The sequence below is a fragment of the Paenibacillus sp. Z3-2 genome (assembly GCF_054161325.1).
This window is the reverse complement of record NZ_CP096397.1, coordinates 6,515,291-6,572,961: the sequence shown is the minus strand read 5'-3', so window position 1 is coordinate 6,572,961 and position 57,671 is coordinate 6,515,291. Positions and strand designations below refer to the sequence as shown.

The 57,671-nt window shown below is 42.6% G+C and carries 42 protein-coding genes, 1 pseudogene and 1 riboswitch (1 of these 44 cut by a window edge); of the genes and pseudogenes, 19 read left to right on the top strand and 24 right to left on the bottom strand.

Going from position 1 to position 57,671, the window contains the following annotated elements; genetic code table 11:
* The 14 genes and pseudogenes from M1D71_RS29280 to M1D71_RS29215 all read right to left on the bottom strand — a co-directional run.
* Positions 1-935, bottom strand: the 5' portion of a protein-coding gene (locus tag M1D71_RS29280) for a hypothetical protein (RefSeq protein ID WP_458124748.1). 61 nt of this gene lie to the left of the window's left edge; only the first 935 of its 996 coding nucleotides appear in the window; its start codon is at positions 933-935; the stop codon falls past the left edge of the window.
* Positions 923-2,905 carry a bifunctional DNA primase/polymerase gene (locus tag M1D71_RS29275; protein ID WP_458124747.1) on the bottom strand — a complete coding sequence of 661 codons (1,983 nt, stop codon included), beginning with the start codon at positions 2,903-2,905 and terminating at the stop codon, positions 923-925. The genes M1D71_RS29280 and M1D71_RS29275 overlap by 13 nt, the downstream gene beginning before the upstream one ends.
* A 196-nt stretch (positions 2,906-3,101) precedes the next feature.
* Positions 3,102-3,638, bottom strand: a complete 537-nt coding sequence (locus tag M1D71_RS29270; RefSeq protein WP_458124746.1) for a bifunctional DNA primase/polymerase — start codon at positions 3,636-3,638, stop codon at positions 3,102-3,104.
* A gap of 34 nt (positions 3,639-3,672) precedes the next feature.
* Positions 3,673-4,707 carry a hypothetical protein gene (locus M1D71_RS29265; protein WP_458124745.1) on the bottom strand — a complete coding sequence of 345 codons (1,035 nt, stop codon included), beginning with the start codon at positions 4,705-4,707 and terminating at the stop codon, positions 3,673-3,675.
* Positions 4,708-5,025: 318 nt separating this feature from the next.
* Positions 5,026-5,682, bottom strand: a complete 657-nt coding sequence (locus M1D71_RS29260; protein WP_458124744.1) for a hypothetical protein — start codon at positions 5,680-5,682, stop codon at positions 5,026-5,028.
* A gap of 115 nt (positions 5,683-5,797) precedes the next feature.
* Positions 5,798-6,220 (bottom strand): JAB domain-containing protein, encoded by a 423-nt coding sequence (locus tag M1D71_RS29255; protein ID WP_458124743.1) that lies wholly within the window; start codon positions 6,218-6,220, stop codon positions 5,798-5,800.
* 135 nt (positions 6,221-6,355) lie between these two features.
* Positions 6,356-7,475, bottom strand: a pseudogene (locus M1D71_RS29250) (IS3 family transposase).
* 726 nt (positions 7,476-8,201) lie between these two features.
* Complete coding sequence (locus tag M1D71_RS29245) at positions 8,202-9,494, bottom strand: IS4 family transposase (protein WP_458124742.1); 1,293 nt, start codon at positions 9,492-9,494, stop codon at positions 8,202-8,204.
* A 718-nt stretch (positions 9,495-10,212) separates the two neighbouring features.
* A complete protein-coding gene (locus M1D71_RS29240) occupies positions 10,213-10,389 on the bottom strand; it encodes a hypothetical protein (protein ID WP_458124741.1) in 177 nt (58 codons plus the stop codon).
* Positions 10,382-10,579: a hypothetical protein gene (locus M1D71_RS29235; RefSeq protein WP_458124740.1), complete on the bottom strand. Its 198-nt coding sequence runs from the start codon at positions 10,577-10,579 to the stop codon at positions 10,382-10,384. Before M1D71_RS29235 ends, M1D71_RS29240 begins: the two co-directional genes overlap by 8 nt.
* Before the next feature lie 608 nt (positions 10,580-11,187).
* The gene (locus M1D71_RS29230) at positions 11,188-11,919 is read right to left on the bottom strand and encodes a hypothetical protein (protein ID WP_458124739.1); all 732 of its coding nucleotides are present in this window, start codon (positions 11,917-11,919) and stop codon (positions 11,188-11,190) included.
* 284 nt (positions 11,920-12,203) lie between these two features.
* Positions 12,204-12,503: a hypothetical protein gene (locus M1D71_RS29225; RefSeq protein WP_458124738.1), complete on the bottom strand. Its 300-nt coding sequence runs from the start codon at positions 12,501-12,503 to the stop codon at positions 12,204-12,206.
* 2 nt (positions 12,504-12,505) lie between these two features.
* Positions 12,506-12,709, bottom strand: a complete 204-nt coding sequence (locus tag M1D71_RS29220) for a hypothetical protein (RefSeq protein WP_458124737.1) — start codon at positions 12,707-12,709, stop codon at positions 12,506-12,508.
* Between the two features lie 297 nt (positions 12,710-13,006).
* A complete protein-coding gene (locus M1D71_RS29215) occupies positions 13,007-13,258 on the bottom strand; it encodes a hypothetical protein (RefSeq protein WP_458124736.1) in 252 nt (83 codons plus the stop codon).
* Positions 13,259-13,338: 80 nt separating this feature from the next.
* On the opposite strand from M1D71_RS29215, the gene M1D71_RS29210 reads away from it, so the two are divergent.
* Complete coding sequence (locus M1D71_RS29210) at positions 13,339-13,623, top strand: SOS response-associated peptidase family protein (RefSeq protein ID WP_458124735.1); 285 nt, start codon at positions 13,339-13,341, stop codon at positions 13,621-13,623.
* Positions 13,624-13,978: 355 nt separating this feature from the next.
* On the opposite strand, the gene M1D71_RS29205 is transcribed toward M1D71_RS29210, so the two are convergent.
* Together M1D71_RS29205 and M1D71_RS29200 are read right to left on the bottom strand one after the other, a co-directional pair.
* Positions 13,979-14,662 carry a hypothetical protein gene (locus M1D71_RS29205; RefSeq protein ID WP_458124734.1) on the bottom strand — a complete coding sequence of 228 codons (684 nt, stop codon included), beginning with the start codon at positions 14,660-14,662 and terminating at the stop codon, positions 13,979-13,981.
* Positions 14,663-14,700: 38 nt separating this feature from the next.
* Positions 14,701-16,278, bottom strand: a complete 1,578-nt coding sequence (locus tag M1D71_RS29200) for a hypothetical protein (protein ID WP_458124733.1) — start codon at positions 16,276-16,278, stop codon at positions 14,701-14,703.
* A gap of 272 nt (positions 16,279-16,550) precedes the next feature.
* On the opposite strand from M1D71_RS29200, the gene M1D71_RS29195 reads away from it, so the two are divergent.
* Positions 16,551-16,922 (top strand): helix-turn-helix domain-containing protein, encoded by a 372-nt coding sequence (locus M1D71_RS29195; RefSeq protein WP_458124732.1) that lies wholly within the window; start codon positions 16,551-16,553, stop codon positions 16,920-16,922.
* A gap of 28 nt (positions 16,923-16,950) precedes the next feature.
* Here M1D71_RS29195 and M1D71_RS29190 read toward each other — a convergent pair whose 3' ends face one another.
* The 4 genes from M1D71_RS29190 to M1D71_RS29175 form a co-directional block, all read right to left on the bottom strand.
* Entirely contained in the window at positions 16,951-17,484 is a 534-nt protein-coding gene (locus M1D71_RS29190; protein WP_458124731.1) for a hypothetical protein, read from the bottom strand.
* A 537-nt stretch (positions 17,485-18,021) separates the two neighbouring features.
* On the bottom strand, positions 18,022-18,405 hold the full coding sequence (locus M1D71_RS29185) for a hypothetical protein (RefSeq protein ID WP_458124730.1): 384 nt from the start codon (positions 18,403-18,405) through the stop codon (positions 18,022-18,024).
* Positions 18,402-18,821, bottom strand: a complete 420-nt coding sequence (locus M1D71_RS29180) for a hypothetical protein (RefSeq protein WP_458124729.1) — start codon at positions 18,819-18,821, stop codon at positions 18,402-18,404. The genes M1D71_RS29185 and M1D71_RS29180 overlap by 4 nt, the downstream gene beginning before the upstream one ends.
* A 197-nt stretch (positions 18,822-19,018) precedes the next feature.
* Positions 19,019-20,239, bottom strand: coding sequence for a DNA-methyltransferase (locus M1D71_RS29175; RefSeq protein WP_458124728.1), 1,221 nt, complete (start codon positions 20,237-20,239; stop codon positions 19,019-19,021).
* Positions 20,240-20,364: 125 nt separating this feature from the next.
* Here M1D71_RS29175 and M1D71_RS29170 point away from each other — a divergent pair, with 125 nt between their 5' ends.
* The 8 genes from M1D71_RS29170 (at position 20,365) to M1D71_RS29135 (ending at position 29,888) form a co-directional block, all read left to right on the top strand.
* Positions 20,365-20,967, top strand: coding sequence for a hypothetical protein (locus tag M1D71_RS29170; RefSeq protein ID WP_458124727.1), 603 nt, complete (start codon positions 20,365-20,367; stop codon positions 20,965-20,967).
* 35 nt (positions 20,968-21,002) lie between these two features.
* Entirely contained in the window at positions 21,003-22,037 is a 1,035-nt protein-coding gene (locus tag M1D71_RS29165) for a ParA family protein (protein WP_458124726.1), read from the top strand.
* Entirely contained in the window at positions 22,027-22,896 is an 870-nt protein-coding gene (locus M1D71_RS29160; protein ID WP_458124725.1) for an SIR2 family protein, read from the top strand. Before M1D71_RS29165 ends, M1D71_RS29160 begins: the two co-directional genes overlap by 11 nt.
* Before the next feature lie 424 nt (positions 22,897-23,320).
* Positions 23,321-24,355 (top strand): NUDIX domain-containing protein, encoded by a 1,035-nt coding sequence (locus tag M1D71_RS29155; protein WP_458124724.1) that lies wholly within the window; start codon positions 23,321-23,323, stop codon positions 24,353-24,355.
* A 75-nt stretch (positions 24,356-24,430) separates the two neighbouring features.
* Positions 24,431-25,351 (top strand): bacteriophage abortive infection AbiH family protein, encoded by a 921-nt coding sequence (locus M1D71_RS29150; RefSeq protein ID WP_458124723.1) that lies wholly within the window; start codon positions 24,431-24,433, stop codon positions 25,349-25,351.
* A 331-nt stretch (positions 25,352-25,682) separates the two neighbouring features.
* The gene (locus tag M1D71_RS29145) at positions 25,683-26,885 is read left to right on the top strand and encodes a GmrSD restriction endonuclease domain-containing protein (RefSeq protein ID WP_458124722.1); all 1,203 of its coding nucleotides are present in this window, start codon (positions 25,683-25,685) and stop codon (positions 26,883-26,885) included.
* 398 nt (positions 26,886-27,283) lie between these two features.
* Positions 27,284-28,369, top strand: coding sequence for a 5-methyltetrahydropteroyltriglutamate--homocysteine S-methyltransferase (locus M1D71_RS29140; protein ID WP_458124721.1), 1,086 nt, complete (start codon positions 27,284-27,286; stop codon positions 28,367-28,369).
* Positions 28,370-28,397: 28 nt separating this feature from the next.
* Positions 28,398-29,888, top strand: coding sequence for an aldehyde dehydrogenase family protein (locus M1D71_RS29135; protein WP_458124720.1), 1,491 nt, complete (start codon positions 28,398-28,400; stop codon positions 29,886-29,888).
* A gap of 130 nt (positions 29,889-30,018) precedes the next feature.
* Here M1D71_RS29135 and M1D71_RS29130 read toward each other — a convergent pair whose 3' ends face one another.
* Both M1D71_RS29130 and M1D71_RS29125 read right to left on the bottom strand, forming a co-directional pair.
* Positions 30,019-30,471, bottom strand: a complete 453-nt coding sequence (locus M1D71_RS29130; protein WP_458124719.1) for a HEAT repeat domain-containing protein — start codon at positions 30,469-30,471, stop codon at positions 30,019-30,021.
* A gap of 227 nt (positions 30,472-30,698) precedes the next feature.
* Positions 30,699-31,676 carry a YndJ family transporter gene (locus tag M1D71_RS29125; RefSeq protein ID WP_458124718.1) on the bottom strand — a complete coding sequence of 326 codons (978 nt, stop codon included), beginning with the start codon at positions 31,674-31,676 and terminating at the stop codon, positions 30,699-30,701.
* A 501-nt stretch (positions 31,677-32,177) separates the two neighbouring features.
* Positions 32,178-32,265: riboswitch (cyclic di-GMP riboswitch) on the top strand.
* 306 nt (positions 32,266-32,571) lie between these two features.
* On the opposite strand from M1D71_RS29125, the gene M1D71_RS29120 reads away from it, so the two are divergent.
* A complete protein-coding gene (locus M1D71_RS29120; protein ID WP_458124717.1) occupies positions 32,572-38,058 on the top strand; it encodes an S-layer homology domain-containing protein in 5,487 nt (1,828 codons plus the stop codon).
* 372 nt (positions 38,059-38,430) lie between these two features.
* On the opposite strand, the gene M1D71_RS29115 is transcribed toward M1D71_RS29120, so the two are convergent.
* Positions 38,431-39,054: a hypothetical protein gene (locus M1D71_RS29115; RefSeq protein WP_458124716.1), complete on the bottom strand. Its 624-nt coding sequence runs from the start codon at positions 39,052-39,054 to the stop codon at positions 38,431-38,433.
* Positions 39,055-39,563: 509 nt separating this feature from the next.
* Here M1D71_RS29115 and M1D71_RS29110 point away from each other — a divergent pair.
* Positions 39,564-41,687, top strand: a complete 2,124-nt coding sequence (locus M1D71_RS29110) for a 5'-nucleotidase C-terminal domain-containing protein (RefSeq protein WP_458124715.1) — start codon at positions 39,564-39,566, stop codon at positions 41,685-41,687.
* A gap of 170 nt (positions 41,688-41,857) precedes the next feature.
* Here the strand turns inward: M1D71_RS29110 and M1D71_RS29105 are convergent, their stop codons facing one another.
* Positions 41,858-43,249, bottom strand: a complete 1,392-nt coding sequence (locus tag M1D71_RS29105; protein ID WP_458124714.1) for a CAP domain-containing protein — start codon at positions 43,247-43,249, stop codon at positions 41,858-41,860.
* 343 nt (positions 43,250-43,592) lie between these two features.
* Here M1D71_RS29105 and M1D71_RS29100 point away from each other — a divergent pair, with 343 nt between their 5' ends.
* From M1D71_RS29100 to M1D71_RS29070, 7 genes are all read left to right on the top strand, one after another.
* Entirely contained in the window at positions 43,593-44,825 is a 1,233-nt protein-coding gene (locus M1D71_RS29100; protein ID WP_458124713.1) for a hypothetical protein, read from the top strand.
* 73 nt (positions 44,826-44,898) lie between these two features.
* Positions 44,899-49,830 carry a DUF7601 domain-containing protein gene (locus M1D71_RS29095; RefSeq protein WP_458124712.1) on the top strand — a complete coding sequence of 1,644 codons (4,932 nt, stop codon included), beginning with the start codon at positions 44,899-44,901 and terminating at the stop codon, positions 49,828-49,830.
* 21 nt (positions 49,831-49,851) lie between these two features.
* Positions 49,852-50,628 carry a class B sortase gene (gene srtB / locus M1D71_RS29090; RefSeq protein WP_458124711.1) on the top strand — a complete coding sequence of 259 codons (777 nt, stop codon included), beginning with the start codon at positions 49,852-49,854 and terminating at the stop codon, positions 50,626-50,628.
* A gap of 266 nt (positions 50,629-50,894) precedes the next feature.
* A complete protein-coding gene (locus tag M1D71_RS29085) occupies positions 50,895-51,989 on the top strand; it encodes a GtrA family protein (RefSeq protein WP_458124710.1) in 1,095 nt (364 codons plus the stop codon).
* The gene (locus M1D71_RS29080; RefSeq protein ID WP_458124709.1) at positions 51,989-54,280 is read left to right on the top strand and encodes a glycosyltransferase family 2 protein; all 2,292 of its coding nucleotides are present in this window, start codon (positions 51,989-51,991) and stop codon (positions 54,278-54,280) included. Before M1D71_RS29085 ends, M1D71_RS29080 begins: the two co-directional genes overlap by 1 nt.
* A gap of 11 nt (positions 54,281-54,291) precedes the next feature.
* On the top strand, positions 54,292-56,145 hold the full coding sequence (locus tag M1D71_RS29075) for a hypothetical protein (protein ID WP_458124708.1): 1,854 nt from the start codon (positions 54,292-54,294) through the stop codon (positions 56,143-56,145).
* Positions 56,146-56,306: 161 nt separating this feature from the next.
* Positions 56,307-57,446, top strand: coding sequence for a 5-methyltetrahydropteroyltriglutamate--homocysteine S-methyltransferase (locus tag M1D71_RS29070; RefSeq protein WP_458124707.1), 1,140 nt, complete (start codon positions 56,307-56,309; stop codon positions 57,444-57,446).
* Positions 57,447-57,671: the final 225 nt, after the last annotated feature.

Here is a 57,671-nt window from a genome sequence, read left to right as displayed (position 1 = left end):
CGAGTCTTGTTTTTAGTGCTGGGCTCCACGTTCTCATTTAGAGCTTCTGTTTTCACCCACAGCAATCTCTGACGTTTCTTGTTAATAGTTTTTTTCGCGAGGCAGTGGCGTCGATTTTCGCCCTTCTCTTTTGAAACATCCGTATGTGTTAAGTCAGCATCAGCTAATTCCTTCCAAAGAACAGCAGGGGTGATAGGGAAACGCTCACCACGTATGGACAGGAAACGGCTAACTTCGTTATAAATTAACTCAGGTAGGAAGTAATAGTAATTCTCATCCTTCCAGCCAACAAGAGCACTATTGTTAGGTAAGGTCTTCGGAACGGGATCTTGGTGCACACTATTACAGTGAATGCTTTGGTTAGCCAGCAGTTGAGAGACAATAGTTAAGAAACGGGATGATGGTTTAATATCAGTAACTTGTTGGCCTTGTTCTTTAGCGATCTCAAGAAAAACATTCCAGCCCTCACTACGAAGTTCATCTCCCATCTCGGTAGTTACTGCTCCAACACTTTCAGCGTATTCTAGACCCGAGTTCAGTCCCAAGTACAACCAAACCGCTGCTTCTACCATTCTGCCGTGTACGCCTAAGTGGGATGCTGCTTTTCTTCTTTCACTAAACAACTGTCTCAGTTCATTGTGGTCGGGTTTACTCATGGACTGTCCGACCCATTCCAAGTAACCTTTCATTGCAGCACTCAATTCTTCGAAATTATCCTGAGCCTGGGTTAAACGGTCCAGATTTACATCTGTTTTAAGCAGTTCAGCAGGGAACAAACGGGCTACGCTTGAGCCGCCACCAATTAAATCTTCTGCGGTGACGAGTGCATTGCCCCGTGGCGGGTAGTCTGGTCTGAGAGACGTATCCTGTTTCATACGCCCCCGACCTACGCGATCCCCGTAGCCTCTGAGTATCTGTTGCGCTAGTTTTTCCATGCTTTTCTTCTCTCCGGGTGAAGTGGTAGGATGATAGTCATCAATGAGAAGAAGCGAATCCTTTGTATCAAAACCACGTTTTTCAACCGAGTTAGCTGTATCCTTAAAGCTTGCTGGCGGGGCTCCAACAGGTTACCAAAGTGACAGAGAAACAACTTGGCTAAGGTTGTTTTACGACTGCCTGTGTAGCCGTGAAGCCAAACCAAAAACTTTGGTTCAATACCCAGCACGCGAAGCCATTCACAGAGCGGTGATAAGTAAGTCAAAGCCCACAGGACAAGTGTTACCCGATGTGGAGCGACATTTAACAGGTTCAAACTTGCTTTCATTGCTTCTGTGTCACTGGTGTCGAAGTTGGAAAGATTATAGTTTTGAAGCCGCGCTTCCAGTTCAACTTTGACATTGGGAATGCCTAATGCACCGCCAGCATGTAAGTACGTCCACCTATCGTCAAGGTTAATCCAGCCCAAATGGGTGTAAATTCGTTCTTTTATCGCCTTTTTAGAAGTGGATTGAATGGCGAAGCGAACCAAGTCGCGGATTTTATAACCTGGAAAGAGAGACGGTTCAGGTCCCCACATGGTTAACCACTTCATACTTTCGAAATCCTGAGCAGGCACCTGAATGGAAGGTAGCCTTCTCTGTGAGTCTATGAGTAACCCATCAATCTCATAAAAAATATTTTTTTCGGTGCCATTATCTTTATTAATGGATTTTACAATTCTAGCGACAAAGTTAGCGATTGGGACATGCTCTGTCTCCCCGTCAATTTTATATTTGGCCATACAAAGAGAATTATGGTGTATGGCATGATTGCCTCCCATTAAATGAATGTAATCTTCGGAGGACAATTTTTTTATGACAGTTTTCTTGGTCTTTGGTGAAATTAATAGTGTCACAGGAGAGTTTTTAGGCTCTTGGGTATCCTCATCCAAACTCACACTAGGATGGCATTTCGCAATTTGATCTAAGCCACATCCCAATGTGGCGCATCGAGTAGGGCCGTAGGAAGCATTGGAACGTTCTGCGTGCAATTTCCGAATACGATCTTCACTGTGATGATCATGCTTTTGACTGAGTTGTGAAAAGGTCAAGGCAGTTTTGCTGTATCCTGCCCTAACCAGCATGGACACAATGTGAAGCCACTGAGTTTCACTGCATCCATGTAGTTGTTGTTCTGACATTGCCTCTTTCATCACCTTGCATTTACTTGAAAGGCGTTGTAACTTGTCTTCACTAACCAATGAATGCACAGGCTTTGCTATCTTGGAAACGGAAGCAACCTTTGACCGGAGTAACGAAGGTCCTTTTGGTGAAGTTGTCTGCTTGCTGAGTTTTCCTTTGATTAGCTGATCCAGTACATTCTTGGGCAAGTCGGCTAGTGGAAGGTCACCGGGGCCTCTATCTTTAATCCAAAGGTATTGCCCACCATTTTGATGCCGAGAAGGTGGAATGACCGTCATTTGTCCATCAGCCAACAGAGCCAATTCTTCGTGCTCCACTTCGGCATTGACGTCAGCAAGTTTTCGCAAAGCCACGTGCTTTGGTATACGAAACAGATATCTCGAACCTCCTCCTGGGGTTGAAAAATGCCAAGTGGGAGGAATGTTTCCATCAAATAACTGCTGCATTTTGGTTTGTCCGTATTCACCGTCAATGTCGAATCCGACCATTCCCACTTCTCCGCCAAGGGTCATGCCTAAATTCAATCTTGGTGTTTTTTTGAACCACTTTTCGAGAACAGCAGGATCTCCGGAGGCCTTGGAAGGCCAATTGGCGATCAGGGGGGCCTTTCCTGGTCTAGAGCAGTTCTGCTTGTGTTTTTCAGAAGCACCCTTATGATCTGCCGGGCACAATGGGAGAAACTTAAAACCCATGTTACCTTGGGCTAAAGTTAATGCTGCTGTATGAACAGTCAATGTATTTAAAATACTTGCCGAGAGTGTGTTATTCCTATTAAGTATTGTCATGCTGGATTCACCTTCCATATTGTTATTAAAAGGGGGCGTAGCCCCCGTTATATTGAATAAGAAATGTTGTAAATGTAATCATTGAATGACTTTGCGTCGGCGTTTATGTTTGAATGCGCTATGTGTTTTTTTTTTTCGCCGTTATCCCAGTCATCAAGTTCAACCTCTGTGTCAGTAAGGGCCCTAGTCTGCTTTGTCATTTTACATACCATCCATTCTGGCGCTGTTGCGGGATATGGCTGGTACTGAATGGACTGTTTATCCACTGGTATATACCTCCGTTGGCATGAATTGATGGGGGAAGTATGGTCTGACATCTTTCCCCAAGAAGACGGCATTCACTGTGAGCTTGGGAAGCATCTTGAACATGATCGTTGTTCATGGTCTGATTATCGGGAATGCGGTACAAATACCGCTTCCCCTTATTAGGGGTATGAAAAGTCCATGTAGCAGGCAGGTCCCCTTCTCCATCGAGGTCAATTCCAACGAGACCGCTTGGATTACCGAGTAAAAGTCCAATGTTAAAGCATCTCCATGTCTCGGTCCATTCTTCGATTTGCTTTGCGGTTGGTACGCTACAATGCTGCCAGTTTTTGATTAATGGGCGCTTGCCTGACCGATCGCAGGAGGCTTTATGTCTGCCTGTCATTCCGTCATGGTCATGTGAACAGACGGGGAAGACCGGCCAGCCAAATTCGGCGTAAGTGTACATGGCATTAATTATCTTCTGCATAAATGTGCACTCCCTCAGGTATAAATTGTAGAGATCAGTATTCGGTGTTCGTGAGTATGAATAGAATGCTCAGTACCTCCAGACTTAGCTCATCGAGAACCCGAATTACGTAAGGGTTGAGAATCTCTTGAATGTTTATGACAATATCAGATACTGTGTTGGCAAACGGACCTTCTGATGACATGCATTCAAGGTAAATGCGTCCGTCAAATACCATTGATTCCAATACGTCAATATGTTGGCTGACCAACTGAATAATTTCTCCTGCAGATTGTCCTAATTGGACATTCAGGCTAATTCTGAAAGTCGGCATAAAGAAGACGGTATGGATCGACGCTTCAAACTTATCAGGAAGATTAATATCGAAGCCGAGAGGCGTAGGGAGTTGGCTTTTGACGACGGCCTTTAGTTTCTCCAAGTTATCTTCCCGAATATAGCCCATAATCGTCTTTTTACCCTTGGGATCGTAGGAAGGAAGAAGCATTCCAGATCCCTTGAATATGTCGGTGATTTTGCGTGGGACAAAGTAGTGATCGTAGAACCAATCTTCTCTGCCACCTCCACCGTCAATGATGGAGAGACTCACGTCTTCAACTAGGAGTCCCAAGACATCGACAAAGTAGCTTTTAAGGTTTGAGCGAATTGTCCCTACTTGTTTCGGTTCGAAGTCGCTAAAGCTGATTGGCATCGTCGGGAACCAGAGAACAGTTATTCCAAAATTATCCTCGTAAGTATGAATCCGAGAGCCGAAAAGCGATGAATCAATCCGCCGACGGGCCTTACCAATAAGGTGTTTGCCATTGTCAGAGGAAAAGGGGATATCGTCGACACCCGTTATTACCAGCGAAATGTAATCTAGGTGCTCTTCTTGTAGATAACGGTCGTATTCGTCGGCTAACAACCGATAGAGGCCGAGATCGAGTTGTCTACCGGTAGCCTCCGAGCCTTCAATGTGCTTTAGCTCATTCAGTAGTGATGGACTTACCGTACCTTCGGACGTGATGTTCAATGCTTGTTTCCATAGGTCATGATTTTGTAAAAATTTGATTGCGTGGGTTCGATTTGTCATGAGTAAAACCTCCATTTTATTAGGTTTACCGCGTGCGATCTGCAATGCGGTACTTATCCTCCATTGCGGCGAAAAGTTGCTAGAAACGGACGCTTGACTAGAGCGTTGGTAACCGGCGTTATTCAGTTGTCAAGAAGAGGAGGACTTCAGAGCCTTCAGTGCTGAGAGGTGCTTAGAAATCTTATGAACAAATCATAATCTGATTGAAAATCGAAAAAAATGTACATTTCCATGTGAAAACGTGTCTTATGTACACAAACATACGTTCCTAAATTGAATATGAAAAAAGCAGCCTTTCGGCTGCTGTGCTTCATGTGCTTATTCGCTTCCTTTTTGGTTGTACCATTCCTCTTCATTCATTTTCCTTATGGCAGTGGACATTTTTTTTATCGTTCTTTGAACCTCATCTCTATAAAACTCAGCATAGAGGGTGGTTCGATCTTCGGGTACTTTCTCGGCTATGTACTTAAAGTCATCCATGAGGCGGTCAATAATCTCCATTTTCAATTGATGAGTAAGAATGAGGCGAATATCCGATGAATTGTAGAAAATCTCTTGAAAATTTACATAATCATCCATATTATTTTCCATATCCACAAAGTCTGCCTGATCGATAGCACCCTTGGTTTCGATTAGGTCCTTGGCGTATTCAGTGATTTTGTTATAATCCTGATCCTTGAAGGCAAGCCCAGTTTTGTAGATGGAGATATGCCGGATTAGGAGCATAATAGCGGTTTTTTGGTTCGCGGGTATTCGGAAGGGGGAGTTCTCACCTGTACGGTAATCATCCACATTTCTACCTAAAAGCGAGCAAGCTTCTTTGAAGTTGGCAAGGGCATTCCGATATGCCCGATCTCCACTAAGATTAGGGAAAATTTCGTTGGCCAGCGATCTTAGCGAGTAGTAATCTTTAGTGGAATCAGATTCTTTTGATGTTGAATAATGAGTGCTTCTGTTATAGGGTTTTTGTTCCATGATGTATTGTCTCCTTTCGTGTAGTTAATCATATCAGGGGAATGGAAATGAGTCCAAAATCACGGAAAGGATATGAAAAAGGGACAGGGAGCCAGGTCTCCCGGTTTGTTATAGCTTACATGTAATTCTCCTCCTTAAGCGAGCAATAGCCGTTGCCTGCAATGATGATATGATCAAGGAGGTCAATGCCAAGAATTTCTCCAGCCTCATATAGCCGCTTTGTAATGGCGATGTCTTCCGGTGATGGAGTTGGCACACCACTTGGATGATTATGGGCAACGAGGATGGTTGCGGCATTGCTAAGGAGAGCAACCTTATAACATTCTCGCGGATGTACGATGCTGGTATTCAAGGTGCTGATATGACATGTTGTAATCCAGTTGACCTGATTTTTGGTATCCAGACAAACGACCAGGAAGTGTTCTCTGTCAGCATTTTGAAGGAAGGGGCGCAGGAGCTCCACAGCCTCATGTGGGGAACGGATGACTCGCTCGGAGTAAAGGAATGAGGATTCTCTTACAATCTTCAGGCTGACCACGTTTACTCTTTGGCCGGGTAGCTTACTTTTCTGATATTATCTCCATTTTTCAGACTGCTGAGGAGAGATATACATAGTGGGAACCTCCCCCACTATACTTTTTGATGAGGGGCACGATGGATTGTCAACATTAAATCAGACAACTTTTTTAAGGGCTGTTTGACGATACTGAACGGGCGTCATATACCCTAGTGATCCATGAACTCGGTGCCTGTTAAACCAGTTGACGTAATCGTATAATTCCAATTCCAAATGACGGAGGTTTCGGAATTCCGTCTGGTAAATAAACTCCGTTTTCATGACCTTGTAGGGGCTTCGGCCACGGCGTTATCGTAGGGACATCCTTTCTTGCTGAGTGAGCGGCCGATACTAAACGTATTGAGAAGCTGATCCATCGTGTGGTTTTTAAACTCACTTCCACGGTCCGTATGAAACCACTGGATTTGGCTCAGATCACCTTCTACCGTTGCAAAGGCACGCGAAACCAGAGCAGCGTCCTTATGTGGACCTGCACTGTGGCCAATGATCTCGCGATTGAACAGGTCAATGAGGACGCAAACATAATGCCACCGATGCCCGACCTTCACATACGTGAGATCGCTTACGACAAAGCGCTTCGATTCCGTCTGATTAAACTCACGATCTAATTCATTCGCCGTTGTCGCGTCATTACAAGCTGTTTTGTGAAGCTTAAACTGGGCAATGGTGTACGTGGAGACAAGGCCTTGCTCTTGCATGATTCGACCAATGCGACGTCTGGACGCGATGAGTCCTCGTTCATCAAGTTTGGCTTTGATCTTTCGTGTACCGTAGGCATTTCGATTCTTGCGAAAGATACTCATAATGGCTTCCGTTAGCTTGTCTTCATCTAGCTTTTCTTTCGCTTCATAATAGAACGTGCTTTTGGCGATTTCGAGGACGCTACACAGTGCTGATACCGAGTATTTATCACGGTTATTCTGGATGATAGCTACTTTCGTCCCATGATCAGCGCGGCTTGCTTTAAAATGTCGTTCTCCATTCGTAGACGCTCTAGCTCTTTACGCATAGCGATTAATTCGTTTTCTTCAGGTGAACGATTGTCCTTTTCTTTGAATGAACCGCTTGCCTTCGATTGCTTGATCCAGCGATCTAGAGCCGAAGCGGTGAGGTCGTATTCCTCCACAATGGCAGCTCTGGACTTGCCATTTTCATAGAGCCCTACCATTTGTTTTTTGAACTCAGTTGTAAATGTGCGTCGTTGTTGTTTAGGCATTGTAGAGATCCGCTCCTTAGCATGATAGTTTTATTCTACAAGCCCTTATTTTTTCTGTCCAACTAAGTGTAGCCGATCCACGACAACTATTCTGACATAGAGGGTTCCCCTCTCGCGCCTTCGCGGGGCCTTTTGTTCTCCACCTGTTCCCAGGGTGGTACACTGACTTTGTAATTATTTTCACACCTTAAAGAATTCAAATTCACTGTCTTGACATCGTGTAGCACCATACTTTGGACTAGATCTTCTACCCGAGTGTCTGCTTGCGGAAGGGCGAAGGCTCATTTCTTCAAGACTGAATGTGTTTCCACCATTGGATATCGTTTTGTAATCAAGTGTGTTGTTTTTCATTTTCATACTCCTCTTAAATGTATTTTGAATGTGTAAACTACTCTACCTTTTCTACGTTTATATTTCTAACTCTGAAATTAATGACCTGAAAAAAGTTCATGACAAAAACGAAAAAAGGAATAGCAAATGCTATTCCTCAAAATTCTCTCTCTACCCTCTTCAAAAAGGCATTCTCTTGAAAACATAGTAAATGAAATCAGTTTATTATTGTTAGACATGATCATTACACCTCAAATAGTTTCTTGTCAGGACTTATTAGATTTTAACAAAAATGATCTATTCTCGGTAAATATTTTTAATTCCCCACTAACTTACTCAACTTTCGCAGCTCAAATCTCCAAACAAACCCTTGATATAACTGGGTAAACCGAAGATTCATTCCTGTAGTTGACAAAAAATAGACGTTTTGTTCTTTTTCGTTTTCGCTTGAGACATGTCGAGAAATAGACTCATCAGTTGCTGAAGCGCCGTTTGAAAGTCCAGATCGCGAACCTCATCGGCAAAGAGAAAAAAGAGTCCTCCCAGTGTGCGATCATCACTGGTTTCGCGCCGTTCATATTCCATCGCCAAATAACGGCTGAATACAACCGTCGTGTGACTAATCAGTTGGTCGAAAGAACGTCCTTGAAATTCGGTTCCCAGTTTCAAATAACTCTTCGTGACTTTAAAAAAGGTCTCAATACTCCAACGCATGCCGTAGATTCGTACAATTTCAGCTGCATCCAGCGTGACATCTGTACTTAAAATGGTGAGCCATTCTCGTCTTTTATTCCGATTGCGCACAAAAACAAGCTTCACGGGCAGACCGCACGAAGTATGCACGACCACGGAGCCTTTGATGTCTTTTGTACTCGATTTGGGTAGGCTTTGAAACACGGCACTCAGTGTCATTCGCTGTCCCTGTACGAGATATCGCTGCTTCATTTCCTTGATCATTCCAATCACAGGCAGACCTCTGCCTGTGAGCTGGCGAAGAAGTGGAGCTTGCGTAAACCAGCTGTCCATCAGCACGTAATCCGCAGTGAAACCGGCTTTTAAAGCCCGATCTAACAAGCCTACAACCGCAGCAGGCTTACGGGAAAAAGACTCCATTCGGCGTTTGTATCCATGGCTGCGTTTGGAGAGATGGGAAACCATTTCGCAAAAACGATTGGCCAGTTTGGCGGAAGACAGCATGACAAAATCGAGCGGCGCAAAGCTAAAACCGTCCGACCAGCCGAGGGTGAGCATGGTGTAGCCTTTGATGTACTTGCCTGCGGCATGGTCAAATACACGTGCCAGCAGCTCTGCTTTTTTACTCCGGTTTCGGCTGAGCACCGAATCGTCAACGATAAATACACGCACGCGTTTGGAGGAAACGAGCGATTCAAAATAGCGTACGATCTGAAGACTTAACGTCTGTAAAAATCGCCGCCAGGCAAAGGAAGGTTGATTTAAGAATCGATAGACGACATCTTTTCCTGGCAGGTCGGCTCCGCGGTCACTTTCCAGAAGGCGAAACCAATTCTTCCCTTCAAAAACCAACGAGAACACGATTCGAAAAATGGCTAAACTGGAAAGGCCAAACGATTTGGAAATCCCTGCATGCCGCAAGGCTTTCCCGATGTGAAGTGTAGCAAAAAGTTTAGAAAAACGAGACTGTTCAGACAGGGAATGTTGTTGTAACATAGGGTTACACACCTTTCTTGTTGGCATGGTTGATCGACACTTCCATGATACCAAACAAGCGAGGTGTTTTTTGTCGATTGTACTAGCGATATTGAATTATTCCTACGCGCACAAGGGTTTAGACGGATAATTCAGCTGCGAAAATTGAGTCAATAAGTAAGTGCTGTGCAATGAATTGATCCTTTTGCTAGATTTAATTAGTGGAAGTCATGATTTAATGATATGGATCTATTGAGGCTTTGCCTTTCAATGATTCGCCACACATCAACCACATGATTACTGCATCAACACATTAACAGCTAATGCTAAGATTAATTTTTATCTCTGGTAGTACCACCTAAATAAAAAATGTCATACAATATATGCTATTTAAATTTACGTTCCCCAAGACCGTATATCCATATAGCTCTAATTTACAACTCTACTCACTAATTTCTATAAATATTATAATGACCATTTTCTTAAACGATGAACAGGGTACAAGTATTACAATGTTTATTCTAATAAAAAGAGTAAACATTTTACTTTAATCTAACAACGTCTATCACTTTTTTACTCAATCTTTTATTAACACAAAATAAAGCCACCGAACTGATTTAATCTTAGTCAGCAGCCTTAATTTAATTATAGTGGAAGCAAAGAGAGTCGAACCCCTATCCGAAAATAACAGTGCATAAGCTTCTACGGGTGTAGTCACAGTTTTGATGTCATCCGAGTATCAATAACCCACAAGAACAGGATTAGCCCAAGGCGGATTCTCTGGCTTCAACTCTCTTGCAATTTGATCCGGATCAACCAGTTCACCAAGCCACTCTCTCATTTGCATGCTGAGTGTACTTTCTCCTGCTCCATTGGTTCCAGCAAACACAGTCATGACTGGTCTAATTTCACTCATGATACTCCAACTCCTTGCGTTTCCCAGTAGCATCAAATATAATTTCAAATTTATTACCCGCAGCATCCTCACGAACGCGTTTGTTATTCTTTATATAATAAATAGAGGCACCTGATTCTTTAGCTTGTTTCCGTGCATGTTGATTTGCTTTTTTCAAAATTTCTTGGAGCTGTTCTCGATTTTCAAACATCTGGAGTCCCCCAATCTAAATTTCTGTTTATTATATCATAAACTAAAAAACCACCAACCAGAACGCTGGTTGATGGCTTCTTGACTCTAATGGAGGCGAGGGGCATCGCCCCCACTTGGTACATAATATTTTTAATTGATACCCTGCTCCACTCAATAAGAAATAAAAAAAGAAAATGATTGGTATCTCACACCAATCATTTTCTGAAAGCTTTATTTACTCTTATTTCTTTGTTTGAAATAAGCGTTTGTGACTATCATAGCTGCAATAAGAATTAGCACTATTGAAGAATTAGAAACACCTTTGTACGATTGAAGAAGTAGCATTGATAATGAAACTGCAATTAAGATAACGCTTGTAAACTTATAAGAAAATTGATTTGGCTTTTTTCTGAAAAAAAGATAAAAGGCTCCCCACAACAAACCAAATAATATTAATGTAACTGTAACCATCATCGCTAACATATTAAAGAATCCCTTTTAGTCAAACTCATCAGACCTCTCTATAATAAATTCACCAAATCTAGATATTAATTATATCATGGCTGTTCTGAGAAAACATAAAAATTCCCCAAGTTTCGATGAAGTGATTATGAGAAACATTTAAAATTAATAGGGAACTTTGCTATTTCTAGTAACTTCGTAATAGGTGACAGGTATCCAGTGAAGGTTAAGTGTTATACCATTATTTGTAACCGAGTTGCTAGTGATAATAGATTCAGCAACCATAGTATAACCTGCATACATAATTGCACCAGCAGCCGCAGCTGCAAAAGTACCTGGATTAGGGAATAGTGCAGTAATTAGACCTGCAATCGCTGCTTCAGCACCAAATCCAGTAGCAAAATTCTTCAGCTGTTGAGCAAACAGTGTAGCGTCAGTTTTGTTAAAAGTCAGTGCTACACCCCACCAATACTGATTAGCAAAGGCACCACTTTTTTGTATAGATGCAAAACTAGAAGTATTTTGTTTGGCAACAACCAAACCATCTTGGATTGTTGTTGACCCTGATTTCAATGAATTATTTAGGACCTCAATTCCCTCAATAACAATCTGATATGTATCAGCGGAAACAATCTCTTTACCTTTAGGATCCAAATAGAGCAGACCATCTGATCCTTCTGAAATATAAGAATTAAGCAAACTAGCTTCTCCAATAACATCCCAATTAATATCAGATGTATTTATAGCAGTTTGATTCAAGACACGAGACTCTGATGCAAAAAATGATTGTTGTTGCAAATCGTTATTATTCACTGCAGGATTTGCAAACATCATAGAAGGAACCAACCCACCTAACAAACTCAAAGACAGAACGCCATTAATTACCTTTTTCTTCATCTCAACCTCCGAAATTTTAGTAAATTTGTAATGCATTTATTACAATATACTATATTTCATTATTTGTAAACCCATAAAATAACAAATTAGTATCAGTATATATTATTTCATTTAATGTTATATAAATCACTAGTAACGACAGACTATTTGAATCATAATTCAATATTTTTAAAATAAATGGCCTTGTACTAACTAACTGAGCATTGGACTTTTATGCCGCATATTCGCACAACTTTTTAAGTAAAAATACTTTCTGTGTATAAATCGGTAAATCCCCCGCCAGTTTATTTAAATATATGTCTTTTAACATTCGGTCCATTAGCTTCAGTCGGCGACTGCGCCTTTGTAAGCTTAGCCCTCTCAGATTCTCGTTCCCAACCTTCTAGGTTAACAAGATTGCTGGTGTCTGATTTATCTCCCCAATTTATGTACTCCGATTTAGATAGACAATCAAGAGCAGCCATAGCATCCGGCTTACCCTTCCCCGTCTTAACCGTAAGTTCATGGATCGTTGGTAAGCGTCTGCAGCCGCTACTGTAATTAAACAAGATTCTTAGTACTTTCCGTTCGTAATCAGTCAACATGTTTATGCCCCCTGTGCTGTCGTCATGATCGGATGACATGCCAGTAGTCCGGATTCCTTGAATGTCCGCGGTTGCCCTGACAATAGATCATCAGCTTTGATCATTCCGGACCGAATGCTTTTGACCTGGATACGTCGCTTTGTGATCTTGCCGCTTTTATCCTGATAAATGATTTCAACTAACCAACCCAAGTATTTCACTGGCATGTTCATCCCTCGAATAAGAACGCTTGTTTGCTTTTAACTATTATATGCGAACACACGTTCTTTTATTAATAGAAAAATGTCCAATCCGAAGACGAGGCCAGAAAAAGTCTCTTATAAAAAAACGTCAAAAAAACGAGCCTCTAGAATCGCTTCTAAGGCTCGTTTCGCGTTTAGGGAATCATATTTGACCCCCTAAAGTTTTGGTGTTTTCGAAATAGAGGTAGCTTTTCAGTGGCCTCGCCGAAGACTAGGCTATTTCTGCAACAATTCTTATATTTATGAGGTAATAAAATCCAATCACAACACAGCTGTGATAGTTAACTCATCATTTCTAAATAGTTCTAAAAAAGATTTGCCGTTAACCCTGCTTTCCTTAATCATTTCTTCATAAGTTTTATAAATTGGTCCCTGAGTCTTGTTTTCGCATACAAAAGCAAAGCCATCCTTATGAGAAAGGAATGCATACTGTTTGTTATCATAAACAAATTCCACTTCCCTGTGCTCCCGGAAAAATTGCAGAATTTCTTCGTAAGTAAACTTTTCACTCATATCGTCACCACCCACTAGTATCTATCACCATTTATCTATTAATGTCTGTGCGGGAATGTGTGTGACCCATTCGCATTAGAATGGTCATAGTCAATATCTTCATCTGCATTATCATTTTTATCATAATATCTACGTTGTTTCAACCCTACTCTTGTGTCATAAAGGTCTCCAGAAGAGCGTGGTTGCCGGTTATTCTACGCCCCGAGGATGAAGCTGGGTGGCTAAACAAGGAATCGGACAAGGGTAGTATTCTGGACCTTCTTAGCCCGTATGCGTCCGATGAAATGAGAGCATACAAGGTTGATTCTGCAGTAGGCAATGTTCGAAATAATACCGACGAGGAATTGATCAAAGCGGTCAGTTAATTATAAAGAGCTGTTCAGACAGGGAATGTTGTTGTAACATAGGGGTTGCACACCTTTCTTGTTCATGGTTGGTCGCACTTCCATGATACCAAATAAGAGAGGTGTTTTTTTGTCCATAGGCTTAGTTATATTGAATTTTTCTTACTCCAGTAAGGGTTTAAGTCGATAATCCAGGTGCGAAAGTTGAGTAACTTATATTTAGTAAGGGGAATTTCCTTTTATGTGATCCTACGTGCTGCACGCTGAGCGTCTCAGCGTCATACAAGAATATAATATACACTTATTTTTACAACTGTTTCTCTATAATCGGCCAAAAAAAAGAATGGCTACATGAGTAACCATTCTATCATCTATTTTATCCGAGATTTTTGAAATTTGAAATACCTTCCCAAATGGTTGTAACAAGGAGCCATAGAGAAGGGAAGAAGTTAAGTAAGCTCTGTATGGGGTGAAATAGTAGTCCGATAATGCTTCCCAAAAAGATCATGAATGAAGCGAACCAGATCCCGCTTATTCCGTGTAAGACATCCCAGATAATAAAAGTTATCCTTTCGAGACCTGTCAAATGCAAAGATTCATGAAAGTTCATCTTTAGATTATGGACGAGTTTACTTGGTGTATTAACGATGTAAGAGAAGTTGTACAGCGCATTTGTAGAAAGGTCAAGTGTTGTTGGTACAAAAGCTCCCTTAATGAATTTCAAATGATAGCGAAGATCTGTTTCCCCGTAAGCTAGGGCAATTTTCCTTTTGGATTTTGCATCAGTTTGTCTCATATCCTTACCTAATGCGCCAGAATTAAATGTGTCCATATAGGTTATGAAGAAAGCCTTGCTGAAATTGTTAATTTGGTCAGTAGCCATCTGACTCGTACTTGTTAGCGAAAATGATTCATTGTCTTCGCCTAAAACAGAGAATGCCGAAAGTAGCACTTTAGATTCATATTTATCATCCAAACTAGAAAAGTAAGTCCATACATAAAGAATAATTGTAAGAAAAACTGCTACTTTTGCAAAGTTCTCATAGATTCTGCTAACCAATGAAAATCCCCCTTCACTCTAAAAAATATTGATGCGGTTTAGTTATTCATGAATGTGCCATTGTTAAATATATACGCTTCAAAAAGACCTTGAGATCCGAAAGGTAGCAAAATCTTATCACCTTCTAAAACCACATCCGATTGCCCTTCCCCATACCAAATGAGTTCCAGCGGTGTAGTACCTTGCTCACTAAATACGTAATTGTAGCTGAACACCCAAATGTACGTTTCAAGCAATCCATCACTGGCTACAAGTACAACCTCCGGCACAGAGTCGTTATCAAAGTCGTGTTCTTTGACGTAAAGAGCGAAGCCTTCTTTCAAGTCACCAAAATCATCGAAAGGACCGAATGAATCTTGAGGGATATCTAATGAGAGCTGCCAACCTTGCTGAAGCGACTGGCTAATGGCTAGGGCTTTGATTCCGTTTGGGGAATCCATACCGATTAACAAATCTACAGACTCTCCGTCCAATACTAATGGCAAATGTAGATCAGCTTGGGGTGGACTCCAATTCGCGAAGTTGCTTAGGGTAATACTACCTGTCGGAACAGCGGCTGTTTCATTTAACGTCGATTGTTCGGAAGACGTTCCTGAAGTTGATTCCATTGTTGATGCTAACGCTGCTTCTTGTATTTCCATGTCGGCTGAATCGTTTTTTGCCTGAGCGTCGGCATTGTCAGTTGGTTCAGGTTCAATTGTTGCAACTGAAGATGAACGTTCCCTTACTTTGTCCACGACATGGGAGGCGAATAGTGTCCATTCGGTGGTAGCAGGCTCGAATTGCTCCCCATCTATACTGAACGCGACAACATTAAAGCTGGCATTACCAAATACCTGAAACACGGTACGTGCCAATACTTTTACACCTGAATCTTTAAAAATACCTTCATACATAACATAGTGGTCTAGATCAGATGCACCTTCAAACGAAACATTTTTCCACGAAACATCACTGAAGTAGATAGGATGCTCAACGATATCTTTTAATGTGTAGCCTGTTTCTGCAAATGAAGCATTTTGGACAAAGGTTATGTACTGCTGGTCTTCATTAGTTTTAAAGGATGCTATGGTGATGCCCGTCACAATAAGCACTGCTGTAGAGGCAATGATAGTAGTCCTTACTTTGCCCTCACGAACCACATTGACTTGTTTCGGTCTGCTGTAATCAAGACGCTGAACGAGTTGTTTTAGCAGGGCTTCTATTTCAACCTTGGAGTTGCTGACCACACGTAACCTTGTACCTGTTCGGCTAGTGAGTGACAGGTGTTTACTTCGGAAGGAGAGCCAGAAGAAGGCAATAGCAGCAATCAAAGCAACCCAGCGAATGCCAGAACCATTCAATAGTAGCAGGGCGGTAATTGCCGAGAAAAGAATTGCAAACAGCAATTGGAACCAGTTAATACTGTTTCCTACTGTGATCTTTTGAACATCCGTATAGGAGACAGTTTGCTTTTTCGGACTAGTAGGTATGATACCTAGAATTTTGCTTTGGGTCTGCACTCGAACATCTTGTTCATGGAGTGTTACGGTAAATTCTTTTAACAGGTATGTTAGATAGCTGAATCCGCCTTTCCAGGTTAATCTAAATGATTGAGGAGTGTTTTCAGTTGTCATGGGAGTTCTCCTTTTACGTATGGTTGTTGTTATATTATTTGCACTAATTTGGTTGCGATCCTCGTAAATCATCTTGCATAGCTTCCCAATTATAGCCGTCTACATTTGCTTTCATGAACACCTCACATTCGTAATACATGATTTGTATCTTAAGATACAGTTAATATCTCTAATAATTATTTAATAATACGATATTATCATGTAAATAGTATTCTTGGTAGTTGGTTCTCCTGAACCAGTCTCTCTTACGCTTAACATGAGGTGATATACCCATGGTTCATAAAGCTAAGAGTGATCAAGAATCCGCCGAGGTGTTTGTTAAATTGGTAGGGGAGAAGATTAGGGAACTACGAACAGAAAAAGAACTGTCACAAGAAAAACTGGGTGAGCTTGCGGAACTAAACTCAAATTACATTGGTCAGATCGAGCGAGGCGAAAAAAGCATCTCGGTCTACACTTTGAAAAAAGTCGCCAATGGACTCTCTCTTTCGCTGGAGGAGTTATTCAGGAAGATAGATCCTGCGAGTCATACAGACGCAATGGAAGAAATAATTGCTCTGATACAGGAAAGACCTGTCCATGAGCATGCTAAGGTATTAGCTTTGTTGAAAGCGGCTCTTGATTGGAATGAAAATTTGAATTAGAGCAGGCTGTTTAACCTGCTCTGTTTCACTATTCATTAGAATATTTCGCATTTACTTTGACGACAATATTTACGTTATTTTTATGGAATTTCATATCGCGCGTGGACTGGTTGGCTTGTTGCGTAAAGGCTTCAGTCAATGCAGGGTCATCAAATAGAATGTAATCTCTGCCTTTCTGCTTGCCAAGCATGGCAATGAAGGCATAATTGTAGCTACCTGGATTGCAGATACCTCCGGTTCCTAAAGGAATCAAGTTCATAATGTCCTGAATGGTTAGTTGTTCGGGGCTTTCAGGCTGATTGTCCAGTGCAAGCAGAAGGCAAGCAAATAGTCGATCTGCATTTGCTCTTTCGGTAATCAGGTGTAGATTGAATCGCCGACTGCTGGCGGTTTCCCAGTCCAATGCTGTTATAATCGGCTCGGGTTGAATGAATGATCTTTCGGCTGCTTTGCTGAGGATATTCCGGTGTCCGTAGGCAAACAAAAAGCGACCTAGCTTCACGGAAGCCTGATCGCCAAGGATGGATTGTGTCTTGGGGGAGAAGCTGACGGTAAAAGTCACAGTAGTTCTCCACAGATGCAGCAACATCTTCAAGCTCTACGCATTGGTCTGTTAGTTCAGCTTTTGTGAGTAGGTCGTTCATCCCCATGATTCGGCGGGAGTCAGTAAGTTCGGTTTGCTTGGAACATAGAAGGTGGGCAAGAAAGACGATGGTATTGAAGGAATATTCCCCTGTTCCGAGTAAGTCTTTCCAGTATGAGATAACAGATGACGGTTCTGGTTTATACTGCTCCACGAAGTTCTTCCAATTGCTAATGACAGTTAGGTGGAGCTTTTTGTACGGGTATGGAATGCTTTGTTGCTGCCATTTGCCGCAAGACCATGACAGGGCAGAACGTAGAGTATGGGCTTCGATGGTGGGAGGAACAGAGAACTGTTGTTTCCAAGCCTCTAGTGGCTCAATGGGATACTTGGCAAAGGGAAAGCGGCTAAGGTGTTGTTCATGATGTGTTTTCACGAGCGCAGCCAGTGATTTTTTCTTGGCATCAGTCAGTTGCAAAGGCATTTGAGGATGCTCCTTTCATTGGTAGAGTAGTCTTAGTTGGCGTTGGCAAGGAGCCATTGTTCGGTCTCAGTCGAATGAATACCTTGTAACGTAAAAAACGTCATACTGTACTCATTGTCTAGCATGACGTGGATTTTAAACAAAGCGTATTCCTCATTAAAAGTGTATTGTTCAATGTATTCAGGGTAATACGCACCCGCAGAACAGGAGAAGGCAGTTTCATCGTGTTGAATGGGAGTGAGCTGATCGGCAGTTTCCAGGATGAAGTACCATTGACCGGATGGAGGGAAGTCTTCTTCTTCATGTGCGTTGCGAAGTTGTTGCATGTAATCGAGGATGAATGTAAGGCAGTCTGTAGGAAATGAGTTGGTTTGGATTAAGGTAGCGAACTGCGTATCAGATGTCAGGTCGATCATTTTTCTGATTCCTCCTGATGGCTGTTACCTTGTGGGTTATAGCGTGGATGGTTGTTAGCTTCGGCTGCTGCAAGTGCTTGGGGTGAAACATAGAACGGTTCAGCCAGTTCCGAAACCCAGCCCAGTGCGAACTCAATGGGACTTCCTTCAATAGCAGGAGGTCCATCTGCCCAATCCTTTTCTAGTGCGAATTGGATATTGTCCTCTCCTATGGTTACAAACAAGTCTGTACCGTCATAATAGGGGTTCACTGTGTCTTCTTCTTGAAACGTAAGAGCGACCCGCACTTGATGCACGGGTTGCTCTTTTTCGTGAACTTTTATCTCCTTTTCCGCAATAGCCAGGAAGCGAATATCGCCTTGCGGATTGAAGATTGACTCCAATATTGCTAAGAGTTTTCTTTGTGTAATGTCCATTTGATACCTCCATAGATTGTATTCAAAGGTATGATATAAAGATGAAACTTAGTTTATTACATATAGTTGGATTTATTGAATTTATTTCAATCGAGAAAAAACTGGTGTGAGTGGAGTTACAGAGCCTCATTACAAATGTATTTGGCTATAAACAAGAGCACAACCTGAAATAAGGGAGTGCTCTTGTTTTGCTTTACTTATGAGTTGTGAAATAATTCAACTTGTTTTGGTAGGTCTTGTTCTGGCTTCTGTTTTTTAAGATTCAAAGTTTCAGGAAGCCAGTGGTTGTTCTTTCTTCTTACTTTTTTAGTTGCTTCACTAAATAAAATGTTCTTCGAATCATCAATGTTACTTAAGACGCTTTTATGAAATTCAATGTCATTAAAACGTTCTTTTATTGTTTCAATAGGCCCAATCTCACAACCTATCCATTTCCGTTTTAGAATTTCGCTGACAATGTACGTTGTTCCACTCCCTCCAAACGGATCAAATACTGTATCACCTTCATTTGTTGCCAAAGTAATTACCCTTTCTAAGAGTTTTAAAGGCAACTCATTACTGGTTCTCGTTTTATACTTGCTATGTCTTACGGGAGATATGTCATACCACACATCAGTTAGATTGATACCCATTGGATTCAATTTATCTTTGTATCCCCCATAATCGCGAATGTCACCACCACAATGTCGGCAAACTTCTAAGGGTCTTCTTTCTGTATTAAAGACACTAGGTTTTTCACCTTTTGTATAGTACAGAAGTGCATAGTGAGATGGATAAAGTTTATTTTGAATAGGAAGGCTGTATTTAACATCTGCAGCTATCCAATGACGTAGAGTAAGGTGTTTGTTTAGAATTTCAGCAATATAAGTATTCCACACTGGTAAATTCCAAATAAATAGAGAGCCCCCCTCTTTGAGTAGATTCACACATTCCATAACCCACTCTTCTGTCCATTGTAAATATTCTTCTTTAGAGAGTTTGTCATTGACTCCGGACTCATAACTTTTATTAAGGTTAAATGGTGGATCTGCAAAAATAAGATCAACCGATTCCTTAGGGAGTGATCTCATCAAAGGGATACAATCTGATTGAAAAAGTCTCCCGTTCTCTGTCTGAAATGCTGGTTGTATTTCTACATCCTCTCTTTTGGGTTTTTCCTGTTTGAAAAACTTCGAAATTTCTGATGAATGAGTAGCCAAAAACTCTTTGAGTTCATTATCTAGAAAGCCTAAACGTAGTTTGAATTCTACCTCTGATTGATTCGTAGTGTATAGGATTTTTTTTAAGTCTTCTTTATGTGGATAGATCATCTCTTTAGAGTAGTATTTTAATTTACTAAGCTTCACGCCAGAGTGCTTAGCAAAATTCTTAAGTCCAATATCGTCTGTAATGTTTATTGCAGAATAAAATTTATTCATTTGTAACCCTCCATTATTTTATTGTATCAATTATCTATATCAGTGTCATTGACAGGAATTTAACAGGGTGATATTATGAGATCCAGATGTCAAATAAATACATACGGATCTCAAGGAGGAACAGAATGAAGATTAAACAAATAGTACCCTTAATCGAAAAAGAAGGTCCAAATTTTACGTTTGTAAATGAACTAATGAAACAAGTGACTGGTTCAATTGCTCAAATGCAGCATCCCGCAGGTAGTGGAGAATTCAGGCTCTTTAATGAGCGTAAGGGAAATGGTGTAAAGCCTATTAAAGATACCTTTATGTTTGATCTGAAAGAACATAAATGGCTACTCGAACATCGTGTAGATGTCGGTGTTACAAGCGTTCGACCGGGACCAATTGATGCAGTATATCCTGTAGGAAACCAGTTTTTTGCAATGGAATGGGAGACAGGGAATATTAGCTCTTCACACCGAGCAATTAATAAAATGGTTACGGGTATGTTGCGAAACCAGTTGTTGGGGGGAGTACTTGTCCTTCCTTCAAGAGAGATGTATGAGTTCTTGACAGATCGCGTAGGGAACTTTCGAGAGCTGGCTCCGTATTTTGATGTATGGAAGATGGCTAACTACAATATAAGTGAAGGCTATCTTTACGTTATAGAAATAGAACATCATGGTCTTACTGATGATACCTCTCTTAGAATAAATAAAGGAACTGATGGAAGAGCACTGCTATAATTGAATGTGAACATACACTATGAGGTGACACGAATATGAAAATCTTAACTTTTTTTAATAACAAAGGTGGCGTAGGTAAAACTACCTTAGCAGTAAATATTGCTTCATTTTTTAGTGAAATGTATGGGAAGAAAGTATTATTTATAGATGCTGATCCACAAGCGAACTCTACTCAAATGATGATTCCCGATGAAGAGTGGGGAGATTATTATGGAGCCGAAGCTTCTAAAAAAACACTAATGGATTATCTAACTCCAATTTCAGAAGGAGATTCATACTTGGATTTTGTCGATGAATTCTTTCCAAGGCAGCAGAATAGATTCAAAGTCGATCTCATTCCAGGGCACCCCAGACTGGCTATTATAGAGGACATTCTAAGTGATGCTTGGAACAAATGTATTGGAGGAGATTTGGGGGGCTTTAGGCGAACTAACTGGCTTGGACTCTTAAAAGATCATTATAAAGATCAATATGATCTTATTATAGTTGATGTAGGGCCATCTCTCGGTGCCTTAAATCGTAGTATTCTATTAAATTCTGATTTTATGTTAACGCCTATGGGCTCTGATATATTTAGCCTAATTGGTGTATCCAATATTTCTTCTTGGATACGAAGTTGGATGGAGGGATACGAGAATGCTTTAACACCACTGTTTCACAAACACGATGCATCAGTAGCCGATAGGTATAAAATTAATTTGGAAGTTGAATCTACATGTCGGTTGGTTGGGTTTTCAATCCAGCAATACGTTACTAGATCTTTTAAAGATGGCAGAAGACCTGTAGCTTCGTATGATCAAATTGTTGGACAAATTCCTGAAGCTGTTCAGACTCATTTGGGATATCTAATTCACGATAGTCTCAGCATAGAAGATCTGAATTTAGGAGATGTCCCTTATCTGTATAGTTTGGTTCCATTAGCACAGTCAAGTAAAGCCCCCATGTATAATTTGAAAAATGCTGATGGAGTGGTAGGAGGCCAAATTAACTCCGTAAAGAAGTATTATGGAATGCTTGAAGGTATTTGCAACAAATTAATCAACAACATGGGTGATACTAATGAAAATTGATTGGCCAGAAAATTTAGTCGAAGAAATAGCCTATAGAAGAAGTGTTTTATTTATAGGTGCAGGGATTTCTGCAACTGCTCAAAATGACCAAGGTGAATCGCCTGAAAGATGGGGAGAGTTTGTTACACAAGCGAAGGCACTAATTAATGAGCCTGATCCTACAAAAATGGACAGAAAGCAGAATTTTATAGATAGGATGATAGAAAAGCAAGATTATCTGATGGCTCTACAAACTATTTTTGATAGCAGTGACCCTGGTAGGTACTCGGACTTCTTAAGACGTAAATTTAGCAGGCCTAATTATAAGGCTTCATCTGTTCATGAATTGATTAAAGAGATAGACTCAAAGATTGTTATTACAACTAATTTTGACAAAATATACGAAAACCTTTGTAATGATCATGGTTACACAACTGCTAACTACAATAATATTAGTAGGATTGTTACTAATATTAAAACAACAGAGAACTTAATTATTAAAGCTCATGGAACTATTGAAGATGTTGACAGTATGGTATTCACATTAAAACAATATTATAAGGCCAAAAAAGATCATCCTATATTTTATGAAATTCTAAAAGCTCTATTTCTTACAAACACTGTGGTTTTCTTGGGTTATAGTTTAAGCGACCCTGATATGAATCTCGTTTTAGAAACTCTTGCTAATCTTAGTTCTTCTAGCAGTCCACATTATGTCGTGGTTAAAGAGGGCATAGATGAGGAGTTAAAAGAATATTGGCGTGACTGTTACAATGTATACCCTTTGGAATATGGCCCGGATTATGACAATTTAGAGGAGAACATAGAAGAACTTAAAAATAAAGTAATAGATTATAGAGCCATAAAACGCTTACCATAGACAATATAATATTGTTATAGGGTTGTTAATTTTCCTGTTTTAAATTTAGGGAATATGTCAAATATACATTACAAGATCTTAGCGAATGGTAATTATATAAATACGTTTATATAGTGGTCGGTCTTTCTGATCCTGTCCAACTAGAAGATATATATAATGTAAATACCTTCATATGTGTCCTTCGGATGCTTTTGAAGGTGTTTTTGTTGTTCCCTAGCATCATTGTTAGTTATAGAGTTTTTTATAGTCTGAATGCCAGTACATCTTGCTATTTAATATAGAAAAAGGTGGTTAGTCTGTATAAGGATTACTTTTTATCTTAATGGAGTATTAGGCCTAGAGGTATTTTACTCATTAATAAGGGGGTGTATATAATATAATAACTTAGTTAAAATAACTTTATAAAATGAAGAGGTGATGTTTCATGATCAAACTTAGTGTAGAGCGGCTTTTAACAAAGCCTGTACGTGTAAGTTGGGAAGCTTTGGCTGATGCACAAGCATTATCATATGAGGTTCATTTAAATGGTCAGTTTTATAAACAGTTGAATTCAGAGTACACTTCTTGTGTTATTGGCGACTTAATTGCTGGATCAGAGAATATTATTGAAGTTTATGGTCAGTACCCTAAAGGTGAAAAGCGGCTATTACATGGAGCAAAAGAATCTATCAGAGCTTTTCAAACACCTGATGGATTGCCAGTAGATATTTGCGTTTTCACAGTAATACCTGAGTTTGAGAGTAAAAAACGCCCACATATGCCAACATTCAAGCCATGTATTCTACTGATTTGTCGAAAAGATGAAACCTATGAAGGGGAATGGGCATTGCCTGGGGGGTTTTCAAAAATCAATGAAACACTTGATGAAGCCGCTGAAAGGGAGTTAAAAGAAGAGACTGGAATTGATAAGGATTTCCAACTTCAGCAGCTTAAGACGTTTTACCACGAAGGTAGAGATCCGAGAGGATGGATACCATCTGTTTCATACTTTGCATTAGTCAAGCCAGAAGTTTTTGTAACTATCCAGGACGGGGCAGATGTTTTTAAGGAAGTAAGAATTAAGAAACTCATGGCTAATACAGATGCTATAGAAGCAAGGCTCTTTACTATAGAGGAGGCACTTGAGATGAGACTCGCATTTGATCATAAAGATATTCTTAGATATGCTGTTGAACGAATGCAAAAAGAACTATTGAGAACAACCAAAGTAAGATATTTTTTGAATAAAGAGGGTTTTACTCTTCGAGAGTTACATCGACTGTTAAGTGACGTTGTACCTACATTTAATCTTGATGAAACAAATTTTTCTAAAAAGCTTCTTTCTACAAAAAGCAGGGAGGGGCTCTTACAACCTCTAAATAAAAAAGATCAAAGGTATGCTGGTCCCAAAACACAACTATATCAATTTAGAGAAGAGAGTATAGAAGCTAATTTATCCATTTATAGTTCATCAAATTAGAATAATCCAATTAACTTAGTTATATTGACTAAGTTAATTGGATGTATTATATTATTTTAAGAAGGAGTGGTCAAAATGAGAAGCTTATTCATTATAGGAAATGGTTTTGACTTAGCGCATGGAATAAAAACCTCATATGAGGATTTTCGCTTATACTTAAAAGAAAACTATCCCAACGCGTCATTTGATGGAGTTGTTCCGGAAGGGATAATGATGCCCGACGGAGGAATAAGTTACGATGGGTTTGATACTGTAGGTTTTTTGATTGAGGTTATTTCTAATGCAGAACCTGATAGAAATAAATGGAGTGACCTTGAGACATCAATTGGTTTTTTAGATTTAGATGAATACTTAGATGATTGGTTTGATGATGAGGACGATAATGATTACCATAAAGTCTACAGAAATCAAGACGTAGCATCAAACTTAGTAGGGGCAATTCTAGAGATAACTGATTATTTTTCTGAGTGGATCGATACAATTGAAATTGATGAATTCACACCTAAGAAGAGCTTTATTGAGTTAATAAATGCAGAAAATGATTTATTCTTGACTTTTAATTATACTCAAACCCTAGAATCTCTATACAATGCAATGAATGTTTGTCATATTCATGGTGAACAGGGCGGGAAATTATTGTTCGGTCATGGGAATGATGAAGATTATACTGATAAGTATATTGATCAATACATCGGATCAGAAGATTATCTTCAAGAGATGCAAAAGCAACTTAGGAAAGACACGGCAGGAGCTATTATTCAAAATCAAGAATTCTTTAATGGTATTAGGGAAGCGGTGGACAAGATTTACTCGTACGGATTTTCTTTTTCTGAGGTGGATCAAGTGTACATTGAAGAAATTTGTAGTAAAAATAAGACTGATAATGTCACTTGGTTGTTGAACGACTTTGATGACGAAACGAAACGTGAGGAATATAAAAAGATTATTAAATCTTGTGGGTTTATGGGGAATTTCAGTACATATCACATCTCGTAATTACTCTCAAAATTAGCTATTGTGCTATGAAGGCACCCGTTTATTGGGTGCCTTTTGGTTTTGTCATACAATTGATAAGGCAAAGGATACTGCCATATCGTCCTCATATGATCTAAACGCTCAGACAAAGATTCAAGCAGCATAAAAAAGCAGCATAAATTAGCTGCTTTTTGTTTTTTTTAAGATGGAGAGATGTTTTTTCTTAAATATCGCTATTTTTTTGAATTTTAAACTTTAGCTGCTACAAATATTATTTGACTTAACTTTGCTAATGAAATAATATAATGGTATTAAATGTGAAAATTTGGGTTGATGGGAGTTGTATTTTAGTATGGCAGCAGTCAAAGTGAATAAAGACTTGGCGAAATATGTTGATTTTGATCCAACGAAAGAATCTGTTACTAGATCATTAAGGGAACTTTGTAGTGACATTGAAAAAGAGGCAATTGTCCTGCCAATTTTTCAAACGTATATTCGTTGGCAGATAGAAAAATCAATTGCACTCCTAAATTTCCAACTTAGAGGCTTTGCAGCTGTATCACCTATTTCAATAAATCGAATTCGTCAAAAGGGTAATGTAGGTATTCAAATTTCATTTATTGATAGATTTGAGTTGGGCCCCGAACAAATACTTAATAAAGATTCTATTATAGATGGTCAGCAAAGATTGACCTGTAACTATAAGGCATATATTGGTCATCAGGATTTTAACAATGTATACTTTGATATATCTATTGGTAAGTTTTTATTAAATTTTGAAGCTCCAAAAAACAGTCAAGTACCAGTTGGTGTTTTATATAATAAAGACCCACAAGTACTTGAGAAGTTTATTAGTGAAAGATCATTACTTCAGCCGTTCAACATCAGTAATATGTTAAATAAAGTTCGAAATAAGTTTATGAGCTATTATTATATTGTAAATATTGCGTACGACTTGACTGAGAAGCAACAACTTGAGTGGTTTGAGGTTCTTAACTTAGCTGGAACAAAGGTAACTGGTGTTCAAGTGGAACTCACGGAAATGTTAGTCAAGGGAGTGGATTTTTACTCGGAATACACTGATAAATTCTTGGAACGTTTGCGTGAGGCTGATATGTCTGATTTACTTGTACAAAAGTCTACCGAAATCTCAATTCCCTTGGCATTGCTCAATCCAGCAATTGAGGTTTTCAGAGGAGATGCTTCTCATAAGTTGAATTTCTGTCCATTTCCTTCCGATGTAAAAGCCTCATTGATTAGTAAATTTGAGGCAGATAATATTAGAAATATAATAGATATCGCATTAGAAGGCCTTGACAAGGCAATTGCATTTATCGAAGAAAATCTAGATATACCTGAAAGAATAGATTATGTCACATACTTAGCGGGAGCGTTCATGTATATTGGTGAGCGTGATGACTTTGATAGAGACCATCTTATTAAATGGTATAAAAGTATAGATTTTCTGGATAAGAGCAATACGGAGAGAAGGGAAATTTTCGAAGAGCTCATTCTCCCATACTTTAAACTAAAAGAATTCAAGGTAAATACTTGACAAAAATCAGTAGAAGATTAATTTAATTCAGCCTATAAGGAACAATTAACGCAACATCAATGAGATGCATTTCAAAAGTGAGGGCCCGATACCGGAGCTCTCACTTCTTCGCTTTAGAGATGATACGGTGAACCTTATCATAAATAGTAGTTATATTTAAAATATAAAATACTTTGAGAGATGCGAGCATGAACATAAACATAATGAAATTATCATTATGACCACTGCACTCGCTCCACCCTATAAATCCACTACCATAGAAGGTTGTGGATTTTTGCGTATTAAAGTCTTTTAGCTATTGTTAAAAGCTATGACTAGCCATGCCTTTTTCATATAACAAGCATTCCTTTTGATCATGCTATACTCATTAGACTAAAAAGTTAGAAGGAGAAATAGTTATGATACCATTTCGTAATGATCATGTAGGTAGCTTTCTACGTCCTGCAGATTTAAGTCAGGCACGTGAACAATATAAATCAGGCAACATCACATATGAGGAATTAAGAGCTGTGGAAGATAAAGAGATTATTCGAATTATTGAAAAGCAAAAAGAAAATGGCGTATTGGCAGTTACGGATGGTGAATTCCGCAGAAGCTGGTGGCATTTCGATTTTCTGGGTGGCTTGGATGGCGTAGAGTTGTATGAGCAAATAGATGGACCGAAATTCCATAATATGCAAACGCGCAAGGGTGGGATTCGTGTTGTTGGTAAAGTTGATTTCTCAAGTCATCCCTTTGTTCAGGATTTTGAGTTTTTGAAAAAGCATGCAGGTGACGCTGTGGCGAAACAGACCATTCCAAGTCCTAACATGCTGCTATATCGATTGGAAAATGACGCTAATATCTATACGGACCGAGAGCAATTCCTTCAGGATACGATTGCGGCGTATCAAAAAGCCATTCAAGCCTTCTATGATGCGGGATGTCGATACCTGCAATTAGATGATACAGCTTGGGCCGACCTGTTCTCAGACGCTGGTCACGATAAGCTACGTGCTAAAGGTCTGGAACCGGCGGAAGAGTTGAAAACGATGCAGCGCATGATTAATGAATCCTTGTCTCATAAACCGGCAGATTTAGTGGTGACGATGCATATTTGTCGTGGTAACTATAAATCGAACTATTTCTCAACGGGTGGTTATGATTATGCTTCTGAAGTTATCTTTGGAGGCTTAAACGTAGATGGATTATTTTTAGAATTTGATGATGAGCGCTCAGGTGGTTTCGAGCCATTAAAATATGTGAATCGAAAAGATTTGAAAATCGTGCTTGGTTTACTCACATCGAAAACAGGCGAGTTAGAGGATAAGGAACAAATTAAAGCTCGGATTGCAGAGGCGGCAACCTATGTACCACTTGAGCAACTTTGTTTGAGCCCACAATGTGGCTTTTCGTCTACAGAAGAAGGCAATATTTTAACGGAAGAACAACAATGGCGTAAACTTCGTTATGTGAAGGAAATTGCAGAAGAAGTTTGGATTTAATCCATTTAAATAACGGAGGGGATGTAAAATGACGATCCAAGCAGACCAAGAGACAATTATAGTTGAAGCGTTCATTAATGGTCAAAATGTAAAATCCCTTTCGCAGTTAGCAAAAGAGAATCCGACAAACCCAACAGAGATCGTAGGTTATTTCCCTGTCACTACGAAAGAACAAGCGGTTGAAGCGATTGAAGCGGCGGCAGGGGCTTTTAAAACATGGAAGCAGACCTCCATTGATGAACGCATTATTATGATGCGCAAGGCGATCGAGAAGATTAGAGCAGCTGAGAATGAAATTGTGCATTTGCTGTCCAGAGAGCATGGCAAGCCCCTGTATGATGCACACGGTGAAATTTATGTTTCGTTAATGTGGATGGAGTTTGCTTGTAATGAAGCCAAATCGGCTCTACAGGAAGAGATCAAAGAGCATGAGAATGGTAAAACGATTCTTTCCTATGATCCAATTGGTGTGGTGGCAGCGATTAGTCCATGGAACTATCCCATTGCTTTATCTACGATTAAGATCGCTCCTGCCTTACTTGCGGGCAACACGATTGTGCTTAAACCAAGTCCATATGCGCCACTGGCGGCAGCGAAGGTGGCAGAGATTATTGCGAGCGAGTTCCCGGCTGGTGTAATCAATGTCGTTCATGGTGATGCGGATGTGGGCGTTGAACTGACTAGTAATCCTCTTGTTACTAAAATCGCCTTTACAGGCGGAACCGCAACAGCTAAGCATATTATCAAAGCTGCTTCGGAAACGATTAAGGATATGACGCTTGAGCTTGGTGGTAATGATGCGGCTATCTTCTTGGAAAGCTTTGATGTTCATGATGAGCGAGCAATGCGTCGGATTGTCATTTCTAATTTCTTGACAGCAGGTCAAATCTGTATGATCGCCAAACGTGTGTATGTACACCGTTCTATTTATGATGAGTTTGTGGAAAATTATATAGAGGCGGCTAATCGCTGGGTTCGAATTGGTGATCCATTTGATTCAAATACGACAGTAGGCCCGATTAATAACCTGAAGCAGAAGAATTACGTGCTTGGTTTGGTGGAAGATGCGCAAAATCGCGGGGCTAAGGTCATCCCTCTCGGCCAAATTCTTGATCAGAAGCTGTTTGACCAAGGTTACTTCTTACAACCTACGCTTGTTTTAGGTTGCGATGTTCATGATCCGATTGTGGTGGAGGAACAGTTTGGTCCTACGGTTCCGATTCTGCCATTTGACAATGAAGAGCAGGTTATTAATCTACACAATGAAAGCATATATGGATTGACGAGTTCTGTGTGGGGGAAAGAAGAGGATGCCATCTCCGTCGCACGTCAACTCGAAGCTGGAACGACCATGATCAATACAGCTGCTGTGCAGGGTCTCGACGTTCGGTTCCCTTTCGGTGGCTTCAAGCAATCTGGTATTGGCCGTGAATACGGCGCGGAAGGTATCCGCACTTATACAGAAAAACATGTCATCAACGTTCCGAAGACACTGGATCTTCCTTATATACCAGAGTAAATCTTATATCACATCACTTCGCATCTACAGGGAATGTACATGTGAAATTGAATGTAGGTTCTAAGAAATAAAGAAGCCACTCCATTTTTTGGAGTGGCTTTGTACTCAGCTATTATACGGTGAACGGCGGCTATCTTCTACCTAGTGTCTCCCAAATTTCATGGAGCCAGGAGTCGAACTCAGCATCTTTGTCGCCCTCGTAAGTATCATAAATATCCAGACGTGTCTTTTGCAGTTTTTCCTTAAATTGCTCAAATGTGTGACCTTCAGGAAGGCTTTTTTTAATCCGTAGCAAAATTTTGTTAGTACCTTTAAACAGCTCACCTTTGTTTTTGGCAGGCATTTGTACATCTTCATCCAACTGCTTCAGCTTGAAATATGCGGCTTCACGCACCTGGAACACCTGATCACTTGTCAAAACATGCTGCAGCAACTTAATGGTAGGGGCTGTATCCCAGTTCCCCAATTCGTTCACCGCATTCAGTCTGTCTCTCCAGCTTGACGTCCGATTAGCCGCTCGTTTGAGCTCTTCAAAGTTTTCCGGTAGTTCGTTAACTGCTCCAATATCATGGTTGTTCGTCAAAATTCAATCTCCTTAATCATCGCCATCTCGGCAGAATGATGAATGTTATTTATGTGAACACTATTATAGCACGAACCTGACTAAACTACTCCTATGAAGCCGATTGACAGGCTGAAAATCACATTCACCAATTCATGTTTTTGCATGGGCAACAGGATGGGAATATATGTGTTCCATCCAGCTTGCCCACTTATTTTTGTATGTAATCACTCATAAAGATGATCACCCTATCTATTCTCCTCGACCATCTTTTTTTTCTTAATGAAGTCTACCGTGTACACCCAACCAATCAGTCCACATAAAACAAAACCAAACGCATGCAGAGATCCGTAAATGGGAATGAAATCGAGTATAGTTAGGGAAAACATGTTTCTCAGTAACGGATAGAAAATAGAAAGGACGACAACCGCGTAAAAGGCTAGACAAGATAGGCCTAAAAAGATGCTCGCCTTATTATCCAAAGCGTTTTTCCTTAAGTAAGTAAGGAGATAAGCGGTGTAAACCACAATATTACAGGCGAAAAAAGTGACACCCATGTATTCAGTTGGCTTGGAGAAAATCATACCAATAGCAATCAAGATGGGTCCGATGATATCGATGGCAACGACCCAGGGATACCAGCTTTTCTTCGTCATGATGCGTCCCAGTGCACCAATAAAAATTGGAACGATAGCAGATGAGAAATGAAAGTGGAGCGAACTTAACGCGTGCGTTGCAGGATTAGCTTGGAAGAGGTTTAATTGATATTGATATAAGGTAAACCAAATGCCCCCGATAAAAAAATAAACGAGCCCCGCGCCAATCGCTATTTCCGCTGCTTTTCCTTTAGAGATCACAATAGTGGTCAAGCCATAGATGCCAAGCAGCAGTGTGAACAGTAGCCACCCAAGGGACAGAATCCCTGGGATTGCCGTACTTTCTAACCCCCACATCTTACTACTCATTACCGAGGTCAGGGTAAGAAGCGCAGCGGGAAATTGAAGCCATTGAATAGCAGCATAAATCATTCGTTGATGTTTATTCTTCTCGTCATGGTTCAAAAGTAAAATCACAAGAGGTACAATGACGAAAGCCGCAAAAAGTAGAAATTTCTCAACAAGTTCGAATTGAAAGTAATCAAGATAAAATATCAGAATGGCTATGATTGCACCGGAAAACGCTGGTGCTAATAATGATTTCATTAGTTGCTTCAAGGAACTATTCATGGGGTTTCCTTTCTAACTACGTTTATCGTTATAACTGCCTGCATCCAGTTGTGTAGCGTTCTCTAGTATAGATCGGCAATTCTTCTTTAGTAGTCTAACACATAAATAAGCTTATCTTACTGCGAGAAGGATCGATATGGGAGAATATCAGTCAGATCAGTGATATGATTTTCCCCAAGAAAACGAGAGCTATGCTCACCGAATCGCTCTTCACAAGGGTAGGGACCCTCAGGTGAAGTACCTTTAAATAAAGGGAGGTCAATGGTTTGGAGTGGTGAAATGATGAATGATTGCAAATCAGAGGCAGTTCTTTCAGGAGACTCTATCTCTAACAGACACATGTAGATTTTTCGCATATAATATCAAAAGAAGCTACCAAAGTACTATATTAGACATAATATGATAAAATACAACAAAAATAAGACTTGAGCACCTTGCATTTTTATAAAAAAAGACTCAATATTTAAGTAGTTTTGTTACCAAGTATTACACATAAAACCCGTACGATAAGAGCAAACCTGTTGAAAGGCGGGGACGCAAAGCTACAGGGGCTAATGGTTCTATTGACCTATGCCAGCCAGTTGCCGAATACGATGGAAACCTCCGTCTATTGGCATTTGCTTTTTGGATGGGGGTTTTAGTTATTCTATTGAAGGAGTCGGGGGCTGTGAAATAGCCGGTATCGGTTTTTCTAAGTCGAAAACTACAGCTCTTATGACCCTGACATAGTAGTTAAAGAGGAAAGTGAGGGAGAATGTAGAGTTTTAAAAGATATCATACGATTCTTGGGAAGGGATGGATCTAAATGCTTAGCAACAACATTAATTTAAGGAAATTCGGGATTATGTTTCTAATTTTCATCCTAGTTTTCACGGGCATGGGGTTAAGACCAGGAATGCAAGTCAGCTATGCTGCTGAAGAAGGAACAAATTTGGAAATTTATGTATCTAGTGTATCCAGCGGAGGCAATGACAAAACAGGTGATGGGACCCAGGAGAAGCCGTATGCTACATTGAGTATGGCTTATAGTCAGATTAGTGACGGGGGGACAGGAACGATCTACCTCCTGGACGATATCACACAAACAACTAAAAACTCAGAGGCACTTCAGCTTAACTTAGACAAGCGTGTTACGATAACTACGGCCCCTGAAGTAAATACTGTTACGATTAAGCGTGGGGAGCCAAGTGGTACTAATGCTCTTGATACGCATTTTGATTTAACTAAAGGCGAGCTAACATTAAAAAATATTATCATTGATAGTAATTACAATAATCAGAAGATCAGTGGAAGAATAATTAATGTCTATGCTGGTTCAAAACTAATCATTGAAGAAGGTGTTATTCTAGGTGGTAGTTATTCTGAATTTCCAGGAAGCGTAATCCATCTCAAGGATCCTGGTTCGGTTGTAGAAATGAGAGGTGGGGAAATTAGAGGCAATAAGCGTGATTTGACAGGTGCGGCGGTCGCAGTTGATTCTGGGACAAAATTTTATATGTCCGGTGGCCTAATCACGCACAATACTGGCGGAGGAGTTCAATCTCGCGGTACCAACGGCGGAGAGATCTACCTTTCGGGCGAAGCGCGTATCACGGGGAATACAGATAATTCAGGCAAAGCGCTGAATGTTAACCTGGAAAGCAATAAAACTCTGACTCTAAACGGTGTGTATACTGGAGAGGCAGGTATTACCACGCAGAGTATGGTACCAGGGACGCAGTTTGGACAAGCAACAGAAGCCGGTTTGGGCAGTATCGAGCATCTGATTGCCGACTCTGGCGCTATTCTTGCAAGTTATGATGCAAGTCAGAATTTGGTATGGCGAGCATTCAAGAATGACTTGAACCAACCGAGTACCGATGGTGAGGTAACAGGAAAAAAACCGACGCTGAGCGGGGTAACAGAACCTAATGCTACAGTAACGATTAAGATCGTTAGTGCAGCAGACCAGTCTATCGTCGTTTCTGAAGAGGTAACTGCTGACGTGAACGGGAACTGGAAGCTTCCAGTTGCTAATGCCCTGAGTGTAGGTGCTTATACGATCAATGTTACAGCTAATAAAAATAATACACAGTCGGAACCTGTAAGTAGAAAATTTGCAGTTTCACCTGATGTTTATGTATCTAGCGGTGGCAGTGACACCACAAATGATGGAACTCGAAACCATCCTTACGCTACATTGTACAAAGCCTATCAAGAGGTGAATGATGGAGGAACGATATATGTCTTGGACAATATCGATTTGTCGGTCAAAGCTGATAATAACGGCAAAATGTACTATCTTCATTTGAAAGACAACAAGCATGTTACGATTTCTACGGCCTCCGGCGTAGATACTGCTGTGATTCAGCGTGGATCGAGTAAAGGTGCGGCAACAGGTGAGACGGGAGATATAGACACACTTATGCATCTTGAGCAAGGTCAGCTTACATTAAAAAATATTATTATTGATGCTATTTATGCCAAGGGTGAGGTAGGAGCCTTCACTGGAAGAATAATGAACGTCTATAATGATTCAAAACTGATCATTGAGGAAGGTACTATTTTACGTAATAGTACTTCCACACATGGAGGAAGTGCAATCTACATCAAAAGTGATCTCCCTAGTAGAGCGGTTGTAGAAATGAGCGGAGGAATAATTACAGGTAATACGCATGCGTCTTCAGGTGCGGTCTTAATTGATTATAACTCAGAGTTCAACATGACCGGAGGCATAATGGCTGAAAATAGTGGCGGAGGAGTTGTTATCCGCGATAAAGGTCAGTTCAATATGACCGGAGGCGAAATTACTGGCAATAGTGGCGGTGGTGTTAATGTCCTCACGGGAAGTAAGTTCAATCTTTCCGGTACAGCACATATTACGGGGAATAAAGTATCGGGCCAACAGACCGAGCGAAACGTTAATTTACAAGGCAATACGTTCCTTACTCTATCCGATAATTTTACCGGACAAGCCGGTATTACCGCAGAAAATCGGATGGCTGCGGGAGGCAACTTTGGACAAGCAGCCACTAGCGGTTTGACGGGGCTGGAGAATCTGATTGCCGACAACAATTCAAATCTTTATGCGGCTTATGGTGAAGGTAATGCTTTGGTATGGCAATTACAGGTAGACCCGAGCACTCCATTAGCTGCACCAAGCAATGTGAAAGTGACTGGAGATCAGTTAACGTGGGATGCAGTCGAAAATGCAGAAAGCTACGAAGTGAGCATAACGGATAGTGAAGGCAATATCAGACCAGTTACTGTACCAAGCGGAACGACACTTGACTTGTCGACTCTAGAACCATCGTTAGCACCTGGTGAATACACCATTACGGTAATGGCGAAGTCGAATGACCCAGCGTATGCAGATTCGCAAGCATCGGCACCGGTGACGTACACCGTACCAACCCCAGCAACTTCATTAGCTGCACCAAGCAACGTGAAAGTGACTGAAGATCAGTTAACGTGGGATGCAGTCGAAAATGCAGAAAGCTACGAAGTGAGCATAACGGATAGTGAAGGCAATATCAGACCAGTTACTGTACCAAGCGGAACTGAACTTGATTTGTCGACTCTAGAACCATCGTTAGCACCTGGTGAATACACCATTACGGTAACGGCGAAATCGAATGATCCAGCGTATGCAGATTCGGAAGCATCGGAGTCGGTGACGTACACCGTACCAACCCCGAGTACTCCATTAGCTGCACCAAGCAATGTGAAAGTGACTGGAGATCAGTTAACGTGGGATGCAGTCGAAAATGCAGAAAGCTACGAAGTGAGCATAACGGATAGTGAAGGCAATATCAGACCAGTTACTGTACCAAGCGGAACGACACTTGACTTGTCGACTCTAGAACCATCGTTAGCACCTGGTGAATACACCATTACGGTAATGGCGAAGTCGAATGACCCAGCGTATGCAGATTCGCAAGCATCGGCACCGGTGACGTACACCGTACCAACCCCAGCAACTTCATTAGCTGCACCAAGCAACGTGAAAGTGACTGAAGATCAGTTAACGTGGGATGCAGTCGAAAATGCAGAAAGCTACGAAGTGAGCATAACGGATAGTGAAGGCAATATCAGACCAGTTACTGTACCAAGCGGAACGACACTTGACTTGTCGACTCTAGAACCATCGTTAGCACCTGGTGAATACACCATTACGGTAATGGCGAAGTCGAATGACCCAGCGTATGCAGATTCGCAAGCATCGGCACCGGTGACGTACACCGTACCAACCCCAGCAACTTCATTAGCTGCACCAAGCAACGTGAAAGTGACTGAAGATCAGTTAACGTGGGATGCAGTCGAAAATGCAGAAAGCTACGAAGTGAGCATAACGGATAGTGAAGGCAATATCAGACCAGTTTCTGTACCAAGCGGAACTGAACTTGACTTGTCGACTCTAGAACCATCGTTAGCACCTGGTGAATACACCATTACGGTAATGGCGAAGTCGAATGACCCAGCGTATGCAGATTCGCAAGCATCGGCACCGGTGACGTACACCGTACCAACCCCAGCAACTTCATTAGCTGCACCAAGCAACGTGAAAGTGACTGAAGATCAGTTAACGTGGGATGCAGTCGAAAATGCAGAAAGCTACGAAGTGAGCATAACGGATAGTGAAGGCAATATCAGACCAGTTTCTGTACCAAGCGGAACTGAACTTGACTTGTCGACTCTAGAACCATCGTTAGCACCTGGTGAATACACCATTACGGTAACGGCGAAGTCGAATGACCCAGCGTATGCAGATTCGGCAGCATCGGAGTCGGTGACTTATACCGTACCAAACGGAACTGGGGAAGTGAACAAAACAGAGCTGAAAAGGGAAGTGGCTCTATCGGAAGGCTTGACCGCATCCGAGTATACCCCAGCAAGCTGGGCAAACCTAGAACGCGAGCTTGCAGAAGCGAATCGTGTGCTGGAAGACAAGAACGCGACTCAAGCCGATGTAGATCAGGCACTGACCAAGTTACAAAAGGCGCTGAAAGAACTCGTAGTATTGAACGGAGACAACTCCGGTAACGACAACTCCGGCGGTGGCAACACTGGTGGCGGCAGCACCGGTGGTGGTAACTCGGGCACAGTTAATCCAACTATTCCACCGACTCCACCAGCGACCGACAACACGGTGAAACCGGAGAACATCGTAACAACCGTTAACGGTTCAGGTGTATCGTTCGCTTCGGGCACGGTAAATGGTGACCAAGCGACGGTAACGATTGATAAGGACAAGCTGGTAGCTGCCATCTCCGAAGGCAAGGGTCAGGATTTGGCGGTGCATTCGTCGAAAGCAGGCGACATGTCCGTTGAAGGTTTTACAGCAGACACACTGAAACAATTGAATGATAAGGGAGCCAGCTTGAATGTCAGCAATCTGCTGGCGATTTATCCGGTACCCGCTTCGAATGTAAACCTGTCCGGAGTCACTGGACAATTGGGCAATGCGGCGCTGAACGACATTGCGGTGCGTATTGATATTAAACGTTCCTCGGAAGCACTGATTTCGTCTGCGAAGAATAAGGCAGCAGATGCAGGTTATGAGCTGCTGGTCGATCCGGTCGATCTGGATCTGACATTCAGCCATGACGGAGAAACGGTAAGAAGCGGTCAACTGGACGGATATTCGGTGAGATACATCGCTCTGCCGGAAGGTATCGACCCGAACCGGATTACCACAGGCGTTATTATTAATCCGGATGGTAGCGTATATCATGTGCCAACGGTAGTAACTGAGATGAACAACCGCTATTTTGCACGAATTAATGATCTGCGTAGCAGTGGTTCCTATTCGGTCATCTGGAACCCGCAAGATTTTGCGGATGTACAATCCCATTGGGGCAAGGAAGATGTCAACAACATTGCCGCAAGACTGGATCTCAAAGGGAACGGCGACAACACGTTCTCACCAGACCGCAGCGTAACCCGCTCTGAGTTTGCAGAGATCGTCGTTCTCGGCTTGGGACTGATGCATTCGGATGCGCAAACCGCGGATTTCCCGGATGTTTTGGCCAATGTGTGGTATGGCAATGCTGTCGCAATTGCGAATGAATTTGACATCGTTCGCGGGTATGACAACGGCAATTTCAACGGTGGTCAGCAAATCACAAGAGAGCAAGGTTTCGCGATGATTGCCCGCGCGTACCGCTTGATCCAGTCCGAAGGTTTGCCTGGTCAGGAACAGATCGCTTCCACCCTGGAAAAATATGAAGACAGCGCAAGTGTAGCCGCTTGGGCAAAAGCGGATGTTGCACAATTGATCGCTGCGGGAATTATTCAAGGCAACGGACCTGAGCTTCTTAGTCCGAAAGCACAAATGACTCGTGCCGAGGTAACCGCATTGATGGCAAGAATGCTGAAAGCAACTAACTTGATCGATAAGTAATAAGCAATGCAAACAACCATTGATGACCTGAAGTCGTCAATGGTTGTTTTTTTTTCGCTGATAGATCGCTTGAAAAGTTTGAAGGCTCTTGAAGTAGTATAATTGCTTCAAGAATCCCAGTTAGGTTGATGGTGCCGTTTTTGACCAACACTACACCTGAATCCTTGGCAATGCTGGGAGCTGCCTTTATCGTTGAAGAGTCCAACGACTTGACCGATTGTTTCACCGATGCTTAAAACCATTTCGTCTTTCCCGCTTGTTGGCATCAGTGTTGGATTGTCATTTCAGAAGAGAAGGCAACGTAAGTGATGAAGTTGTCCTTCCCCAGATAAACCAAAAAAGAGCCGCGCATTATGCGGCTCTCCATCTATTTTAGCGCCCGCCCGTATTGGAAGCCCAGACCGGAATCCAACTATTCGGATAATTACTATTGGTCAGGGTTGTGTTATAGAGAACTAAATTTCCATCACTTTGCATGACCAGTGTGTCACCCGTTGTGTTAGCTGGCAAGCTGCTCCCATGATGGCCTGCAATCCATGAGCTGGTATTGGGAGACCAAATAGATTGAAGTGTTGAAGTATCAGTTACCCAAACCCGGTCATAGCCCCAACCGTAGTAATACTCATATTTTCCTGAGACAGGATTGAATCCATAACGATAACCATATTGGTATACATCTTGATATGATCCGCCATAAGAGTACATTACCGGCTTCCCAAACGATTCAAATTTGAACGAAAGAGCCCCGCTGTTACTAGTCCCGCTACTCCAAAGAGAAGAACCGTTTTGATAGATGACAAAATTCCCGTCATTCTGCCAGATGGCTGAAAATCTACCATCCTGGGAGGTGAGATAGTCACCCTTCGCCATGCTTTGACCGATCGTGAGCTTATCTCCAAGATAACCCGCAGAAGCCGTTGCTGGTACGGCAAATGCAAGAATCAACAAGCAAGCCATAAGAATTCGAATAGATCTAGGGAAAAGTCGTTTGTTCATTGGACACACTCCTACATTTCATATAATGGTTTTACATAGATAAGTATATTATTTATGTTGTTATGTGATACATTGTTGCATTCAGTTAGGCGTGGTGAAGGATAGGTCAACACTTTCCCCATCGGTGGAAAAGAGGAATTACGAGCCTCTATGGTCTCAGGACCACCTCCTTAAATGGATAGTGTGATGCTTTGAATGATGTAGTGAGTAATGCTTTTGGGGAGTTGTAACGTCAGAATGATGCCTGTATTGATAGTTGGTTCACTGTACTCTACCAGTTAAATACTTTATTTACCATTATAGCAACTTAAAAGATAAAAGCCATATATTTCTATGTAAAACTAAGAATAACCCAATTGAGATATATATAAATCTTTTTACAGTCCGTCCGTTTTTTCTCTATAAAACTCTGAAATTTTTACATTGGTTTCATATACTTTACGATATTTAAGAATAAATTTATGCTAAAATATTACAGGATCTGAAATTGGAGAGGGGTTTTGTAATTCATGTCTTGGAAAAAATTTGTGAGTAAAAGTACAGTTGGGGTGGCTACTACTGCACTACTACTCACCCAACTATTGGGCGCAGCAGGTTCTGTCTCTGCCGCAGGCAACGATGTAGAAGTACACTTGATTGGAATCAATGACTTGCACGGTCAGTTAGATACCACATCGATGGTTGGTGATAAAAAGGCAGGATCTGCCCCAATTCTAGCAACCTATCTCAAGGAAGCTCAAGCCAAATATGAACATTCCCTACTCTTCCATAATGGAGACTCTGTTGGTGCATCTGCTCCAGTCTCATCTCTCGACCGTGATGAGCCAACGATGGAATGGATGAATATGATGGGCTTTGATGTAGCTTCCTTGGGCAATCATGAGTTCGACCATGGTATCGCTGCACTAAAAGCACAAATCTTTGGTGGTCTTGATCCCAAAGAAGGCAAGGTAACGCATGCTGGTGCAAAATTTGATTACGTCAATGCAAACGTCATTGAAACCGCCACTGGCAAAACATTGATTCAGCCCTATGTGATTAAAGAAGTAGGCGGAGTCAAAATCGGATTCATCGGATTAGTGACGAAATCTACACCTGCCAAAGTATCCCCATCGGGTACCGCTGGTGTGCGTTTCTTAAGTCCAGAAGAAGAAGTGGAAGCTGTTAATAAATACGCAAAAGAGTTACAAGATAAAGGTGTAGAAACGATCATTGTCTTGGCGCATGATCCAGCAACCACCAAGGAAGGCGTAACAACAGGAGAAGCGGCTGATTTGGCAAAAGCTCTACCAGCAGATTCCCCAGTTGACGTTATCGTTGCAGGTGACAATCATGCTTTGGCTAACGGTGAAGTGAATGGAAAGTTGATCGTACAAGCTTATTCATATGGTACGGCATTTGAAGATATCAAGCTGATGATTGACCCTGCTACCGGGGATGTAACTGAAAAATCAGCTACGATTACAACGACGTTCCAAGAGGGTGTAAAAGAAGACCCTGAGACGTTGGCTATTATTAAAAAATCATTGGACAAGCATCCTGAGCTGACAAAGCCAGTAGGTACAACGGATGGTTCTGTTACGCGTACAGATGCTTATAATAACGAAGCCCCTCTAGGTAACCTGATTGCAGATGCAATGCGTCAAGCAGACTTTGGTGATAAAGCAACCGATGCTGACTTTGCATTTATGAATCCAGGTGGTATTCGTGCCGATCTGCCAAACGGCGATGTGACCTTTGCTGATCTTGCTAAAATCCAACCATTCGGTAATACTCTAGTGAAACTGGAGCTGACTGGTGAACAAGTTAAAACCTTGTTGCAGCAGCAATGGGGTACCAATGCTGACGGTACACCTAATACCAAAACACTACAAATCTCTGGTTTGAAGTACACTGCAGATTTCAATAAGCCAGTTGCAGAACGCATTACTGGTCTTAGTCTGGAAGATGGAACACCAGTAGATCCTGCAAAAACATATACAGCTGTAGTTAACAACTTCATGGCCGCAGGTGGAGACAACTATAAAGTGCTGCTGGATGCTAAATCATCCTTGGCAGGTCCTATCGATCTGGATGTATTCTACGAGTACATTGTTGAAACATATAAAGGCGGTAACATCGAGGCTAAAAATGTAGGACGTATCACGAACCTGGCTGTATCTACCGAGCCAACAGAAACACCTGTAAACACAGAAGGCATTACTCGTGCTGAATTTGTAAGTGCTCTGGTCGACATGTTGAAACTAAACGAAGTAGCTACGAAACCTGAATTCAAGGATGTTGCTGCCAATGCTGCATATGCAGATGCGATTGCTGAAGCTACGCACGCTGGATTCATTCAAGGTTATGGTGGAAACTTCTATCCTGATCGGGACATCACGCGTGAGGAAGCTGCCACAATTCTTGCTAAATTGGTAAACGATCAAGCTACGGATAAAAATGCAGCTGCGATCATTGCTGGTTTCGAGGATGGCAAAACCGTGTCTACCTATGCAATTAAGCCTATGGCAAAACTGATTGACAAAGGTATTCTTGGTGGAACTGATAAAAAATCGCTCCAACCTAAACAAGGCCTTACTAATAATGATGCCAAAGCTTTAATTGAAAAAGCTGTTGCAGCCAAAGCTTCATAATGTAGAACTTATTCAATCTCAAACCTTATATGAAAACAGAAAAACACATCCTATTGGGAGAGTGCCATATCTCAATGTAGGATGTGTTTTTTCATGCTTAGATATCAGATCTTCAGTACTCCCCTCGTAACTAAGCTTCGCTTACATAAGCATTCGGGCGGAGAGTCTATTCATTTTGGCGTATAAAAGTTTTGGGTATAATAGGTTCCGAAAATGCCAACGCCAAGACGCTGGAGGTTGCCATTCAGCATATTTTTGCGATGCCCGGAGGAGTTCAGCCAGCCATTATGTACGTCCATGGCATCAATGTACCCATAAGCTATATTTTCCGCTGCTCTGGAGTAAACGATACCATCGGCCTTCATTCGGTCGAATGGAGACTGTCCTTCTGGATTACTATGATTGAAATATTCCCGGTCACTCATGTCTTGGCTATGTTTCCTCGCTGTTGAAGCGATATGGTCATCCCACTGCAGGAGACTGATGCCATTCTTCTGTCGAAATACATTGGCAAGGTCGAATACCTGCAGCTCCATGGCGTGTGTTTGTTCTTCACGATTACCAGCTCCAGAAGCATGAGCTCCGGTTGCGGTTGCGATCCTGTTACTCACCAAAATGGCATCCACTTTCTGATTACTGGAGGTATCCAGATAATATGTAATATCCTCGAACTGCTTACTCGTCATATACGATGTGCTAGAAGGGTCTATTTGTTCCCCGATCAGACTCGATAACTCGCTTACAGTGATGCCATCCTGAATACCATTGTCCGAGCTCCATACGCCAGGTGCGTTGGAATATAATGCGACGACTTTTCCGCTCTCGATGCCTATTTGAGCATACTTGGCATAATCCTTGTTGTAGATATACCAAGTGAATCCATACCCACTTGCGTCTTTCCGGTCAGGTTGGCCGATCTTACCGATGACAGCTGCTTCGGAGTCACCTAATGAAATTTCGAGCAAGGTAAGGCCTTCTGTTGTTACTTTTGATAGAGAGGGTAACTTCTCTTTCACATTTTTGAGTAGAGTTACCGCTTCAGCGCGAGTAATCGTGTCCGATACCCCGAAACCTTTTACGGTATTGGAGGTCTTCCCATTGGCAATCCCTTGATTGAGCAAATATTGAATCGCGGTGGTTGTATCTGTTTCTTCACCTGAAGCTGCGTACGCAATCAAGGCAGCAGCTTCACCTCTTGAATATGCCGCTGAAGATCCTCCATAACGGACTGGCCATCCCATCGCATATGCAGTTTCATAATATGGGGTATACCAACGATCGGTAGAATCGGTGGAAGGGAGCGTAATATCATCCTTATACAATCGCATCAACATTGCCAGAAACTCCGGCTCAGTTACGGCAGTAGATGGACGAAAGTTCCCCTGTCCGTCTCCTTGGGCAAGTCCATTGTCAATAGCCCAGCTAATACCTGCATAACCCCAATGCTGCTTCGGCACGTCTTTAAATTGCGGCTGGCCTGCTGCCTCTGTAACAGCTGCCATGGATACACTTAACAGTACAGATAGTGCAGTTGCAGTCGCGAGTTTGCTTAATTTCATCATCTTACAGCCTCCTTGATCTATTTTGGAATATTTGGCATTCACTTGCCTGGTAGGTGATTAAAAGCCTTATAACCGGGTCACTAGACAAAGAAATTGTAAATACCCTTAATTTAATGTCGGATGTTATAACTCTTTTCTTTAATAGAGGCGTAATTTCACTTTGCGCCAACATAGATTGGCCATTGTTTAGATTTTGTAGAGGTCTCTATATTAGAATGGTCAAGCATGCCATATAATTTGGCTCATTTTGTCACTTTCTGTTGTAAGTTCTAAAGATCATCAAGGAAAGGGCAAAAAGTTGCTGACCCCAGCCAAATTTTCAGAAAAGGAGGAGATTTTCATATTGAAACAAAAACGCAGTATAGGTAAAACGATGCTATCGATTTGCTTGGCAATTTTGCTTGTCTTGCAAACTGTGGCGTTTCCTGCTGCTGCATTTGCGGATGAAGAATCCGGCTCACAGAACGTAGCCGAATCGCAATTAGCACCTGAAGTGGTGGACGACACAACAAGTGAGACGCCATCGGACAATCCTTCGTCAGAATCGGAGGAAGTGAACGATGATTCAGCTGAACCGTCGATAGACAATTCGTCGCCGGCACTGGAGGAAGGAAATGCGAACGATGCGTCAGACGAACCTTCTGCAGACAGTCCATCGTTGACGCCTGAGGCGGAGCCCACTCCGCAATCTACTAGCACGTTTGAGCAGATGGCGGTTGACCCGACGGACAAAACAGCGGTGTTCATGGATGCTAACTCAACCTTTCCGCTGAAGGTGACGCAGGGAAATGACATTGCCCCGGGCGGTACGATTCAGGGCCGACAGGCATTTACTCTCATATCAGAAGGTCTCAAGGTACCAGTAAATGGTGACGACCCGAATCCAACCAATGCAGATCCCGGAAAATACATCCAAAAGGGTGACTGGATTGAGCTGAAGAGAGAAGACTACTTCAAGGAAGTGGTGCTACCGAAAGCTACTAAAACCCTGAATGCACAGACTGAAACAGGGATGAAACAGCTCGGTACCGCCTACTTCACTCCGGATAGCATCAGGATTGAATTTAACGGTCATGATGACTTTTTCAATGGTGTTGGACGAAGTGTTCTCTTCAGCTTTGAAACTACTGCCAATTCGGATTTGAATGGCATAGAATATGGCGATTCAAAGCCTATCTCGATTTTCGGGGGAGCATATCAGCTAAAGAACCCGGATGTTACAGCGAAATACAATCTCACATTGACTTCACCGGGAATGAAAAATAGTTCTTGGGCTTATCGCATAATTAACCCCGATTTCTTTGTAGCGGGAGCGATTACTTGGCAGTCTACTGTATCTGCTTTCGATCAGTTTGATAATACAATTAAACTACCGTTGGATGGGAAGACATTCTATACGAACCCTGCATCCTATAATATGGATTCCCCTTCATCTTCGTATCGAGTCAGTGGTATCTATGTGCCAGATTCATTCAAAGTAAATGATGAGCTGGTAGAACCAACCATCGATGCCAATGGCGCTCTAAGCTATGTCTTCCCGCCGGGAACGGGTGTAGATTCCGAAGGTCGAATATAAAACCTGGATTCCAAAGGGAGGCTACTATTACGAGTATCGGAGTCCATCGGGCGATCCTGGTCGTGCTGTGAACATGAATGGCAAAGTGGAGCTGAAAGATGGCAATGTTGTGCTTGCGAATAGAAGTCAGGAAATTGTTTTTGCTCCCGACTGGATTCAAGCCAACGCCTCGTATGACCATGCGAATGAAACCATTACATGGAAAGTCGCGGTTAACCAGTATAACAAAAAAGGTTTAAAGGACTTTACTATCACAAATGCATTACCTGCTGGGCTGGATTTTTTATCAGCTGAATGGCAGACATGGGTGGATGGCGTTGCATCTAAGGTACAACCGATTACACCGGATGCGAACGGCGTTTATTCCTTTGAGGATATTAACGGTAAAGTGGAACTGATCATTAAGAGTAAAGTAACAAGCGGTTCCAACTTCAGAATCGACCCGCGTGCCAACTGGAATTTGGACACACCAGGCGGTATTCAGAACAATGATGTGATAACTGGTACAAGACCTGTCGCGGTAACTGACGAGGCAATCGTGACGATCGGTGCGCATACTTTTACAAAAAGCGGATCTATTTCGACAGAGGATTACAACCTCGGCGCCATCACATGGACTGTCAATCTAGCGCCACAGTATGCCCTGCCAAATGCGGTGGTATACGACGTGTTAGTGCATGGCGGGGATTTGAACGTCTTGGATAATGCAGTGGATGCAACCGGCGAGGTTAGCCCGGAAACGATTGCAAAAATCAAGGCAAATGTTAATACCGCTCAGCTTTGGAAGCAGTATGATCCGGGAACCTTGAAGGGCGTAACTAATGCGAGCAGCTTGACTATGAAAGCCATTCCTTTGACGGTGGACGGAGAAGTCGTCGCAGATTTGATCAAGGTGACGGGATACACAGACCAAGCTGCATCCTTCAGCTTCCGTGCACTTGAGACCAACCCGGATGTCCTCTACAGACAGGATATCAACACAGAGAAATCACGCTGGAATCGGGCTTTGCTATTTGACGGCGAAGCCGTAAAAAAAGCGGAAAACTACACCAATCTTCATCTGCGTATGCTGAACAAGGATATGCTTACGGCATCCTATCCTATTAAGAAGGACGGGACGGCCGACACATGGTATACTCCGAACAGCGTTAACCGTTATATCGGTTATGACAGTTCATCAAGCGGTGACGAATACACCTTGGCTGGTTATGACCGGACAACCAAAACGGTCACCTTCCGCCTAAGCGTTAATATGCCGGGCTACAACACGGATGAAATGGCGAAAAGCGGTGGAAGCCGGGTCATCACCGATGTGAAGCTGGTGGACACCTTGCCGGCGGGATGGGAATTTGTCCCCTTTGAAAATGGTCGGGATTATGAGCTGTATAAGGGCTACTCGGATAATGGAAATGGCACTGGCTATGGGACTCGAAATAATGCCGTTTCAATCATCGAGCCAAATGACCCTGCTCATGTGGTGAATTTCTCCCATAGCGGCAACGAAGGCACCTTCACCTTCTCTAAATTGGAAGGCCCTTATGTCATTTTGGTAAAGGCAAGACCTTCCAATGAAGCCCTGACGAAATATTTGGACGAGTACACGACCAACGGTACAGACAAGCAGGTGCTGTATAACAAAGCCGACCTTCATATGACATGGGGCGGAGTAGAGAAAGTCCTTACCGAACAACGCAAAATTATCGCACCTATTCAGACCTTGGGCAAATCGGTAACAAAGCCAGTTCCAGGGGTGCTTGAATGGACGGTGAACTATACCCCGCCATTTAACATGAAGCAGGACGTTTACCTGCAGGATACCCTTGGTGCAGGCATGAATCTGCGCTATGAAGAAAACGGAAAGCTTGTGCTGACAGCGCCGAGTATGGCGGTCTATCCTGCTAAACTGACTGCTAGTGGTGCTCTGGAACATGAGGGTGCAGCACTGGACCTTAGCGACCCGAATGCTGAAGTTCAGGTAGAAGCTGCACCAGGCGCAGGAGGCACCACCATTCTAAAATTCAAAATGAACAACCCTAACAATTTTTACCAGTTTGTGTACCAAACAGAGGTTGATCCGTCTAAAGTGAAAGCCGGAGACAAAATGGGCAACGAGGTAAAGCTGGAGGGCGATGACAATCTGAAATCTGTCAGTGCCAGAAGCGAAAGCACGCTGGACAGTTCTGACGTTGCCGGCAGTTCAAGCTCCAACGCCCTGCTGCCCCTGAAAAAGGTAGATCCCGATGGCAATCCGCTAAAAGGCGTAGAGTTTACACTCTATAAGAAGGATGGCGGAACTCAAATCACCCAAGGAACAACCGATAGCGGAGGAAAACTTAATCTGCTTTTCCCAGATCCAGGCTATTATGAGCTGAAGGAAACTTATATTGACACAAATACTTGGCTGCCAACGACAAGAGTTTATCAAGTATATGTGGGGAATACGCCTGGGAAGCCCATCTGGGTAGACGGCGTGAAAGTAACCTCTGATAATCCGCTGGTCGTACCTACGCCAGCACAAGGAAAGCTGACCATTACCAATAAGGTGGAAGGGAACGGCAGTGATCCGTTAAAGGATTTTGAGTACACCGTGACCTTCATCGGCGAAGGCAAGGACGGAGAGTACACCTTTATGAAGCCGGATAATACGGTTGGTACGATTAAGAACGGAGACAAGATTATCCTCAAGAACGGGCAAACTGCGACGCTGCCGGCATTGCCTGCGGGTATGGATTATACCGTAACCGAGGCCGATTATACGACCGTTGACGGCTATACGACCACACCAGAGACAAGAGAGTTGTCTGGCACAATCGTGAATAGAGGCGATCACCAGGCAGACTTCGTCAATGAAAGAACCGTTAACAAGCTGACCGTGAGCAATACGGTTATGGGCAACGGCGGCGACAAGACGAAGGAGTTCGAGTATACCGTCATCTTTGAGGACACAGGCAAGGATGGAAGCTACGCGTATACGAAGTCGGATGGCGAGACGAGTACACCAGGCACGATCAAGTCCGGGGATACTTTCAAGCTCAAAGATGGAGAGACACTGGATATTTTGGGTCTGCCTAAGAATCTGAAATATACAGTTACCCAGAAGGAATACACCATCGATGAATACGTGACTATTCCTGAAGGACGGTATTATAACGGAGTCATGAAGGGCCAAGATGAAGATGCCCCGTATACGAATGTACGAGTATTGAAGGGCGGCCTGTTAATCAGCAACACAGTTAAAGGCAAAGATGACGACAAAAAGATGCCATTCAAGTACACGGTTACCTTCACAGGTGACGGATCGGATGAATCCTACGACTATGTGAAGTCAGACGGCAGCAAGGGCATGATCAAGAACGGAGATACCTTCGAACTTACAGATGGTCAGACGCTCACTGTACAGGGACTGCCAACCAATCTCCAGTATAAGGTGACTCAGGATGAGTATACGAAAGATGGTTATGTGACAGATCCAGAGAGTCTCACTCACACGGGCACAATTCCAGAGAAAAAAGTGTCTGAAGCACATTTTGTCAATACTCGCCCTTATCTGGAAGGCGTATTGCGTAACAACAACACAGGAGAAGTCATTCCGAATGCGCCGATTACGATAACCGATCTGAAGACAGGCGAAGAGATTCAGACGCATACGAATGAGAAGGGTGAATATGCAATTCCAGCCGTAGCGGATACGGACTACACGATCACATATATGAAGTGGTATCGGGTAGGTGGTAAGGATGTGCCTGTCGAGTTTACACAAAAAGCAAATGTGAACAGCAGTGTAACGGACGAGACCGTTCCAGCAGACATTACGGCTGTGGGAATTATTCTGTTCAAGCAACTGAACGGAACAACAGAACTGTTCAACGATTTGTTCACCAGCCACATGCATATTTATTTGAGGAACAGTGACGGGACTTATATTGAAGAAAACGGTCGCCCTAAGGCATTCCCGATGGCTTCAAATGGAACGTTCTCCGTGGAAGGGCTAAGTGAACAGCAGTACACAATGGAAGTTCGTTATGAAGCTGAGACGGGCGAAGAATTGCTCCTCAAAGTAACGCAACTGGACGTGAAAGCGAACGGAGAGCTTAATATCTCCGAGGAACTGGTGGACCCTTACGGTACGGTTTATGATGAAACGACAGGAGATGCCAACACTGGGAAGAAAATTGAAGGAGCTAAAGTTACACTGTATTATGCGGACACTCAGCGCAATAGAGATAAAGGCCGCATTCCGGGTACAAAAGTAACGCTCCCTGCGGTTCCGAATTTCCCACCGCACGACAACGCAAGCCCAGAGCAGGATAGTGACACAAATGGTTTCTATGCGTACATGGTGTTCCCTGAAGCCGATTATTATCTAATCGTAACGAAGGACGGATATGAAACACACACGAGTGGTACAATTTCAGTCGATTTTGACATTGTAAGATACGACGTGCCAATGAAGCCGGTTCGTTCTGGTGGCGGCACCGGCGGTAATGGTAACAACGGTGGCGGCAACGTAACGCCTGATCCAGGCAACGTAACGCCTGATCCGGGCAACGTAACGCCAGATCCAGGCAACGCAACGCCAGATCCGGGCAACGCAACGCCAGATCCAGGCAACGCAACGCCAGATCCAGGCAACGCAACGCCAGATCCAGGCAACGCAACGCCAGATCCAGGCAACGCAACGCCAGATCCGGGCAACGCAACGCCAGATCCGGGCAACGCAACGCCAGATCCAGACAACGCAACGCCAGATCCAGGCAACGCAACGCCAGATCCGGGCAACGTAACGCCTGATCCAGGCAACGTAACGCCAGATCGGGGCAACGTAACGCCCGAGTCAAGCAATGGTAACGATCAGAATAAGAACGTTAGCAACGAGTTGGACCATGCTCCGAAAACGGGAGATAACAGCGTATCGCCATTCTTGTATATGGTATTGGCGCTGATGTCCTTAATGACGATCGGGTTCTGTCTGCTCGGTAACAAGAAGAAAAAGCACATCCAGTAATGGAAGGGAAGCGGTAAGAAAATGAGCAAAACTAAAAAAATTCTTATCGCTGTTTCCTTGCTTGTGTTGGTATTCTCTCTTGTCAGTATTGCGAGGACTTTCTTGCGAGACTATGCCGAGAAGCAGAAAATCGAAGAGTTAACAAAGGTTTGGAAAGAAGGGTCAAACCAAAGTGGAGGGGATGCATTCCCCTCCCTTTTGTTCAATAAAGGTAATGAGCCGGTCATGCTTCCCGAATTCCGAGAGCTTTATGGGAGGAACTCAGACATCTTCGGCTGGCTGAAGATTGACGGTACCCGAATTGAGTACCCAGTCATGCAGAACCCACAGGATTCGGAGTACTATCTCAATCATGATTTTGATAAAAATGAAAACCAAGGCGGCCTTCCTTTTTTGGACGCGCATAGTGCGACCAACGATTCAGACATTTTGCTAGTTCATGGTCATCACATGAAAAGTGGTTGGATGTTTAAAGATTTAATGAAGTACAAGAACGAAAGTTTTTATCAAGAACATGCTACGTTCCAGTTTAGTACGCTTTACGAAAAGGCGGAGTATGAGATTGTGGCTGTTATTCTATCAAAAGTGTATCGCAAATCGGACGACGTTTTTAAATACTACCAGATTGAACATGTGAATTCGTCAGCTGAGTTTGATTCATATGTTCAGAACATCAGAAAACTCGCTCTCTATGATACGGGTGTAACAGCTCAATATGGCGACAAACTTATTGTACTCTCCACGTGTGAGTACTCGACTGAAAATGGTCGGTTAGCGGTGGTTGCCCGAAAGCGTTAATGACGATGATCACACATGAAATCAATCTGATCCATATTGCGTCCTCCCCATGGAGGGCGTGATTTTTTGTTCCACAGCAGCTTGAAATCTGCGATAAATTCTCTCGGATTTTCTAGTGAATTTCACCTAGTTTTACCTTCATGATTGTGTACATTTCTTTTACCAATATATATATAAGTTATTCGTTTACTGTATAACATCTCGATGTTATACTCACTTTATTCCAAAAGATTATGCAAAATTATGTCGAATTGAGGCTTATTAGGATGATTATAGGTAAACAAAACGGCGAAACGATCATCCTCATTCCATCACTTGAACCGGATGAGAGACTTCCAGCCTATGTAAGACAATTGCGAGAGTACGGTTTGAAGAATATTGTTATTGTGGATGATGGATCTGGTGAGGCATACCAGTCGATTTTTGAGGAACTCCGTGAGAACGGTTGTACTCTTCTGACTCATGCGGAGAATCAAGGGAAGGGTGCGGCGCTCAAGACCGGCTTTCAGTATATTGGACAACAATATGATGCATCTTCCTTCGTTGTAACTGCTGATTCAGATGGACAGCACGCAGCAGAGGATGTATATCGAATTGCCCATGAAGCGAGACTTCATCCGGACTCGTTAGTTCTCGGGGTAAGGAACTTCAGTGAAGGCAACATACCGCCGAAGTCACTGTTAGGCAATCGGATGACCTCCTTTATTTTTGCCATGTTATATGGAAAGAAACTATCGGATACCCAGACCGGACTTCGTGCTTTTGGTCCCGGGCTACTTGCGGTTATGCAGGATGTTCGCGGCACTCGGTTTGAATATGAGTTGCAGATGCTCATCTCGTGCATTCAGTCCGGCATACCGATTCATACCATGCCAATTCAAGTTATCTATGAAAATGGTAATGCAGGAACTCATTTTAAAGCGATCCAGGATAGTGCTCGGGTCATGGGGGTATTGTTCTCCAATTTCCTGCGTTTCATATCATCGTCTGTGGCAAGTTCTGTTGTGGATTTGGGCATTGCCTGGTTTTTGATCGATGCTTTGCGCCCTGTGTTGGGTGAACAACACTATCTAAGAATTTTGCTCGCAACCGTGATTGCGAGGATTATTTCTATTGTGGTCAACTATGTACTGAATAGACATTTTGTATTCCGCAAGGAGGATAGCCAGGGAAGTCTATGGCGCTATTTGACGTTATGCGGAGTGGTCATCTTGCTTTCCAGTACCGGCGTATATCTATTCCATACCGTTCTCTTCGTAGATGAGAAATTGGCGAAATTCGTCTGTGATGCCTTGCTGTTCCTGCTCAGTTTCCAATTGCAGCGAAGATGGGTATTTGCAGCAAGGAGGAAGCAGCTGTAGTGCAAAACGAGAAAAGGCAAAATATCTTTTTTATCATCACCATGATTCTAATGACGATTTACTTGCTATGGCGCATGTTCTTTACTTTGCCATGGGGTGAAGGCGTACTGAATGTGATTTTCGGTATCTTGCTGATTGTGGCTGAAACCGTAACGGTACTGACAACCTTTGAATTATTCTTTCAAAAGATGCAAAAGAAACGTACACAACTCGACTTTCCAACTATTCCACCAGAGTATTATCCAGACGTGGATGTATTTATCGCTACGCATAATGAGCCCGTCGATCTGTTGTATAAAACGGTTAATGCCTGTACGTTCATGGATTATCCGGACAAGCAGAAGGTTCATATATACATCTGTGATGATGGAGCAAGACCTGAGGTGGAGGAGCTTGCCAGACAGTTCGGCGTGGGTTATCTGGGTTTCCCGGGGAACAAGGATGCCAAGTCGGGCAACCTGAATAATGCCCTGAGCAAAAGCTCTTCTCCGCTCATTGCAACGTTTGATGCAGATATGATTCCGCAGCACACCTTCCTGATGAAAACGGTCCCCTATTTCATGCTCTCCACGTTCATTAAGGAGAATGAGGAATGGCGCCTTCGCCGAGAGGATGAAATAGATCCAAAGTTCAAGCTTGGACTGGTACAGACTCCGCAGAGCTTCTACAATCCAGATCTATTCCAGTTTAACCTGTATGCAGAGCAAGGCATTCCGAATGAACAGGACTTCTTCTCCAGAGAAGTAAATATCCTGCGTAATGCCTCCAATGCGGTAGCTTATACAGGAAGTAATACGATCATTACCCGGCAAGGCCTGGAAGACATCGGGGGTTTTCCGCTGAATACGATCACCGAGGACTTTGAGACAAGCATCCGCTTGCAGCAGGAAGGCTATATTACCTATGCAACTCAAGAGGTTCAAGCTGCCGGACAGACCACAACAACCGTGAAGAGCATGATCAAGCAGCGGATTCGCTGGGCAAGGGGCATTATTCAAAGCTTGCAGAATACCCGGGCTCCCATATCTGAGAAGCTTCCTTTTTGGACAAGAGTGACCTACTTGAGCAGTTTCTTATACTGGTGGTCCTTCTTTAACCGGCTGATTTTCATTTTGGCGCCTATTTTATTTGCGTTATTCGATTTCCAGATTGTTAACACAACTTTCTGGCAAATATTGGTATTTTGGCTTCCATCTTATTTCTTCTACAGTGTCTCCATGCGTTATCTGTCCAGCAATATTCGGAATCAGCGATGGAGTCAAGTAATCGATACGATATTTATGCCTTATCTGCTCTGGCCAGTTCTTCTGGAAACGTTGGGCATCCGCGAGAAAAAATTCAAGGTTACGAACAAAAGTAGAGCGAGTGGTCGACAATGGATGTCTGCTCTGTTATATGCACTTCCGCATATTTTCCTGCTGTTGCTTTCCATTGCAGCCGTAATTCGATATGTAAATGGCAAGTACGGTATCGCGCTGTTCTTCAGCAGCATCATTATTTTCTGGCTGATTCATAACATGATCGCGCTATGTTATGCCCTGTTCTTCATGATCGGCCGCCGTGCGTATCGTGAGACAGAGCGGATTCGGGCACAGGAGGATGTCACGATCTATGATCAGGACACGAATCTGCGCTATCAGGCCAAGACCGTAGATGTATCCGAACAAGGTATATCCTTTTATGTCCAATATCCTATCTATTTACCTGAACAGAAGACGATCTCTTTGGTCGTAAAATCCGAGCGGTATGAAGCCAGTCTCGACGCAGTCATTGTTTATGTGAAACAGGATGGAGAGGGCTGGCGCTATTCCGCAACGGTTCAGCCTATACATGAGACCGACAAGCGTCAATACATGCAAATTGTCTATGACCGCAAACACTCGTTGCCTGAACAGATGAATCTATGGGATACAGCTTACGACGATATGCTTCGCAATGTAAAAAAACGTATCGTGCAACCTAGATCGGATCAGCGGAAAATGCCGCGGCTTTCCCTGCAGCTTCCGGTCAATTTCACTAATAATGCGGGCTGTACGCTGCGCAGCTTCAACTATCGTTTCTTTTCCGCGACAGGTCTCCATGGTGACATTGCGGCAGGAGCGCTCGTTACCTTTTATACGAAGAGTAATATTGAAGTCCTATTAAAACATACGGGCAGAACAACAGCCCATCATCGCGAAGTGCTCCTCTCCGTTGAGAATATTGATGATATTGTGGAGCGTGGCCTGATTAGTCAATTATTGAATGATTTGACCCATCCGCATAGCGAGAGTTTCACCAGAGAGGGTTAGGAGAGATAGAGATGCTCATTATGCTTCAACTAGTGATGGGAGTTTTATTGATATTCTCCTTTCTTGGCTATATGCAGTTTGTACGGAAGGCACTTTCCCTACGTTGGGAGTTCATCCCCGTATTTGTGTTTTCCTCGGTTGCTTGTCTTGTTTTTCTAAGTGGTTTGGCAGGGAAGCTCTTTACGGGCAGCCTTGTCATTCTAATTGTAGGTTTGCTTTTGTATGGGGGAATGGTGCTTCTCGGATTACGCCGAGGAACCTCTTTCCGCATGTCTTTTTCCTTATTCCAGTTTTCATTTCTAGCAGGGACTTTTGTTTTCTTGCTGGTACTCTTTCAGAACCAATTAACACACTACGATAATTTTTCCCACTGGGCTATCGTATTGAAGCAGATGTTGAGCACAGATGCTTTTCCGACGCCAGACTCCAGCCTGATTGATTTTAAAAACTATCCGTTGGGGACTTCGTCATTTATTTATTATGTCTGTCGCTTCATGGGGCATTCCCAGTCCGTGATGCTTTTGGCACAAGGTCTACTTATCTTTTCCTGCTTTTATGCCATGTTTGGCATCGTTTCGGAGAAGAAACGCTTTCTTCTGTACGCTTTTCTCGGAGTTGGGTTATCTACGCTTTCATTTTTCAACCTTACGATTCGGATCACCAACTTACTTGTAGATTTCTTGCTCCCGATCTACGCGCTCGCCGTCCTGGCAGTCGTATACCAATATCGTAATGAGATAAAAAAGGCATGTATTTTTGTTCTCCCGCTTGCGGGATTACTGACCATTATCAAAAGCACAGGGGTTATTTTCGCAGCCATCGGTCTCATCTTCCTGGTATATACGTGGATAAAGCATGTGCAAAAGTTCAGTTGGAAAACGGCGCTCGCTGTGGTGGGCACGATCTGTGGAGCACTGATTCCTTACTTCGGCTGGAGCTGGCGTATGGCGACGGTATTCCAAGGGATTGATAACAAGTTCGATGTGGCTACCACGGGGATTCAGGCCGGCAAGACGTCAGAGCAGATGCGTGAGATTCTATGGCTTTTCTTGAAGTCCAGTACGGATCTGACGACGCGCCCAGTGATCGGAATTGTTCTTTTCCAGCTTATCGCGATCGCAGCTTCGGTATTTGCCGTTGTTGTGCTCAAGAAGAAGTGGAACTTGTGGAAAGCATTGATTGCATTGGATGTTGTATTGTTACTTTACTATGCAGGCATACTGGCGTTGTATCTCTTCTCCATGCCACTGGATGAGGCGATTGTCCTGGCTGGGTTCGAGCGTTATGCTTCGAGTATCGTGGTGCTGTTCGCCGGTGGGCTGGTGTTGTGCGCTGCGATCGACCTGGAGCGTTCATTCCACTATAGGATTGGTGAAGTGCCTGATTATCAATCCTTTAAGACGGTTGAGTCAAAGGGCCACTATCAAAAAGGGATTATCGGTTGTATGGCGGTTGCTGCCACGATTCTTTTGTCTGAATACAATGGTATCGTCTCCATAGCCCATAGCTATGATACAACGCTCCCTTACAAAATTCATGCGGTTACTGGTGATCGGTGGTACCAGGGAGGGCAGGAGGATAATAATAGATATCTCTTCTATGCTTCAGATAGGGACCAGCAGGTCACGAACTATTACATGCAATATGTAGGAAAGTATTTCTTGTATGCTCCACATGTGGATGGGATCGTGTTGTTCTATGAGGATAATATGGACAATCTGTTGAGCGGCTACGATTATCTGGTTGTCGTCGAGACGGATCTTAACGCCAAGTGGTTGCTGAAAAAGCATTATGGCATCGACATGCAGGAGGGCATCTACAAAATCACCCGTTCCGGCGATCAGATCGTTCTTACTTTGACGTGAGATCATAGGCATTGAAGTTCTGTTAAGGTCAACATAGAGTCTCCTTAAATATAGCCCGTTATAGCTAAAGCCTATAACGGGCTATAACCCTTTTGTAGAACGGTAAATCCGATCGGATATGTTATATTTAATTCTATAATGATAAACGGGGAGATTAACCTATGAACATACAAACCGAACCTAAACAAAGAACCGTCACTCCATTTCGATATGATATTGTTGGCAGTTTCCTGCGCCCGAGTGCGTTGAAAGATGCCAGATTAAAATACCAGAATGGTGAAATCACTACAGAACAGTTGAATGAAGTAGAGAACGCCGAGATTGTGAAACTCGTACAGAAACAAAAAGAGGTTGGCCTTCAAGCTGTAACCGACGGCGAATTCCGCCGCTCTTGGTGGCATCTGGACTTCTTCTGGGGACTGGATGGCGTAGAGCGGACAATTATTGATGAGGGCTATCGATTCAACGGTGCAACATCCAGACCGGAGACAGCTCGTCTGACTGGCAAAATAAGCTACAGCAATCACCCATTTGTAGCGCATTATGCCTTCTTAAAAGATACGGCTGGCGACGACGTTGTTGCCCGTCAATCCATTCCAGCGGCCGCACAGTTCCTATTCGAATTGGACCGGGCCGATAATAAGGAAAGCACACAGGCTGTCTATCCGAACCGCCAAGAGCTTCTTTCGGACATTGCTGGGGCATACAAAGCATCCATTCTGGCCTTCTATGAAGCTGGATGCCGCAGTATCCAGATCGATGATTGCACTTGGGGCGCACTATGTGATCAACAGTTCATCACAGTGATGGAGCAGATTGGCGTCAATGTGGAAGAGTATGCAAACGAACTCGCGAAACTGAACGAAGAAGTGGTATCAGGTCTGCCGAAAGACCTTGTGGTAACGACCCATGTCTGCCGCGGTAATTATGTATCGACATTTGCAGGAGTCGGTGGGGGCTACGAGCCAATTGCGCAGACACTTCTGAGCATCGATAACTACTCTGGCTTCTACCTGGAGTTCGATACGGAACGGGCTGGGGATTTCAAGCCACTTCGTTTCCTGAAGGATAATCAACAGGTCGTACTTGGACTCTTCTCTTCCAAATTCGGAGAGCTGGAGAACAAGGAAGATATCCTGAAACGGATCGAGGAAGCCAAACAATATGTTGATCTGGAGCGAATCTGCCTGAGCCCACAATGTGGCTTCGCTTCCACGGAAGAAGGCAACCATCTGACCGAGGAACAACAATGGCGCAAGCTTGCGTTCATCAAGGACATTGCGGAAGAGATCTGGAAGTAATTTAGAGACATCTCTAATAATGCAGAAGTAATGTATTAGGGAAATTATAAATATAACTAAAGTTGAATTAACCGATATAATAGTAGCCGTAGGGACAATATTCCCATGCGGCTATTTATGTTGAGTGAGAAATCGGTAGTATGTAGATCATTAAATAAGATACAATGTGACTATAGAAAGCGTATCAAGGGGGCATAAACATTAGCGAAAGGTTCGCATACTACG

Coding starts and splice junctions, on each gene's coding strand:
- M1D71_RS29275 (WP_458124747.1), bottom strand. CDS start 2,905: ATGACAATACTTAATAGGAATAACACACTCTCGGCAAGTATTTTAAAT.
- M1D71_RS29270 (WP_458124746.1), bottom strand. CDS start 3,638: ATGCAGAAGATAATTAATGCCATGTACACTTACGCCGAATTTGGCTGG.
- M1D71_RS29265 (WP_458124745.1), bottom strand. CDS start 4,707: ATGACAAATCGAACCCACGCAATCAAATTTTTACAAAATCATGACCTA.
- M1D71_RS29260 (WP_458124744.1), bottom strand. CDS start 5,682: ATGGAACAAAAACCCTATAACAGAAGCACTCATTATTCAACATCAAAA.
- M1D71_RS29245 (WP_458124742.1), bottom strand. CDS start 9,494: ATGTTACAACAACATTCCCTGTCTGAACAGTCTCGTTTTTCTAAACTT.
- M1D71_RS29240 (WP_458124741.1), bottom strand. CDS start 10,389: ATGAGTGAAATTAGACCAGTCATGACTGTGTTTGCTGGAACCAATGGA.
- M1D71_RS29235 (WP_458124740.1), bottom strand. CDS start 10,579: ATGTTTGAAAATCGAGAACAGCTCCAAGAAATTTTGAAAAAAGCAAAT.
- M1D71_RS29230 (WP_458124739.1), bottom strand. CDS start 11,919: ATGAAGAAAAAGGTAATTAATGGCGTTCTGTCTTTGAGTTTGTTAGGT.
- M1D71_RS29225 (WP_458124738.1), bottom strand. CDS start 12,503: ATGTTGACTGATTACGAACGGAAAGTACTAAGAATCTTGTTTAATTAC.
- M1D71_RS29220 (WP_458124737.1), bottom strand. CDS start 12,709: ATGCCAGTGAAATACTTGGGTTGGTTAGTTGAAATCATTTATCAGGAT.
- M1D71_RS29215 (WP_458124736.1), bottom strand. CDS start 13,258: ATGAGTGAAAAGTTTACTTACGAAGAAATTCTGCAATTTTTCCGGGAG.
- M1D71_RS29210 (WP_458124735.1), top strand. CDS start 13,339: ATGGTCATAGTCAATATCTTCATCTGCATTATCATTTTTATCATAATA.
- M1D71_RS29200 (WP_458124733.1), bottom strand. CDS start 16,278: ATGACAACTGAAAACACTCCTCAATCATTTAGATTAACCTGGAAAGGC.
- M1D71_RS29195 (WP_458124732.1), top strand. CDS start 16,551: ATGGTTCATAAAGCTAAGAGTGATCAAGAATCCGCCGAGGTGTTTGTT.
- M1D71_RS29185 (WP_458124730.1), bottom strand. CDS start 18,405: ATGATCGACCTGACATCTGATACGCAGTTCGCTACCTTAATCCAAACC.
- M1D71_RS29180 (WP_458124729.1), bottom strand. CDS start 18,821: ATGGACATTACACAAAGAAAACTCTTAGCAATATTGGAGTCAATCTTC.
- M1D71_RS29175 (WP_458124728.1), bottom strand. CDS start 20,239: ATGAATAAATTTTATTCTGCAATAAACATTACAGACGATATTGGACTT.
- M1D71_RS29170 (WP_458124727.1), top strand. CDS start 20,365: ATGAAGATTAAACAAATAGTACCCTTAATCGAAAAAGAAGGTCCAAAT.
- M1D71_RS29165 (WP_458124726.1), top strand. CDS start 21,003: ATGAAAATCTTAACTTTTTTTAATAACAAAGGTGGCGTAGGTAAAACT.
- M1D71_RS29160 (WP_458124725.1), top strand. CDS start 22,027: ATGAAAATTGATTGGCCAGAAAATTTAGTCGAAGAAATAGCCTATAGA.
- M1D71_RS29155 (WP_458124724.1), top strand. CDS start 23,321: ATGATCAAACTTAGTGTAGAGCGGCTTTTAACAAAGCCTGTACGTGTA.
- M1D71_RS29150 (WP_458124723.1), top strand. CDS start 24,431: ATGAGAAGCTTATTCATTATAGGAAATGGTTTTGACTTAGCGCATGGA.
- M1D71_RS29145 (WP_458124722.1), top strand. CDS start 25,683: ATGGCAGCAGTCAAAGTGAATAAAGACTTGGCGAAATATGTTGATTTT.
- M1D71_RS29140 (WP_458124721.1), top strand. CDS start 27,284: ATGATACCATTTCGTAATGATCATGTAGGTAGCTTTCTACGTCCTGCA.
- M1D71_RS29135 (WP_458124720.1), top strand. CDS start 28,398: ATGACGATCCAAGCAGACCAAGAGACAATTATAGTTGAAGCGTTCATT.
- M1D71_RS29125 (WP_458124718.1), bottom strand. CDS start 31,676: ATGAATAGTTCCTTGAAGCAACTAATGAAATCATTATTAGCACCAGCG.
- M1D71_RS29120 (WP_458124717.1), top strand. CDS start 32,572: ATGCAAGTCAGCTATGCTGCTGAAGAAGGAACAAATTTGGAAATTTAT.
- M1D71_RS29115 (WP_458124716.1), bottom strand. CDS start 39,054: ATGAACAAACGACTTTTCCCTAGATCTATTCGAATTCTTATGGCTTGC.
- M1D71_RS29110 (WP_458124715.1), top strand. CDS start 39,564: ATGTCTTGGAAAAAATTTGTGAGTAAAAGTACAGTTGGGGTGGCTACT.
- M1D71_RS29105 (WP_458124714.1), bottom strand. CDS start 43,249: ATGATGAAATTAAGCAAACTCGCGACTGCAACTGCACTATCTGTACTG.
- M1D71_RS29095 (WP_458124712.1), top strand. CDS start 44,899: ATGAATGGCAAAGTGGAGCTGAAAGATGGCAATGTTGTGCTTGCGAAT.
- srtB (WP_458124711.1), top strand. CDS start 49,852: ATGAGCAAAACTAAAAAAATTCTTATCGCTGTTTCCTTGCTTGTGTTG.
- M1D71_RS29085 (WP_458124710.1), top strand. CDS start 50,895: ATGATTATAGGTAAACAAAACGGCGAAACGATCATCCTCATTCCATCA.
- M1D71_RS29075 (WP_458124708.1), top strand. CDS start 54,292: ATGCTCATTATGCTTCAACTAGTGATGGGAGTTTTATTGATATTCTCC.
- M1D71_RS29070 (WP_458124707.1), top strand. CDS start 56,307: ATGAACATACAAACCGAACCTAAACAAAGAACCGTCACTCCATTTCGA.